The sequence below is a fragment of the Luteimonas aestuarii genome (assembly GCF_004357985.1).
GTDB classification, from domain to species: Bacteria; Pseudomonadota; Gammaproteobacteria; order Xanthomonadales; family Xanthomonadaceae; genus Luteimonas; species Luteimonas aestuarii.
In genome coordinates this window covers 279,857-334,672 of sequence record NZ_SMTF01000003.1, presented here as the reverse complement: position 1 = coordinate 334,672, position 54,816 = coordinate 279,857, and the positions used below count along the sequence as shown (strand labels likewise).

Genomic DNA, 54,816 nt, shown 5'->3' with positions numbered 1-54,816 from the left:
GCCGTGTGCGTGCGCATCGTCGTGCGCGTGGGTGGCGAGGTCGCTCATAGGACGCCCATCAGGTAGACGAAGGTGAAGACGCCGATCCAGACGACGTCGAGGAAGTGCCAGAACATCGACAGGCAGGCGACGCGGCGTGTGTTGGCGCGGGTCAGGCCGTGCTTGCGCAGCTGGATGCACAGCACCACCAGCCAGACCACGCCGAACAGCACGTGCAGCCCGTGGGTACCGACCAGGGCGAAGAACGAGGACAGGAACGCGCTGCGCTGCGGGCCTGCACCGAGCGAGATCAGGTGCCAGAACTCGTAGACCTCGATCGCGAGGAAGGCCAGGCCCAGCAGGCCAGTGCCGACCAGCCATGCAATCAGCTTGCGCTTGTCGCGCCGCTGCATGGCGATCATCGCGAAGCCGTAGGTGATCGACGACACCAGCAGGATCGCCGTGTTGACCGCGATCAGCCGCAGGTCGAACAGGTCGGCGCCCGACGGCCCGGCCGCGTATGCGCGGCCCAGCACGCCATAGGTGGCGAACAGGCAGGCGAAGATCATCAGGTCGCTGAGCAGGTAGATCCAGAAGCCCAGCAGGGTGGCGTTCTCGGGATGGTGCTTGCCGGCGGTGTCCAGGAACACCGGCGAGCCGTCCTCACGATGCAGTGCGATGGCCTCAGACATGGACGTTCACCAGTTGCCGCGTGCGCGCTTCCTCGGTGGCGGCGACCTCGTCCGCCGGGATGTAGTAGTCGCGGTCGTAGTTGAAGCTGTGCCAGATGGTGTAAGCGATGACCGCCAGCAGCGACGCACCGGCCAGCCACCAGACGTGCCAGATCAGGGCGAATCCGCAGAGCGTGCTCAGCGCGGCCAGGATCACGCCGGCGCCGGTGTTCTTCGGCATGTGGATCGCCTTGAATCCGATGGTGGGGCGCTGGAAGCCGCGCTGCTTCATGTCCGACCACGCGTCGTTGTCGTGCACCACCGGGGTGAACGCGAAGTTGTACTGCGGCGGCGGCGAAGAGGTGGACCATTCCAGCGTGCGCCCGTCCCACGGGTCGCCCGTGGTGTCGCGCAGCTGCTCGCGCCGGCGGAAGCTGATGTAGATGCAGTACAGGAACGCGCCGATGCCGATCGCCACCAGCACCGCGCCGAACAGCGCGATCTGGAACCAGATCTGCAGCGACGGGTCGTCGAAATGGCTCATGCGGCGGGTCACGCCCATCAGCCCCAGCACGTACAGCGGCGTGAACGCCAGCCAGTAGCCGGCCAGCCAGAACCAGAACGACACCTTGCCCCAGAAGTCGTCGAGCCTGAAGCCGAACGCCTTCGGGAACCAGTGCGTCATCGCCGCGAACAGGCCGAACACCACGCCGCCGATGATCACGTTGTGGAAGTGCGCCACCAGGAACAGCGAGTTGTGCAGCACGAAGTCCGCCGGCGGCACCGCCAGCAGCACGCCGGTCATGCCGCCCACCACGAAGGTGACCATGAAGCCCATGGTCCACAGCATCGGCACCTCGAAGCGGATGCGGCCGCGGTACATCGTGAACAGCCAGTTGAAGATCTTCGCGCCCGTCGGGATCGAGATGATCATCGTGGTGATGCCGAAGAACGAGTTGACGCTGGCGCCCGAGCCCATGGTGAAGAAGTGGTGCAGCCACACCAGGTACGACAGGATGGTGATGCACACCGTGGCGTACACCATCGACGAGTAGCCGAACAGGCGCTTGCCGGAGTACGTGGACACGATCTCGGAGAACACCCCGAACAGCGGCAGGATCAGGATGTAGACCTCGGGGTGGCCCCAGATCCAGATCAGGTTCACGTACATCATGGCGTTGCCGCCGAGGTCGCTGGTGAAGAAATTGGTGCCCAGGTAGCGGTCCAGCGTGAGCAGCAGCAGCACCGCGGTGAGCACCGGGAACGACACCACGATCAGCACGTTGGTGCACAGCGCCGTCCATGTGAAGATCGGCATCTTCATCAACCCCATGCCGGGTGCGCGCATCTTGATGATGGTGACCAGCAGGTTCACGCCTGACAACAACGTGCCGACGCCTGCGATCTGCAGCGCCCAGATGTAGTAGTCCACGCCGACCCATGGGCTCAGCCCGATGCCCGACAGTGGCGGATACGCCAGCCAGCCGGTGGCGGCGAATTCGCCGAAGAACAGCGAGGCCATGACCAGCACCGCGCCGGCAGTGGTCATCCAGAAGCTGAAGTTGTTGAGGAAGGGGAAAGCGACGTCGCGCGCGCCGATCTGCAGTGGCACCAGGTAGTTCATCAGCCCGGTGACCAGCGGCATGGCCACGAAGAAGATCATGATCACCCCATGCGCGGTGAAGATCTGGTCGTAGTGGTGCGGCGGCAGGTAACCGAGGTTGTCGCCGAACGCCATGGCCTGCTGCAGGCGCATCATGATCGCGTCGGCGAAGCCGCGCAGCAGCATCACCAGGCCCAGCACCATGTACATGATGCCGATCTTCTTGTGGTCGATGCTGGTGAACCACTCGCGCCACAGCCAGCCCCACAGCTTGTAGCGGGTGATCACGGCGAGCAGGGCGAGGCCACCGATCGAGGTGCCGATGAACGTCGCCATCAGGATCGGATCGTGGAACATCGGGATCGCGTCCCACGCCATCCGCCCGGTCAGCGGGGAGTGTTCGACGGTGGTCGGGTCAAAAGCCATGGCAGGTTCCGGGGAAACGGGTCGGCGGCGCGCGCCGGGGTGGCATCAGGGCGATTTCAGCCCGCCCTGCAGGACAGGCAGCTGCTGCGCGGCGACGAGGTCGTTGACCGTGCAGGCTTCGGCGGACACGAACGGCCCGGCGCGCAGGTCGCCGCGGGTCGGTCGCACCAGCGCATCCACCGTGCCCAGGCCGAGGCCGCCAACGGCGTCATAGGCCATCATCTGGTTCATGCACAGGTGTTCGGTATCCACGCAACGGTTGACGATGGCGCTGAACAGGCCGCTGTCGACGCTGGCGAACAGCCGCGCAGGTTCGCGCTGGCTGGGCACTTCCAGTGCGAGGTATTCGCTGCGACCCAAGGTGTCGCCGGAACCGCGAGCGCGTACGATCCAGGCATCGAAGCCTTCGTCGGACAGTCCGTGGAAGCGGAAGCGCATGTGCGAGAAGCCAGCGCCGCTGTAGTTGGCGGAAAAGCCCTCGTACTCGCCTTCCTCGTTCATCACCGCGTGCAGCTTGGTCTCCATGCCCGGCATGGCGTAGATCATCCCGGCCAGCGCCGGCACGTAGAACGCATTCATCGCCGAGGAAGCGGTGATGCTGAAGCGGATCGGACGGTCGATCGGCGCAGCCACTTCGTTGACCGCCGCCACGCCGTATTCGGGGTAGACGAACAGCCACTTCCAGTCCAGCGCCACCACCTGGATCTCCAGCGGTTCCACGCCTTCCGGCACGGGTCGCCCGGGGCCGATGCGGTCGAGCGGGCGATAGGGGTCCAGCAGGTGGGTGCTGATCCAGGTCACCGCGCCCAGCGCGATGATGATCAGCAGCGGCACCGCCCAGATCACCAGCTCCAGTTGGGTGGAATGGTCCCAGTCGGGCTTGTAGGTGGCCTTGGTGTTCGCGGCGCGGTAGCGCCATGCGAAGAAGAACGTGAGCGCGATCACGGGCACGATGACGATCAGCATCAGCACCGTCGCCACCACGATCAGCTGGCCCTGTTGCGCGGCCACGTCGCCCTGCGGCGACAGCACCACGAGCTCGCACCCCGTCAGCGACAGTAGCGCGACCAGGGCGGGGAGGAGACGACTGAGGAGTGTTCTGAGCAGGGGCATTGGGGGCAGCACGCCACATTGATCCGGGTCAATGTAAGGAGGTGCGGCGTCGGCGACCATTGGACGTTTTGTCCTATCGATCCATCACCGGCGCGCTGGCAAGCTGTCAACCTGCAGATTCCCCCGTCCCGCCTGAAGCGCCCGCCGATGTCCACGCCCACCAGCACCACCACCGACCACGACCACGGCATGAAGTCGCAGTCGCACATCGCGCCGGGCGAGATCGCCGTCGGCGTGGTGGTGGGCCGCACCTCGGAATACTTCGATTTCTTCGTCTACGGCATCGCCTCGGCGCTGGTGTTCCCTGCGGTGTTCTTTCCGTTCGTCGATCGGCTCGAGGGCACGCTGTATTCGTTCGCCATCTTCGCGCTGGCCTTCATCGCGCGTCCCTTCGGCACGCTGCTGTTCCTGAAGATCCAGTCGCGCTGGGGCCTGGGCACCAAGCTCACCGCGGCGCTGTTCCTGCTGGGCACGGCAACGGCGGGCATTGCGTTCGTGCCGTCCTACGGCTCGCTGGGCGTGGCGGCGATCCTGCTGCTGGCGTTCTTCCGCACCCTGCAGGGCGTGGCGCTGGGCGGCTCGTGGGACGGGCTGCCGTCGCTGCTGGCGATGAACGTGCCCAAGGAGCGCCGCGGCTGGTACGCGATGCTGGGGCAGCTGGGCGCGCCGGTGGGCTTCATCGTGGCGGCGGGCGTGTTCGCGTTCCTGTACGCGAATCTCTCCGAGGAAGACCTGCTGGCCTGGGGCTGGCGCTATCCGTTCTTCGTCGCATTCGCGATCAACGTGGTGGCCCTGTTCGCGCGGCTGCGGCTGGTGGTGGCCGACGAGTACCAGACCAAGATGGGCGAACTGGAGCTTGGACCGACTTCAGTGACGAAGATGCTGCGTGCGAAGGGCCGCCACGTGGTGATCGGCGCGTTCGCCGCCTTGGGCAGCTATGCGCTGTTCCACATCGTGACCATCTTCCCGCTGTCGTGGATCCTGCTGTTCTCGGAGCAGTCGATCCCGCAGTTCCTGATGTTGCAGATCGTCGGCGCGTTCCTGGCGGCGGGCGCCATCGTCGCGTCGGGCTTCATCGCCGACCGCATCGGCCGGGCCAGCACGCTGGGCGGGCTGGCGGTGGGCATCGCGATGTATAGCGGCTTCGCGCCGACCCTGCTGGGCGCGGGCTCCATCGGACAAGCGGTCTTCATCCTCGCCGGCTTCATCCTGCTGGGCCTGTCGTACGGGCAGGCCGCGGGTGCGGTCACGGCGAATTTCGGCCAGCGCTATCGCTACACCGGTGCAGCGCTGACTTCGGACCTGGCGTGGCTCATCGGCGCCGCGTTCGCCCCGCTGGTGGCGCTGTGGCTGACCACCGAGTTCGGCCTGCCGTGGATTGGTGCCTACCTGTTGTCGGGGGCCATCGGTACGCTGCTTGCGCTTGGCCTGAACCGCAGGCTCAACTTCAAGAGCTGACGCGGCCGGCTGTCGATACCTGCGGTGACGCCTGCGCGTGCAGGCGCCACCGTGTCCAGCATCGGTCAGGGCGCCATTCGCGCCGTCAGCTCGTACATGCCGCTGGCACTGCCACCGAAGCTCTTCGCCACGACGGTGTAGGTGCCCGGCTGCACGTCGGTGGTGATGCGCGCATTGGTGCCGCCACCGCCGTCGTCGTCCTCGGCGACCTGTTCGCCATCGCGCTGCAGTTCCAGCACGGCGTCGAAGTCGTCGCTGGTCATGTCGACGACCAACTGGCCCGCTTGGGCGATGGTGATCCGGTAGCTGTGCGACTCGCCGTTGCTCATGCCGGTGACCGCCGTACCCAGCGCCAGGTCGCCACCGGTGCGCAGCGAGGTGCCCGCCGGCAGTGCGGCATGCGTGGCCGACAGGGTAAACAGGCCGCTGCCGCTTTCGCCAAGCCCACGGGCGATCACGGTGTAGGCGCCCGGCTGCAGAACGGTCGAGATGCGCGAGTTGGTGCCGTCGCCACCGTCGTCGTTGTCCAACGACACGCCGTTGCCGCTCAGTTCGAGCACGGTGTCGAAGTCGTCGCTGCCCAGATCAATGGTGACCCGGCCAGGTTGGGTCACGCGCAGCTGGTACTCGCGAGGGCTGCCGCTAAGGGCGCCGTGCAGCACGTTGCCGTCCAGCGACAGCGCGCCGCTGTTGCGCAGGCGCACGCCGGCGGGCAGTGCGCCCGTGGTGATGGCCAGTTCGAACATGCCGCTGGCATCGCCGATCGATTTTGCGCGCAGGGTGTAGGTGCCCGGTTCCAGTGGCACGCGCAGGCGCGAGTTCAGGCCATCGCCGCCGTCATCGTCGTTGGCCGACACGCCGTTTCCTGACAACTCCAGCATCGAGTCGATGTCGGTGGAGCGCATGTCGATGACGTAGTAGCCGGCCTGGCGGATGTCGAGGCGATAGGTCTTGCCGTCGCTCCGCAGGAAATCGACGATCTCGCTGCCCGGGCGCAGCGCGCCATCGCCCCGGTGGACCTCCAGTGCCTTGGCTTCGAGCCGGAACGGGCCGAAGGCGCGCGCGCCGGCACCGCTGACCGCCACCTCGTAGCGTCCCGTGTCGCTGGCCATCAGCGCCAACCGGGTGCTGGTGCCCGACCCGGCGTCGCAATCGCCCTGCGTCGGCCCGGCGACGGTTTCGCCATCGTGGATCACGGTGAGCCGGGCGCACAGCGCACCGGTCGCTTCCAGCCTGACCGCTTGGCCGGCGTCCAGGTCGAGCGCATAGACCACGCTGCGGCTGCCGTCGCTGAAATTGACGCGATCGGCGGTGGTGATTTCGCCGCGCACCTGGCTGCCAAGGCCGAGGGGCTGGGCTGCGGTGCCGGCACCCTGTTGGGCCAGGACAAGCGATGGCGACAGCGCCAGGGCGAACAGCACGGGGAGTTTCTTCATCGGAGGGAATCCATTCTGCGTTGGAAGGCCCGGCACCGGCGACACCGCCGGGGCCGGGGATGGCATATCAGAACCGTTCCGTGTGAACAGCGCCAGTCTTTTCAACGCCCGCGGGCGACGAACGGGGTTGTCAGCCGGCCGACGTCGACCGGCGCACGACCAGCAACGTCCGCAGTCGCTCGCTGGCGGCGGCGTCGCCGTCCACAAGCGCCACCAGTTTTTCGACCAGCAATTCCCCCGCCTGGGTGGTGTCCTGGCGGATGGTGGTCAGCGCCGGGGTGGCGATGCGCGCGGCGGGAATGTCGTCGAAGCCGACCACGGCCACGTCGTCGGGGATGCGCAGGCCGTGTTCGGCGAACACGCGCATCGCACCGATCGCGATCAGGTCGCTGGCCGCGAACACCGCGTCGAACGGCAGCCCCCGCGACAGCAGGGCCTGCGCTGCGGCTTCGCCGGATTCCTCGGCGCTTTCAGCGTCCACCTGCAGGGCACGATCCATCGCCGTGCCGGCCTCGCGCAGCGCGGCATCGCAGCCCTCGTAGCGCTCCAGGAACTCGGGGTAATGGCTGGAGGCATCGCCGAGGAAGGCGACGCGACGGCGGCCCAGCGACAGCAGGTGCTCGCCAGCCAGCCGTCCACCGCCGACGTTGTCGCAGCCGATCGACAGCCCCGGCTGGTCCGGCAGCACCGCACCCCAACGCACGAACGGCGTGCCCTGTGCCAGCAGCTTGCTCAGCTTGCCCTCGTAGGCAAGGTAGTCGCCGTAGCCCAGCAGGATCAGGCCGTCGGCCTTGTGGCTGTCGGCGTAGTCGGCATGCCAGTCGTTGGACAGCTGCTGGAACGAGATCAGCAGGTCCTTGCCGTGGCGGGCGCACGCGCGGGTGATCGAGCCCAGCATCGGCAGGAAGAAGGGGTTGATGTGCGACTCGTCTGTGGTCGGGTCCTCGAACAGCAGCAGCGCCAGCGTGCCGGTCTGCTGGGCACGCAGGTTGGAGGCGTTCTTGTCGACCTTGTAGTTGAGCTGCTCGGCGATGGCGAGGATGCGCTTGCGGGTCTCCTCGTTGACCATCGGGCTGCCGCGCAGCGCCCGCGACACCGTCGGCTGCGACACCCCGGCGAGGTGTGCGATGTCGAGGGAGGTCGCCTTGCCGCGGATGGTCATGGGCAGATGATGCCACGCTCGCCCGCGGGCCCGCCGCGGGGCCGGATTTCCGCTAGAATCGCCGCATCGCAACATGGACAGGGTGGCCCGCGGCAACGCCGGCCGAGCGTGCGACATGAGGACTACCACCGCCCATCGTTGAACCGCCCGAGGCCCGTTCCACCGGAAGGCGCCTTCGTGGCGCTTTTTTTCTTGCTCCCATCCCGCCCGAATCCTCCCGCGCCGCGGCCAATGCGCCGGCGCCACTGTCCATCACCGATGCCCGCCATGATCACCATCACGCTCCCCGACGGCAGCCGCCGTGAATTCGACCATCCCGTCACGGTGATGGAAGTCGCCCAGTCCATCGGCCCCGGCCTGGCCAAGGCGACCGTCGCCGGCAAGGTCGACGGCCGCCCGGTCGACGCCAGCGACCTCATCGACCACGATGCCACCCTGCAGATCCTCACCCCGAAGGATGCCGAAGGCGTCGAGATCATCCGTCACTCCGCGGCGCACCTCGTCGGCCACGCGGTGAAACAGCTGTATCCGGAGGCCAAGATGGTCATCGGCCCGGTGATCGACGAGGGTTTCTACTACGACATCCACAGCGAGCGCCCGTTCACGCCCGATGACATGGCGGCGATCGAGCAGCGCATGCGCGAGCTGATCGCGCAGGACTACGACGTGGTCAAGAAGATGACGCCGCGCGCGGAAGTCATCGAGGTGTTCAAGGCCCGCGGCGAGGACTACAAGCTGCGCCTGATCGAGGACATGGGCCCCGAAATCACCGCGATGGGCCTGTACCACCACCAGGAATACGTGGACATGTGCCGCGGCCCGCACGTGCCGAACACGCGCTTCCTCAAGGCGTTCAAGCTCACCCGCATCTCCGGTGCGTACTGGCGCGGCGACTCGAAGAACGAGCAGTTGCAGCGCATCTACGGCACGGCCTGGGCGGACGAGAAACAGCTCAAGGCCTACATCCAGCGCATCGAGGAAGCCGAGAAGCGCGACCATCGCAAGATCGGCAAGCAGCAGGAACTGTTCCACCTGCAGGAAGAGGCGCCGGGTCTGGTGTTCTGGCACCCGAAGGGCTGGGCGGTGTGGCAGGTGGTCGAGCAGTACATGCGGCGCGTGTATCGCCAGACCGGCTATGGCGAGGTGCGCTGCCCGCAGATCCTCGACGTGGAGTTGTGGAAGCAGTCCGGCCACTGGGACAACTACAAGGACAACATGTTCTTCACCGAGTCCGAGAAGCGGACCTACGCGGTGAAGCCGATGAATTGCCCCGGCCACGTGCAGGTGTTCAACCAGGGCCTGCACAGCTACCGCGACCTGCCGATCCGCTACGGCGAGTTCGGCAGTTGCCATCGCAACGAGCCGTCGGGCGCGCTGCACGGCATCCTGCGCGTGCGCGGCTTCACCCAGGACGACGGCCACGTGTTCTGCACGCCGGACCAGGTGGAGGCCGAGGTGCGTGCATTCCACGCGCAGGCGCTGAAGGTCTACGCCGACTTCGGCTTCGAGGAGATCCAGATCAAGATCGCGCTGCGCCCCGAATCGCGCCTCGGCGATGACGCCACCTGGGACAAGGCCGAAGCGGCACTGCGCGATGCGCTGGGCGCATCCGGGGTCGAGTGGGAAGAGCTGCCGGGCGAGGGCGCGTTCTACGGCCCCAAGATCGAGTACCACCTGAGGGACGCCATCGGCCGCACCTGGCAGCTGGGCACCATGCAGGTCGACTTCATGATGCCCGGCCGCCTCGGCGCCGAGTACGTGGACGAGCACAGCCAGAAACAGGTGCCGGTGATGCTGCACCGGGCCATCGTCGGCTCGATGGAGCGCTTCATCGGCATCCTGATCGAGCATCATGCCGGCCAGTTCCCGGCCTGGCTGGCGCCGGTGCAGGCGGTGGTGATGAACATCACCGATGCCCAGGCCGATGCCGTGCTCGGGGTGGCCAAGGCCTTGAATTCGAAGGGGTTGAGGGCGATCCCGGACGTGCGCAACGAGAAGGTCGGCTACAAGATCCGCGAACACACCCTGCAGCGGGTCCCGTACCTGCTGGTGATCGGCGACCGCGAGAAGGAATCGGGCGCGGTGGCGGTGCGTACCCGCTCGGGCGAGGACCTCGGGACCATGCCGGTGGCCGATTTCGCGGACCGGCTGGCGGCCGAAACCCTCGGCTGACGGTTGTATCCGGACCCGTTTCCGTTAAAAATCCGTATCCGTATGCCCGGCGGCCAGCGAGTCGCCGGATTCTTCCCCCTTGGAGACAGCCGTATTAGCACCCCTGACAAGCAGAACCGCCGCAATGCAGAGATCCGCGTTCCCCGTGTCCGCGTGATCGGTTCCGATGGCGAAATGATCGGCGTGTTGTCGCGCGACGAAGCCTTGCAGATGGCCGAGGACGAGGGCCTGGACCTCGTGGAGATCCAGCCCAATGCCGACCCGCCGGTCTGCAAGATCATGGATTTCGGCAAGTTCAAGTTCGAAGCGCAGAAGAAGGCCAACGAGGCCAAGAAGAAGACCAAGCAGGTCGAGATCAAGGAGATCAAGTTCCGTCCGGTCACCGACGAAGGCGACTACCAGATCAAGCTGCGCAAGATGCGTGCGTTCATCGAGGAAGGCGACAAGCTGAAGGTGAACATCCGCTTCCGCGGCCGCGAGATGAGTCACCAGGAGCTGGGCCGCGAGATGGCCGCGCGGATCGAGGCCGACCTTGGCGAGGACGTGGTGATCGAATCCCGTCCGCGCCTGGAAGGCCGCCAGATGGTGATGATGATCGCCCCCAAAAAGAAATGAACTCGCGCGCCGCAGGCGCGTGAGGCCTACCGTTCCCGTCCACCCGTTCGCGGGGGAGGGTAAAGGGTGGGGGAGGGCGCCGAGCGGCGCCCTTCGCTTTCGGGCAGGCGCGGCTCCGTTCGCCCCCACCCCAGCCCTCCCCCGTGAACGGGGGAGGGGGCGGAAGCCCGGCCGGGCGCAGCGCAGGGGGTTCGAATGGCCCGCGCGGCAGTGGCACGCAGCGGGCCATCCTCACTCCCTTCAACGGGGAGGGGTCGAGCGCAGGGATGAGAGTGCAAGGCAAGCGGCGCCCGGCCCCGACTTCCACCGAACCCGCTGAATTGCAAGCAAAACCCCAGGCAGGCATAATGGCCGGCCCGGTTCGCCGGGTTGCTGTGTGCAACACCTTTGGACCTGCCCTGTTTCCCGCGTGGATCAGTGGCTTACAAACCGGCCAGGCAGGATGGAAAGAGCGATCGCAACGATGCGACGCCGCCCGGGCCAGTACTCGAAACGACCCCAAGGACCAACCCAATGTCGAAGATCAAGATCAAGACGCATCGGGGCGCGGCCAAACGCTTCCGGAAGACTGCTTCCGGCAAGTACAAGGCAGGCCACGCCAACCGCAGCCACATCCTCACCAAGAAGGCGACCAAGCGGAAGCGCAACCTCCGGCAGACGAACCATGTTCGTGCCGAGGACGCGGGCCGTCTGGACCGCATGCTGCCGTATCTCTGAGGAGGGCTGAACAATGGCACGAGTCAAACGTGGTGTGCAGGCACGCCGCCGTCACAAGAAAGTCATCGGCCGCGCGAAGGGCTATTACAACGCCCGCCGCAAGGTTTTCCGCGTCGCCAAGCAGGCGGTCATCAAGGCGGGTCAGTACGCCTACATCGGCCGCAAGCAGAAGAAGCGCAATTTCCGTTCGCTGTGGATCACGCGCATCAATGCCGCGGCCCGCATCAACGGCATGAGCTACAGCCGCTTCATGAACGGCCTGCTCAAGGCCGGCATCACCCTCGACCGCAAGGTGCTGGCGGACATCGCCGTGCATGATGCGGCCGGGTTTGCCGCGCTGGCCGAGAAGGCGAAGGGCGCGCTCACGGCGTAATGCACGTCCCTCCGCGGCATCCGCTGGTGCGGGCGCCGATCGCGGCAGGGGACAAGGCGGTACACGCATGGGGAAGGGCGCAAGTCCTTCCCCATTGCTTTTTCTGGAAGGCGGAACCGGGAATGGATCGGGCATGAGCGACATCGAATCACTGTCGACGCAGGCGTTGGCGGACATCGCAGCGGCCTCGACCACCGATGCACTGGAGGCGCTGCGCGTGTCGCTGCTCGGCAAGAGCGGCCGCATCACCGCGCAGCTGAAGTCGCTGGGCGCGCTGCCCGCCGACCAGCGCAAGGCCGCGGGCGAGGCGATCAACCGTGCCCGAGACGCGTTGGCCCAGGCCCTGTCTGCGCGCAAGATCGCGCTGGAAGACGCCGAGCTCGACGCGCGGCTGGCGTCGGAAGCCATCGACGTCACCTTGCCCGGCCGCGACGCCGACCGCGGCGGCGTGCATCCGGTCACCCGCACCATGCAGCGCATGGCCGACATTTTCGGCCGCCTCGGCTACGACCTGGCCGATGGCCCGGAGATCGAGGACGACTGGCACAACTTCGAGGCGCTGAACTTCCCGCCGCACCATCCTGCGCGCGCGATGCACGACACCTTTTATTTCGGTGATGGCCGGCTGTTGCGCACGCATACCTCCGGCGTGCAGGTACGCTACATGGGCACCCACAAGCCACCGCTGCGCATGATCGCGCTGGGCAAGGTGTACCGCAGCGACAGCGACCAGACCCATTCACCGATGTTCCACCAGTGCGAAGGCCTGCTGGTGGACGAGCACTCCACCTTCGCCGACCTCAAGGGCACGTTGGTCGAGTTCGTGCGCGCGTTCTTCGAGCGCGACTTCGAGATGCGCTTCCGTCCCAGCTATTTCCCGTTCGTCGAGCCCGGCGCCGAGGTCGACATCGCATGGCAGCGCCCCGATGGCACGACGCGCTGGCTGGAGGTGCTGGGCTGCGGCATGGTGCACCCGAACGTGCTCAAGGCCGTGGGCATCGATCCCGAGCGTTACACCGGCTTCGCCTTCGGCATGGGTGTGGAGCGACTGGCGATGCTGCGCTACGGCGTCGAAGACCTGCGCGCATTCTTCGACAACGATTTGAGGTTCCTGAAGCAGTTTGCGTAGGGCGGGCCTTGGCTCGCCGGCTTTCCGGATCGCCGGGGCATCGCCGCAACGCTAGGTGCCTGCTTTCGTCCGGGTGACACGGCAAACGAATTTTCGCAATGGCAGGCCAAGGCCCGCCCTACGGATCAACGAACGATGAAGTTCTCCGAAAACTGGCTTCGCCAACACGTGCCCACCGATGCCACGCGTGAGCGACTGGTCGAGGTGCTGACCGCGATCGGCCTTGAGGTCGAGGACGTGGCGGTGCTGGGTGAATCGCTGGACGGCGTGGTCGTGGCGCGCATCGTCTCGGCCGAAAAGCATCCCGAAGCCGACCGCCTGCAGGTCTGCCAGGTCGATGCGGGCGGCACGACGCTGCAGATCGTCTGCGGCGCGCCCAACGCACGCGCGGGCCTGGTGGCGCCGCTGGCGACCATCGGCACGCAGGTCGGTGAGCTCACCATCAAGGCCGCGAAGCTGCGTGGCGTCGAATCGAACGGCATGCTCTGCTCCGCCAGGGAGCTCGGCATCGATGCCGATGCCTCCGGCCTGCTGGAACTGCCCGACGACGCGCCGGTCGGCACGCCGCTGGCCGACTACCTCGGCCTGCCCGACGCCAGCATCGAGATCAAGCTCACGCCCAACCGCGCCGACTGCTTCAGCGTGCGTGGCGTTGCCTTCGACGTGGCGGCGGCGACCGGCTGCGACGTGGCCCCGTTCGATGCCACGCCGATGCCGGCGCTTGGCGACGCGCAGCTGCAGGTCACGCTGGATGCCGGCGCCGATGCGCCACGCTACGTCGGCCGCGTGGTCGAGGGCGTCGACGCCACGGTGCCTACGCCGGTGTGGATGGCCGAGCGCCTGCGTCGCGGCGGCATCCGCCCGGTCAGTTTCCTGGTGGACGTGACCCAGTACGTGATGCTGGACCTTGGCCAGCCCATGCACGCGTTCGACCGCGACCTGCTGACCGGCCCCATTGGCGTGCGTCGCGCGCGCAAGGGTGAGGCGCTGAAACTGCTGGATGGTCGCGACGTGGTGCTGGACGACGGCTTCCTCGCGATCACCGACGCCGACCGCGTGGTCGCGTTGGCCGGCGTGATGGGTGGTTTCGACACCCGCGTCACCGACGCGACACGCAACATCTTCCTCGAAGCCGCGCATTTTGCGCCGGCTGCCATCATTGGCCGCAGCCGCAAGCTGGGCATGCATACCGACGCCGCGCACCGGTTCGAGCGTGGCGTCGATCCGGAATTGCCGCGCACCGCCATCGACGTCGCGACCCGGTTGATCGTGGAGATCGCCGGTGGCGCGCCCGGGCCGGTGACCGAAGCGGTGCTGGCCGAGTACCTGCCGGCACCCGCGACCATCGTGCTGCGTCGCGCGCGGTTGGCGCGCGTGCTCGGGTTGCAGGTGCCCGATGCCGAGGTCGAGCGCATCCTGCGCGCGCTGGGCCTGGCGGTGGATGCGCATGCCGAGGGTTGGCAGGTGGTGCCACCGGCGCGACGCTTCGATCTTGCGATCGAGGAAGACCTGATCGAGGAAGTCGCGCGCATCCATGGGTACGACGCCATCCCGACCACGCTGCCGGGCGGCGCGTCGCGGATCGCTGCGCCCAGTGAAACCCGCGTGGGCGAGGACGCACTGGGCGCACAACTGGTGGCGCGCGGCTACCATGAGGCGGTCAACTTCGCCTTCGTCGATGCGAAGGCACTCGACCGCTGGTCGGCATCCGCAGGCAGCGTGCCGCTGGCCAATCCGCTCAGCGCGGAACTGGGCGTGATGCGCACGCAGCTGCTACCCGGTCTGGTCGATGCGCTGGGCCGCAATGCCGCGCGCCAGCAGTCGCGTGTTCGCCTGTTCGAGACCGGCAAGGTGTTCCATGCCGCCGCGGCCGGCGAAGCGCCGGTGGAGACATTGCGCATCGCTGCGGCGGCCATCGGCGACGCCCGCGCCGAACAGTGGGGCGGTGCGGCGCGCCCGGTCGATTTCCATGACCTCAAGGGCGACCTGGAAAGCCTCGCGGCCAGCGTCGGCGCAAGGCTCGAGTTCCGCCCGTCGCAGGCGCCGCACGGGCACCCCGGGCGTTCGGCCGACGTGTATCGCGTCGATGAAGCAGGCAAGGGAGCGCGCATCGGCTGGATCGGCGAACTGCACCCGCGGCTGCGTCGCGCGCTTGACCTCGATGCGACGGCGGTTGCCTTCGAGGTCGACGTGGCACCGCTGCAAGTCCGCGCGCTGCCGCGCGTGTCAGCGCTGTCGCGCTTCCCGTCCGTCCGCCGCGACCTCGCGTTCGTCGTGCCGGAAGACGCGCCTTGGGGTGCGATCGAGGCCACTATCCGCACGGCTGCGGGGCCGTTGCTGGCAGGTTTGACGCTGTTCGACCGTTATGTCGGCAAGGGGGTCGAATCCGGCTTCAAGAGTCTCGCCATGGGCTTGATTCTGCAGGAGGATTCACGCACTCTGACCGACCGCGAAGTGGATGAGGTGGTGGCGCGGGTGGTCGACGCGCTGCGTGACGGCCATGCCGCCGCGATGAGGGGTTGAAGGACGTGTCCAGGGGAGCCCGATGGCGTTGACCAAGGCGGAAATGGCCGAAAAGCTGTACGAGGAAGTCGGCCTGAACAAGCGCGAGGCGAAGGAATTCGTCGATGCCTTCTTCGATGTGCTGCGCGAAGCCCTGCACCAGGGCCGCCAGGTGAAGCTGTCGGGTTTCGGCAACTTCGACCTGCGCCGCAAGAACGAACGCCCGGGGCGCAACCCCAAGACCGGCGAGGAGATCCCGATCTCCGCGCGCACGGTGGTGACGTTCCGTCCCGGCCAGAAGCTGAAGGAGCGGGTCGAGGCCTACACCGGCGCCACGGGGGCCGCGCATGCTTGACCCCGGCAGCAACCGCGAGCTTCCGCCGATCCCGGCCAAGCGCTACTTCACCATCGGCGAAGTCAGCGAGCTGTGCGACGTGAAGCCGCACGTGCTGCGTTACTGGGAGACCGAGTTCCCCAGCCTCAGCCCGGTCAAGCGCCGCGGCAACCGCCGCTACTACCAGCGCCACGACGTGCTGATGGTGCGCCAGATCCGCGGCCTGTTGTACGAGCAGGGTTACACCATCGGCGGTGCCCGCCTGCGCCTGGAGGGCGAGGGCGCCAAGCAGGAGTCCGCGATGAGCGCCCAGATCGTGCGCCAGGTGCGGATGGAACTCGAGGAAATCCTGCACCTGCTCAAGCGCTGAACCCGTTCGGCCGCTGCGGCTCCAGCGTCCAGCGCACCGGGCGGCGACAACGGCCCGGGACGGTTATAATCCGCACCCATCCGGGGTATAGCGCAGCCTGGTAGCGCACTTGTCTGGGGGACAAGTGGTCGTCGGTTCAAATCCGGCTACCCCGACCAATTCGCGAAGGCCCGCCGCAAGGCGGGCTTTTTCGTTGGGCCGCGATTGGGCCATCCACCGCTACAGTGCGCCGATGCCGACCGCGGACGCACAGCGACTCATCGATGCCCTTGCGCTGGCACCGCATCCCGAAGGCGGGCACTTCCGGCGTTTCCATGAAGCCGCGATCCAAGTCGAGCACAACGGCATCCGACGTCCCGCGATGACTGCGATCCACTACCTGCTGGAGCCGGGCGGGCGTAGCCAGTGGCATCGCGTGGATGCCGACGAAGCCTGGCACTGGCAGCAGGGCGACGCGCTGGAACTCATGCAGTTCGACGTCGTTGCGGAAGCCGTGACCTGTACGCGCCTCGGCCCAGGCAGCGACGATGCGCGGATGTGCGTAGTGCCGGCCGGGACCTGGCAATCCGCGCATGCGCCGGGCGGCCATGCGCTGGTGGCGTGTGTCGTCGCGCCTGGATTCGCCTGGCCCGGTTTCGAGCTGCTTGATCCCGTGCAGGCGCCCGCTGCGCTGCGTGCCTGCCTTGCAACCCCTGCTTGCCCCTCCTCCGATTGAGTCCGTCCATGCCCAAGACCTGGCTGCTGTGCCTGTTGCTGTCGTCCGCGCTGTCGATCACGAACGCACGTGCGCAGGAAATCGCCACCGACGCCTGGGACGATGCGCAAGCCGCGGAGGACGCTGACGACGGCGGCGAAGTGCGCGACCTCGGCATCTATGTCGTGTCCGGCGCGCAACCCGGGCCCGGGCTGTGGAAGGTGCGACACGGTGAGCACACGCTTTACCTGCTGGGCACGGTGTCGCCACTGCCGCGCGGCATGGAGTGGCGATCGGACGAAGTGGCGGCGGTGCTCGATGAAGCCGACGTGGTGCTGGGACAGCCCGGGATCACCGTGGGCAGCAACATCGGCCGCCTGCGCGGCCTGACACTGCTGCCGTCGGCCATGCGCGCCACCAACAATCCCGGTGGTGAAACCCTGCAAGACGTGCTGCCTGCCGACGTGTACGCGCGCTGGACCTCGCTGAAAGCGGTCCATATCGGGCGCGATGCCGGCATCGAACGCAAGCGGCCGATGTTCGCGGCGATGCGCCTCTACCAGCGCGCGGTGCGTGGTGCCGGCCTGCGCGATGGCGGCGTGGTGTCGCCCGTGGTGGAAGCCGCGCTCAAGCGCCGCAGGATGCGCATCACCCCGACGATGCTGCAGGTCAGCATCGACGACCCCCGCGGCGCGCTGGCCGACTTCCGCGAGGAGGCGCTGAAGCCGGAAGACATCGAGTGCTTCAGCCGCACCATGGACATCGTCGAGCGCGAACTGCCGGAAATGGCGGCGCGTGCCAATGCCTGGGCGGTGGGCGACATCGCGGCGTTGCAATCCATGCCGCTGGAAAGCCAGTACCGCGCCTGCCTGTCGGCCTGGAGCGGCAGCGAGGTGGCGCGCAAGCGCGGTTTCACCGACATCGACCGCCGTGTGCGCGAGCGCTGGCTGGCGGTGGCCGAACCCGCCCTGCGCGAGCATCGCGTGGTCTTCGGCACGGTTTCGGTGGCGGAACTGCTGCGTCCGGGCGGGTACCTGGAACAGCTTGCCGCCAAGGGCTACGAGGTAGAGGCGCCCTGAGCCTGGTCCTGGTCGCGTCCGTCCGCGATCGCCTCGATGCGGTCGCGCCCGGCGCGCTTGGCGCGATACAGCGCGGCATCCGCGGTTTCGATCCACTGTTCCAGGGTGGCGTGCCGGCGGTCGGCTTCCGCGATGCCGATGCTGATCGTCACCTGCGACTGTGGCGCACCCGACAGCACGATGGCGCGGACCTCGCGCAGGATGTCGTCGGCCAGCGCCTTGGCCGCTCCCGCGCGGGTCGCGGGCAGCACGACGCCGAACTCGTCACCGCCATAGCGACCGGCATTGTCGTCGTCGCGCACGTGCGTGCGGATGGCGCCCGCCACCGCGCGCAGGACTTCGTCGCCGACGGCGTGGCCGTGGCGGTCGTTGGCGATCTTGAAATGGTCGACATCCAGCATCATCAGCGTGGCTGGCTCGCCGTCGGCGTGGTGGCGCTGCAGGGTCTGCGCCGCCAGGCGCTGCCAGTGCCGGCGCACGTGCATCCCGGTCAACAGGTCGATGCGGCTGATCCGGTCGAGCAGCTGGTTCTTTTCCTGCACCTTGCTCACCAGGCGGTTGCTGCCGATGCTCACCGCGATGGTGTGGATCAGCAGCATCGGCAGCGAGGCCAGCAGCACCACGGTGCTGGTATGCGGCTGGAAGGCGAAGCCGGTCGAAACCGCGCCGATGGCGACACCGATCGCGAACGTGGGCAGCGACCATAGCCAGAGGCGCGGGATCGCCGTGCTGATCTTGTCCACCGTGACGAGGGTGAACAGCAGCACGCTGGGCAACAGGTTGAACTGCATCAGCCCGACCCACAGCCCGGCGATGGCGGAGTCGAGCAGCAGGTTGTGCACTTCGGCCCGATAGGGCGATGCGCTCTGCCGCGCGCGGAGCAGCGCGAGGTGGGGCCACGCCAGGCAGGTGAGCGCCCACATCAGCCAGGTGGCAGTCGAGGCGCCGTTCTCCAGCAGCACGCCGCCAATGCAGATGGCCGCCAAGCCCATGCCGAGCAGGCGGAAACGGAAGATGCGTCCGGGAAGTCGGTCGAGTCCGGCCGTGGCGTCCTGCGTGCGGCCGCTTGTCGCTGCGGTCGTGGATTGCACGCGGGTCCCCCCTGTGTGCGGCAGTGGTGTCGGCCCTCCGCCGACGGTCGCTGGCGATGATATGCGAAGCCGTGGCCCAAGGCAGGCGACGCCCATTCAGTCCGATTCAGCTCGCTCCAGGGTGGCCGCGCGTGCCAGTCCGGCGTACGGCTTTGCTGCAGTCAGCCAGCGATGGAACGAATGCCCGTTGCCACCTCGCTACCCAACGCAGGCCAGCGCCGCAACAGCGATGCGCGGATGCCGGCGTTGTCCAGACCGGCCTCGGACAGCAGGTCCTCGCGACTGGCGTGGCGCTGGAAGGCGTCGGGTAGACCGAGGTGCAGCAGGGGTACGGTGACGCCCTCGGCGTTGAGCAGTTCGGCCACGGCCGAACCCGCGCCGCCGGCGACCACATTGTCCTCCAGCGTGGCGAAGCCGTCGTGGGAGGCGGCCAATTCCAGCAGCAGGGTGCGGTCGAGCGGCTTGATGAAGCGCATGTTGACCACGGTCAGGCCCAATTCCGCGCCCACCTGTTCGGCCACGGTCACCAATGCGCCGAAAGCGAGCAAGGCGATACGTGCACCGCGCCTGCGCATCTCCGCCTTGCCGAGGGGCAGCATGTCGAGCGCGCTGCCGACTGCGGCGCCGGGGCCGCTGCCGCGCGGGTAGCGCACGGCGGCGGGGCCTTCGTGGCGGAAGCCGGTGGTCAGCATCTGCCTGCACTCGCGTTCGTCGGCGGGCGCCATCACCACCATGTTCGGCACGCAGCGCAGGAAGCTCAGGTCGAGATTGCCGGCATGGGTGGCGCCGTCCGGTCCGACCACGCCGCCGCGATCGATCGCGAACAGCACGTCCAGCTTCTGCGTGGCCACGTCGTGCACCAGTTGGTCGTAGCCGCGCTGCAGGAAGGTGGAGTAGATCGCGACGACGGGTTTCGCGCCTTCGCAGGCCATGCCCGCGGCCAGCGTGACCGCGTGCTGCTCGGCGATGGCCACGTCGAAGTAGCGTTCGGGGTATTCCTTGCTGAAGCGCACCAGGCCCGAGCCTTCGCGCATCGCCGGGGTGATGCCGAGCAGGCGGTCGTCGGCTGCTGCCATGTCGCACAGCCAGTCGCCGAACACGTCGGTGTAGGTCGGCTTCTTCGCGCCCGGCTTCGACACCAGGCCCTTGTCGGGATCGAACGGCGACACCGCGTGGTAGCCGATCTGGTCGCCCTCGGCCAGTTCGTAGCCCTTGCCCTTGGTGGTGATGACGTGCAGCAGCTGTGGGCCCTTGAGGGTCTTGAGCGTCTTCAACGCGCCAACCAGCGCCTTGACGTCGTGGCCGTCGATCGGGCCGGTGTAGTGGAAGCCCATTTCCTCGAACAGCGTGGATGGCACGAACATGCCTTTCCAGTGCTCTTCCCAGCGGCGCACGAAACGCGCGGGACCACTGCTGCGCTTGTCGCCGAGCAGTTTCTTGCCGCCCTCGCGCAATGCGTTGAGGGTCTGGCTGCTGGTCATGCGGCCGAGCATGCGGGTCACGCCGCCGACCGCCTCGCTGATCGACATGCGGTTGTCGTTGAGGATGACCAGCAGGTTCGGCTCGTCGTCCATGCCGCCGGCATGGTTGAGCGCTTCGTAGGCCATGCCGGCGGTCATCGCGCCGTCGCCGATCACCGCCACCACCTTGCGGTCGTTGCCCACGCGCGCATTGGCGATCGCCATGCCCAGTGCCGCCGAGATCGACGTCGAGGAATGACCGACGCCGAAGGTGTCGAACTCGCTTTCCTCGCGCTTCGGGAACGGCGCCACGCCGCCCGCCTGCTTGACCGTATGGATGCTGTCGCGGCGGCCGGTCAGGATCTTGTGCGGGTAGCTCTGGTGGCCCACGTCCCAGACGATGCGGTCTTCGGGCGTGTCGTAGATCCAGTGCAGCACGGTGGTCAGTTCCACCACGCCCAGGCCGGCACCGAAATGACCGCCGGACTTGCCCACCGATTCGATCAGGTAGGCGCGCAGCTCGTCGGCGATGGCGGGCAGCTCGGACTCGTCGAAACCGCGCAGGTCGGCGGGAGAGTCGACCCGCGACAGGCGCGGATAGCGGGTGGCATCGATCATGCCCGCCATTGTAATCCCGGCAGCCGTGACGGCCGCGGAATCCGGTCACCCGGTACTACTTTCCGCGCAGTCGGCCGAATAGCCCGCCGGGCTTCGGGGGCTCGGTGGGCTCGGGGGGCGCTTCCGGCACGAACTCGGCGAAGCCGGTGGACAGGTTGGCGTTCACGAAGTCGGCCACGTCCTCGACCGGCACGCCGCTGGCCGCGGCAATCTCGGCCAGCGTGGCAGGCCCCCGCATCATCGCGGTGGAGATGCGGAAATGGCGCGGATACTCGCGCTCGGTCTGCGGGAACCGGCTCAGGCGGTAACGGCCCTCCGGGTCAAGCCCGGGCAGCAGTTTGCCCTTGCCTGCCATCAGTCCGCCCAGCCACAGCAGGCGCGACAGTGACTGCACGGCGCCGGCGGTCGCGGATTCGCGATCCCAGTCGTCATTGCCAACCTGCTCGAAATCGTGCAGCGATACCGGGCCATCGAAGTACCCGGCCAGCGGCTTCAGCGTGGCCGGACCGTGATATTGCCCGGCAGCGGTGTCGATCAGCAGGATGGGGCCGGACGGACGGCGGTAGCGCACGCGGCCGGGCAACAGGCCGGGGGCCAGCCAGTCGGCCAGCGTGCGGTCGCGCGGTGGCTCGGGCGGCGGCGGTTCAGGCGCGGGTGCAGGCGGCTCGGGTTCCGGCGCAGGTGAGGGGGGCGGTGGCGGGGCTTCCACTGCGACAGGCCTCGCCGGTGTTTCGATCAACGCGGGCGCAGCCTCCACCGCAGGCGGCATGTCGGTTTCGGCCGCGACCATCGGGGCCGGGGACTCGGCCGCAGGCGCCGCGCTGGCAGCAGGCGATGCTGCCGGCTGCGTGAGGTCGACCCCGGCCTTCGCCGATATCTCGGTCAGCAGCGCCGCGGCCGAAGCTTCGTCGAACGGACGACCCAGGCGAAAGTCGGTCTGGGCGCGTGGCGCCGACGTCAGGCCGACGATCTTCTTGCCCGCCGCGTGCAGGCGCAGCCAGCTCATCGGGCCGTACATGCTGTCCATGTCGACGACGATGTGCTCGGCTTCGCTCTCCGGCACCAGGCGCCAGTGGCTGTTGAGGCTTTCGTTGGCGGCCATCAGGGCCGACTTCAGTGCCGCTTCCGTGGCGGGATCCATCCCGGTCAATCCGATCGTCAGGGACATCGCAGGCTCGGGTGTCGTCGAATCGCCGGAGTGTAACCCCGCTCGCACCTTGTCGACAGGCCGCATGGACATGGCTGCGTGCCGGCAACTGCGATGGCGCCATCCCGGCGCATTGGCGCATTGTGGTCGCCCGGCATGGCGACTGCAGGACATGCCGGGCGCATCGCGGCATGTGCGCATGCCGCGACATGCGATGCCGGCTACGAAGGCCGTCGCGTCGCGGAGGTCAGTGCCTGCCGCGGGGATTGCGCTTGGGCAGGTGCGACTTCAGGAACGCCATCTGGTCGGCGAGGATGTTGCGGTTGCTCAGGATCAGGTGCTCGATCCAGCTGGGGCGATACGGTACGGCCAGCAGCGGCATCGATGCCTGTTGCGGCGTGCGCCCTCCCTTGCGGGAATTGCACTGGAAGCACGCGGCCACCACGTTTTCCCAGTGGTCGCGTCCGCCCTGCGAGAGCGGCTTGACGTGGTCGCGGGTGAGCATCTGCCGGCTGTAGCCGCGCCCGCAGTACAGGCACAGGTGCTGGTCGCGCGCGAACAGTGCGGCGTTGGTCAGCGCCGGCGTGGGGTCGAGCGCGCCGGGGCGCACATGGCCGCGCGCGGCGATGATCGGATGCAGCTCAAGCGTGCTCTGCAGGCCGGTGATGCGGTTGGTGCCGCCATGCACGTTGAGGCAAGGGTCGCCCAAGGTCCATGCCACAGCGCCGCGCGCGTACAGGCAGGCGGCATCCTGCCAGCTGATCCAGTTCAGGGCGCGGCCATGCGCATCCAGCGACAGCAGGCGCACGGCATCGAGTCGGGCGGGCAGCGCCTGCGGGATCTTTTCTGGCGGGGAGACGACGTCGGCCGGAATCCCGTGGGCTCCGGATCGGACCAGGCGAAGCTTCGCTCTGTCGGTCTCCATCGGGGTCCGAGCATACCCCGATTCGATGACGGTTGTGCAACCGCTCAGGCGTCGAAGGCATCCTCATCCAACGCCAGCAGCGAACCGGGGCCGGCGTCCACCGCCGCCTTGTGGGCCAGCGTGCGCGGCAGGATGCGCGCGAAGTAGAAGCGTGCGGTCTCGCGCTTGGCGTCCTTGAACGCCTGCGACTGCGACGATGCCTCGGCCGCGGCCACGCTGCGCGCCCACCAGTAGGCCAGCGCCACGTAGCCGGAATAGAACAGGTAGTCGTGCGCGGCCGCGCCGACCTCCTCGGGGTTGGCCATGGCGCGCTTGCCGACGGCCAGTGTCAGCGCCTGCCATTCGCCGGCCTTCTCCCGCAGCGGTGCGATGAACTCCTCCAGCGCGGCATCGCCGGCATGCTCGGCGCAGAACGCCTGCACCATGCCCAGGAACACCTTCAGCCCGGCTCCCTGCAGTTGCATGATCTTGCGGCCCATCAGGTCCAGCGCCTGGATGCCGGTGGTACCTTCGTACAGCGTGGTGATACGTGCATCGCGCGCCAGCTGCTCCATGCCGTGTTCGCGGATGTAGCCATGCCCGCCGAAGCACTGCAGTGCGTGGTAGGTGCACTCCACGCCCCATTCGGTCAGGCAGGCCTTGACGATGGGCGTGAGGAAGCCGACCAGGTCGTCGGCGGCCTTGCGCTCGTCTTCGGTCGCGCCGTGGTCGGCGATGTCGATCTGCAGGCCGGCGTGGTAGGCCAGTACGCGCCCGCCTTCGGTCAGCGCCTTGCAGGTCAGCAGCATGCGGCGCACGTCGGGCTGCACGATGATCGGGTCGGCCGGCTTGTCCGGGAACCTGGCACCCGACAGCGCACGCGACTGCAGCCGCTCGCGCGCATAGCGCAGCGCGTTCTGGTAGGCGCGGTCGGCCAGGCCCAGGCCCTGCAGGCCCACGCCGAGGCGCGCGGTGTTCATCATCGTAAACATCGCCATCAGGCCCTTGTGCGGCTGGCCGATCAGGTAGCCCTGCGCGCCGTCGAAGTTCATCACGCAGGTGGCCGAGGCGTGGATGCCCATCTTGTGCTCCACCGCGCCGCAGCGCAGCGTGTTGCGCTCGCCCATGCTGCCGTCGCGCGCCACCTTGAACTTCGGCACCAGGAACAGCGAGATGCCCTTGCTGCCTGCGGGGGCATCGGGCAGGCGCGCAAGCACCAGGTGCACGATGTTGTCGGTGAGGTCGTGCTCGCCGGCAGTGATGAAGATCTTGGTGCCACTGATGGCATGGGTGCCGTCGTCGCGCGGCTCGGCCCTGGTGCGCAGCAGGCCGAGATCGGTGCCGCAGTGCGGTTCGGTCAGGCACATGGTGCCGGTCCATTCGCCCGACACCAGCTTCGTCAGGAACACCTCGCGCTGCCACGCTTCGCCATGCAGGCGCAGCGCGTTGGCGGCACCGTGCGAGAGCAGCGGGAAGTTGCCCCATGCCAGGTTGGCCGCGTCGATCATTTCCTCCAGCGGCATGCCCAGCACGTGCGGCAGGCCAAGGCCACCGTACTCCACCGGTGCGCCCAGCGCGCCCCAGCCGCCTTCGGCGAACTGCGCGTAGGCCTGCCTGAAGCCGGGCGGGGTGGTGACGTCGCCGCTCGCCTTGTCGTGGGTCACGCCATGCTCGTCGCCGATCGCGTTCAGGGGCGCCAGCACGGTTTCGCAAAAGCGCGCGGACTCGTCCAGCACCGCATCGACGGTCTCGCGGCCAGCCTCTTCGAAGCCCAGTTGCCGGAAGCGGGTTTCGGCATCCAGCACGTCGTAGAGGGCGAAGCGGATGTCGCGCAGCGGGGCCTTGTACTGGCTCATGGAAGCGTCCGTGGAAAGTCGAAAGGGAAAATGGAATGCATCAACGCAGCACGCCCGGCAAGCCGGGTACGGGACTGAGCGGACTTTCGCGCTTGAAGGTGTAGTCGCGGCCGCGGCCGCGGTCTTCCGGCATGGCGGTGATGGTGCCTTCGATGGCGTAGCGGATGCCGCGGCCGGAGGCCAGCGCGTCGGCCATGACGATGCGTGCGTTCGACGACGGCGAGAACGCCACTGTCACCACGTCGGCCGATTCGCCGCCGATGCCGATGCCGGGCGCCACGTCCAGCGTGCCTGCGGACTCGTCGCCCACCTTCATTTCGAAGCGTGCGCGATCGAAACGCATCGGGATGCTGCTGTAGTTCTGCAGGCGCAGCTCCACCGACCAGGTGCCGTCGGCCTGCACGGTGAGCTGCTGGATGCTGGCCGCCGGCTCCGACACCCGGCGCGGCACGCCGCCGCTGGAACACGCGGCGAGCAGGGCGACCAGCACACACGACACGATCCAGTAGGACGACTTCACGACAGGCGCTCCAGTGCTCCGCGGCGGGCCTTGGAGTGTAGCCGGTGCCCATGCCGGTGCGTATGGCGCGGACCCGGAGCGGTGCATTGGTGTTCAAGCGGCGACAGGGTGCGGGCATCGCGGCGCCATGGCGACCCGTCAAGCCGTGCGGCCGCGTGGCAGCCGTGCAATCTGCAGGCACCGTCACCCTGCAATACGCCCGCGCTGCCGCCGGGTCCCGACCACCGGGTGAGCCAATGGCAGCGTCATCCCCGCCAAGGCGGGAACCCGAGGACGTTGCGTCACACGCATCGAAACCACCATGCCCTGCACGTTCGCATCCAACGCTAGTGCCATTGCTCGACCCGAACGGCGCAGGCTGCGCAGGCCGAAATCCGCCCATGCGGCGGATGTCTCTTGGAGTCGTGCCATGGCTGCATCGCAATCGTCCCGCGCCGCCGATCCGTTCGCGCTGCGCAACCTCTGGCTGGCGGGCCTTGGCCTGGCCGGCATTGCCCGCCGCGCATCCGGCCGCGTGGCCCGCGGTGCCATCGACGGCGCTTGCCGCCTTCGTAGCGATACCGTCGGCCTGGCCACCGACACCCGCGACGTCGCGCGCGGCATCGCCCTCACCATTGCCGAGCGCGCCCAGCCGCTGGCTGCCGCTCGCATCGCGCGGGCCAAGGGTGCCCTCAACGCCGTGCTGGCGCAGGCCGCGTGCCTCACCCCTCGCCGCGTGCCGACGGAAGGCCGGCGCCGCCGCCAACCCGTCCGCAAGCGCAAGGCGTCGGCCCGCTGACCACGCAGCGGCTTGCCCACGGCCGCGCTGGTACGTATCATGCCGGGCTCGCACGGCCCAGCGCCGCAGCGCATGGCCGGGTAGCTCAGTTGGTAGAGCAGGGGATTGAAAATCCCCGTGTCGGGGGTTCGATTCCCTCCCCGGCCACCATCGAAAGATGGATTTTATGGCTGAATTTAAGGGGTTTCGCGAAAGCGAAGCCCCTTTTCATTTCGGGCCACGAGCCGCTGAACTGAGTGCATGGCTCCGGGAAGGCTCCGGCGACAAGCCAGGGGCCTCGTTTGGCTTAGCCCGACTTCTTCCTGCCGCGGATCGACCTTCACCGCTGACTGGGTTGCAGCCCGGACCGGGTTACACGCGACGCCGCCCGTCTCTCAATTCAATGCCAAGTCCATGGCACTGTCCCACTGCTTCTTGATCTCGAAGTCGGCGCAGCCGGCGAACCTGGATGAGATCAGGGCGCTGGTGGGGACGGCCGAGCCCTTGGCATCGGAGGTGGAGCTTCAGGCGCTCATTCGGAGCCTTAAGGACACATAGCGCAGCTGGCGGCGTCGGCACCGTTCCGTCAAGGGCAGGGCCGGGCGTGAACGCCTAGGCCAGCGAAAATTTTGAGAAACGTCGAGGAAAGTGAGACCGACGTGCACTTTTCCAACTTGCGTTCAACGCAAATACTGGTTGGATGCCCGCTCCCCCAACGCGTGAGGAGCGCAGCATGTCGCAAGAGAGTCTGCAGTTGAGAATAGCCACCCGCCTACTGGCGGCGATCATCAGTCAAGACAGAAACCGGGAGCTTTCGGACCGTGTAAAGGACATCAGGCATTCGATTGAAGTTGCGAATGAGCTGATCAGGCAGTCAGACACCGTCCCTCCAGTTGGTGAACTGACGCACGATCCCAAGCCGAAAACTCGTGAGGCTGTGATCCGTCGCGAGACGGCACCGTTGAGCGAACTGCTTTCGGACAGGCGCGGCCCGGCGCCATCGAGAAAGGGCCCAGGCCCAACCTTCCACTGAGGCGTCATCGTCTCGCCTTGCGCAGGTGCTACAGGGGGACCCGCGCACGAATGCCTCGGCTTGCCGAGGCATTTTTTCATTGGACCTTAGCCCGCGCAGGGGCGAGGTCTGCTCTTGGACGTCTGAAGCGATGCGGCGCCTTGGGAGGCGGGGGCGGTCATAGGGGCGTCCGGATGGCGTTTCTCTTCGCGATCGGCGTCGACCGGGTAGCGTTCCAGCATCCGCGAGCTCCAACTCTCCAGCGCCTCACCGCTAGCAAGCGCCTTGCGGTCATAAGACTCCTGGGCAGCGGGGCCAGTAGCCTCGCGGGCTCGCCTGAAGGTGTCTTGGCACACTTGGACGGCGCGAAGCCGACGGGCACGGCGACGCGACCACTCCTGTCGGCTCAGCTGCCCGGGCTGCGGATATTCGCTATCGAAGCGCTCCAACGAGAGCTCAGCCTGGGCGAGGGCGTGACTGGCGCGCTCCTCGGCCCTGAGGCGACGCTGGAAGCGAAGGGCATCGCGCTTCACCTGGCGGATCAGGTCCAGGAAGTTGCGCGCGTCTGCGCGGAACAGGGCGCTGTGAAGATAGTTTGCCAGCCGATCCGCCTGGTGCCGGAGGAGCGTGCTGGTGGCCTTGAACGATAGCGAAATGGTCTTGAAGAAGCCTTCGCCCCACAGCGAGGTTGCGTCGCTGAGGACTTGTCTGGTCGCATCGGCGGGCATGTGGTCGGAGCGACCAGCCGCGGTCCCCAGGGCGGGGGTGTGTGTTGGGTAGAACCGGATATGGGAGTTCGGGTCGCCGGCGGTCAGCGCCTCCGGAAGCCGGAAGCCGGTCCGGGGTTCGTCGTTCTCGTCCTCTGACCACTGTGCGCCGCTGAACGCGTCCTCTTGGGTGGCGAGGGTCGCTGGAACCCCAAGCTCCCGCAGGGCTGCCTCGAACCCCTGTTCGTTCTCACTGCGGATCCGCAGGTTGGCCTGAGTGCGCTCACACTCTGCGCCCCTGCGGTGAAGTGCGGTGGCGTTCTTGCCCATGTGCTGTGTGGGCTGGCGCGAAAGTGCAATGGCTCCAGCGAGGTCGCCGTTATCCAACGCGGCCTGGCCTTGCTCCTTGAGGCTGCGATGGTCAACGCGACAGTCGATACCGGCGGCGGCGAGCTTCTCGTTGATGACGGTCGCCACCATGGAACGTATCCACTCCACCTCGCCACGCCCAGATGGCCCGCCATCGAGCTCCCGGGTCTTGGCGGCCAGGCCATCGGGCCCAATGCGCCGGGTCGTGGCCAGTAGGTGCGCGTGATAGTTCAAGCCGTCAGCCGTTTGTGGCTCGTGGATGCTCGCCATCACTGCGAACCCATAGCGTTCGACCAGTGAGCGAGCGATCTGCGCTGTCAGCTCGGAGCGCTGCGCATCGTCAAGCTCGTGGGGCAGGGCGATCTCGAATTCCCGAGCCACGGTCGCATCCTTCCTTCTCTCCGCATTCTCAGCAGCCGGCCAGAGGAGCGTGGGATCGAGTGACCAGTCGGGCGCATGGTCGGGGACGACGCATCGCGTCTCGACGACGCCGCCTCGTCGCCGGTAGTCGTGCTTGGCACCCGTGCGGGTATCGACGATCAGCAGGCCTGCGCGATAGGCAGCCGCGGCCGTGGATGCGTGCCCCTGGGCGCGACCAAAGGTTTTCACTCGTGTGTGGTAGATGGCCATCGACAGTGCTCCAAAAGTAGCCCCTGACTGTCTGTTATGCCTTGGCTTTTGCGTTTGGCAAGCGGCTCGGAATGGGGTCCAGGGGCGAAGCCCTTGGCGCACGCGTTGGCCTACGGTCAATGCCTAAGTGCGCTCTTGCACTTGCTCCATGCATTGGCTCTTTGCGCTTGATTTTGCCCTTGACGCGGCGCAGGCCGATGCTTCGATGTGAGGGTCATCAAACGGAGGAAGCACCATGGGAAATAGCACGCGGCTCTACGATCAGATCAACCAGGCCACGACGCGGCTCGCACAGCTGAAAGCACGCGAGCTCATGGCGGCGCAGCGCGAAGCTGCGCGGCACCGCGAAACCGCCAGGCGCAACGAGGCGCTGCGACGCAGCCAACTCGGAGCGCTCGTGTTTGCGGCAGGGTGCGAGGAACTGCCGGATGGAGAGATCGTCGCAGCGCTACTGAACTACGTCGCGGGTCATCCGGATGCGGAAGGCCGTGCGCGAGCTCGTGTGAGGGGCGATGCGCATCTAGCCGCGCTTGCGGCTGGTTGCGTGCTCCGGAAGCACTAAGGGACACGACATGGGTGAGGTCTGGGCCTTCTGGCATAATGGTCGGATCGGCATCGGATGTCCCTGAACGGCCGTGGCTCCGCCCCGTGATATGACTTTGCGAGGTTGCGTCCCGCTCCAGTTGTGTTTTGATGAAGCGTCTTGGCTGCGCACCCCAATCCTGACATTCGCTCCCAGGCATGACTTCCGTCCCTGAACGTCTTCAATCTGCGATCTTGGCCGTCTTGGCCGAGGCGAAAGCGTTGAACATTCGCCTCAACCGGACGGCGCTGTTCAAGTTCGTATACCTATTGGACTGCCTGCACGCCGAAAGCCACAACGGAAGCACGGCCAGCGAGGCCAAGTGGTATTTCCATCATTTCGGACCTTTTGCGGTCGATCTGGCCGAGGGGCTAGATGCATTGACTGCCCTAGGGATCATTCAGTCGCATGATGGGAGCTTCAAGGGGAAGGACTTCACGCAGTATTGGCTCGGTGAGCATCCGATTGGTCCAACGTTGACCGATGCTGGGCTCCGCGGCAGCCAAGCTCTGCGCTTCTCGCAGTGGCTTCGGGCTTTCGCTGGGGACATGAGCAAGCTGTTAGACCACGTTTACTTCGATACATTGCCAATGTCGAACGCCGTTCCGGGCCAGAGTCTAGATTTTAAAGAACTCGCTCAGGAAGCGCCTGTAGGACGGCGCCCACACACCCACATTAAGGATCAGGGAAAGATACTTCGAGTTGCGCAGTTGCAGGAGAAATTGAAGCAACGCTTCCTTGCTCGGCCTACGGAGAATCTCGTCGAGACGATCCATCGGCCCATCTACGATGATGTGTATCGAGACGCGATGGCGATGGTGGATGACGGCGAGACCATCGACGACCCCATCGCCTTCAATGCCTCGATCTGACAAGGAGATGTCGTCATGGGCTGGGGCAACGGAACTGACATTCACCAAGTGCTCCCCCCATACGATCTGACGCATCGTCCATCGACTGACGGTCCCGCAGAAGTCGGGCAAATCGTGTGCACTGTGGTTCCGGAGTTTGGGCATCCCCTCATGGTGTTTGATGCTCAACGGTCCGATCAGATTGCTCACGGTTCCGTTTCAGGAGCCATCCGCACCTTGGATCACCGGTGTGACTACCGTCCCAAGCCAGAAAGGCTTCCGGTATTCAAGATCGGCCTTGGTGAATGTGAGGAGCTCTTGGCGATCCGCTCGAAAATGCGACCCTGCGTCGTGCTGGCCATAGCCGAGGGCATCCCCGACAAGCATTTGCCTGGCACGGAAGTGAACATCGCACGTCCCGCGTTCCAGCGGAGTTCCTTTCTGGTAGCCCCAGCGTATTCGGTTTCCACCCACCGCGATCGCAGGGCCATTGTGCCGACAATCGCGGCCCGTGCCGAATGCCTGATGTATCCCAATCTGATGCTGTTGCCCACCAGCGGCGGGTATTTGCCGCACGAGAGCGTTGTCAGGCTGGATCGCGCGTTCTGGACGACACTTCCACCTCCTACCGAGCTCTACCAGCTATCGTTAAGCGTTGAACGACGAGCCATTATGGCCAATCAGTGGCGGGTGATGCGGGGCGAAACTCCTGACGCCGACTACGTTGAAATGGTCGAATTGCTTCGCGAGGAGCTTGCCGAAGCACATCGCATCCCGCAATGAAGTCTCCGAAGCCTGACGCGACCGTGCGCCCGTTCGTTCCGTCTACCGAATTGTCTTGAGCCCGCTCCAAGCTTTCAGTCGGGCGAACCACTCGTCTCGTTCGGCGGCATTTTGCTCGCTGCCTCGGCGCCTGCTGTCTGAGTGGCGCGCGAAGACCACATGCATCATGGGCACTTTGAGATCGCGCAGCTGGAATTCGATCCTCTGGCTCGTCACATAGTTCCGGAAATCGGAAGCGGTGCGCATGCCCAGCACGTGGTCCCTGTCCAAGTAGCGCTCGCCGCGCACCGGATCACGGATCCATACTTTGTCGCGCTTAAAGTCCATCGCAATGTGCTCATGGGCAACATCCACACTGAACTGCGCAGGGTCATGCTTCTTCTGCTTCGGCGGTCGGCGTCGGAAGATCAGCGGCAGGATCCACAGCAGCAGGATCGGCCAGAACACGAACTGACCGACGGCCACGAAGATGATCAGCGAGTCCTCCAAGGTGTTGAACTCGGTGAGAGCGAAATAGCCGATCCCACCGACGGCCACCAGCGTGATCGCCCAGCGGAACAGCTTGAACAGCATCCACATAGTTGTCCTTCGGGCCCTTGGCCCGGTTGGTTACTGCGCGCCCACGACGGTCCAGCGGCCGCCCACCTGGTCGAAGACGAAGGTGCCGGTGAGCGTCTCGCGCTGCGTGCGGCCGCCCATGTTGAAAGCCGCGCGCCCGGACACTGAGCATGCGTGGCCGGGTCCGCCCTGAACCTTGGCGCAGGCGCCGACCTCAAGCCCTTCGAATGTCGGGCGAATTCCGGCGCCTTGCTCGAAGTGGTTGGCCAGCGCCTGCTCCACATCGGACTTGCCGGGGCCGCCGCCGGAACACCCGGCAATCGTTGCGGTCAGGGCGATGGATACGATCATCTTCTTCATGCTGAGCTCCTATTGGATGAGAACGCAGTGGCCACCACTGGCTGGGGCGTCTCCCGCCAGCACCTCGCTTTCGATCACGTTGCCGGCGGCATCGAGCACGACGACGGCCTGGCTGGGCGTGGCGCTTGCGTCGCCCTCCCGCTCCAGCAGGTAGGCCAGCGCCACCCGGCCACCTGCGTCATAGGCGGTGCCGAAGCGGATCAGGCCCGTCAGCTGGGCAGGGATGGCCAATGTCCTGCCGTTGAGGGTCATCGCCGTGGTGTAGCGCGGCCCTTCGGCCTGATCGATGAGGCCGATCGAGGTGTGGATCGGACCGGTAGGCTCGGTCGATTGGTGGGTGGTGCTCCAGGTAAAGTCCAAACGCACGACCTCGGCGGACGCTCCAGACAGCTCTCCCCGCTCGATCCGGCACGACAGGGGCTCGTCAGCGTTGGCGGCGCCAATCATTGCTGCCAAGCCGATCGCGCCGGCAATCCTCATCCCGTTCATTCGTCCTCCTTGGTCGTCTCGGTCAGCCTATTTGCGTTTAACGCAAATGACTGGGTAGACTCTGCCGGTCAGAATTCGTGGAGTCAACGTCTTTGTTGCTCCCCGATGCCCGCTGCCCTACCTACCGCCACCGCCCTCGGACGACGCCTGCGCGCGGCCCGATTGGCCAAGGGATGGACACAAGCCCAGTTGGGGGAGCTGCTGCTGGAGTCGGACGACCCCAACACGGCTGCTCCGAGGATCAGCCGCTACGAGCGCGGGATGCACACGCCTGACCTCGACACCATCGAACGCCTAGCGAAGCTGCTGGATCTGCCAGCGGCCTACTTCGTGGCGAATTCGGAAGTCGTGGCTGAGGCGATCCTGGTGATCTCGCAGATGAGCCCGCGGAAGCAGAAAGAGGCGTTGAGTCTTATCAAGCAGCTGGCTGCCGAACGCAGAACGGAATAGCACTCCGTCTGTATTCACTTCAAGGGAACTGACATGACAACAAACTGCTTGGCACAGGTTAGATCCTGCTGGCCGTGGCCAATTCCTGCCAACATCGAAGCTTGGATATCAGTTCGATGTAATGCGGGCGTGCCGCCGTGGGTAATCTGGTTCGTGGTGGTCGGAATGCTTCGCCGGCCGTCCGCGCCCACGCCGGCTCATGAGCTGAGGGAGATGGCTAGGTTGTTGAGGTTTATCGAGGATAATCCAGAAGCCGCAGAAGCGATGGTGGAAACGCGGAACAAACCGATTGATCTTGATCAGTGGAAAATATTGCTCGATGAGGCAGTCAAACTATGGCCCGAGGGGGATGAGGAATTCGTGCTCGCTCTCCACGAAGGATTTCTCGCAGGCCTGACGGTGAAAGGCTTGAAAGAATGGATCGAGGCCTATCGAAGAGGGCCAGCAAGCTCATTACCAATTCCCGATTGACGAGTCTTCACTGGAAGCCATGTTCTTCAGCTTCCAGAGGTAGGGCGGTCCGATCCGAGCGTCCGGATGTGTTGTTTTGTAGTCCAACAGGGCCTGCAGCAGTGCCCTATTTTCTTCGGGCAGTAAGCGAAGCTCATGGATGTCGACCGGATATTCTTTTGCATATCCGAGGCAATTCAAAGAAATTCGAGCGAACAAGCGACGACCGCGCTTGACTTCCAAAGCGTGCTCACAGAAGCGGTGCGGATGCATCTCTAACCTTCCTCTGGAACAGTTGCCGGCTCTGGCAGCGGTCGGTCTGGAACAAGAGCGATTAGACCCCCGCAGAGCCGCTCGGGCCAGGATGACCATGTCTCCGGATGGATTGCGCACCACGAAAGCAATCCACGAGCCATAACCTTGCTTTCCTGACGCAGTAGGGACAGTTCCGAAAGATCGACTGGAAACCGTTCGTGATCGTGCATCACATTCAGCCCAATTCGGGCCAGAAGAGCCCGGTCCATCGGATGGCACCGATGGCTGACATATCCGGCGAAATCGAACGGGTGAATCATGAGGACTCAGGACGGTAAAGGTGCCTGACCCTAACTCCACCTGATTTGTTGTCAACCAAGGTGATACTGACCGCGGCAGAGCTGGGTCGTCAGACCCAGCCCCGTGCCGCTAGGCTCGTGAAGCCTTCGGCGCTGACGACCAAGTGGTCCAGAAGTCGAATGTCGACGAGCGCCAACGCTTGCTTGATCTGGGCGGTCACCGCCCGGTCCGCGGCCGACGGCTCCAGGTTGCCCGACGGGTGGTTGTGGAAGGCCACTACCGCAGCCGCGTTGAGGAGCAGGCCACGTCGGACGACTTCACGGGGATGGACCTCGGCGCCATCGATGGTGCCGAAGAAGAGATCTTCGCAGGAGAGGATCCGATGCCGGGTATCCAAGTAGAGGCATCCGAAGACCTCGCGCTCCAAGTGGCCACAGTGGGCTCGCAGGTAGCTGCCAGCGACCGAGGGTTCAGAGATGGCGCCCAGGCGCTTCAGGCGACGCTCGTGGATGGCTTCGGCGGCGGCCAGGATTTCTTCGTCGGTCGGGGTGGCCTTGATTTTGGTGCTCATCGTCTGTCTCCCAGAGGCGACATGCCTCGTGGGGATCCGCTGCGCGAGCCATCGGCCTGACTGACACCCGCAAGCGAGCACGCGCCAGCGCGCACAGCGTGGGCCGGAACGTATGTGGAGGAGGGCCTGCCCCTTGTCCGGCAGGCAGGTGAGCCAAGGTCCCACTGAGAGGCAAAGCCATCTGGGAAACCCGGTAGGACACTCAGGACACTGCCCCCAACAGCCCATGGCCGCCGCGCCCCCGGAAGGTCGTGGAGAGAGAAAGGGGCTCCGCTATTGTCAGCTCTGCGGGGGCCTGGGCTCGTCGCTGGCTACGGCGAGGCGGCGGACAGCGCTACCGAGCCACCAAAGGAGGCGAACCACCATGGGTTGGTATCGGTTGGCTGTGCCGGGGCTGTGTGTGCTGCTTGCCGCGTGCTCCCATGTGAACCAGCGCGAACTCCCTCCGGGACCACAACGAGACGAGCTCGCCACGATGTCCGCTGGGGCGGCGGACATGGAGGCGCCTGTCCGGCCGCGTGGATGGACAAAGGACTACTTGAAGAACGCTGACCGCTTCCTGGCGGATGTCTACGAGGCGCACCCCTTCGAGGTCTTCTGCGGCTGCGAGGTCGATGTCAGGACGAAGGTGATCGACCTGGATCGCTGCGGCTTCGAGCCGCAGAACCCTAGCTCCGCGACCAATACCAGGATGCAGTGGGAGCACGTATTTCCGAAGAGCTGGGTGGCAGCGGCCATGGGCTGCGGGACCCGCACCGAGTGCCTACGGGATCAGCAATATGTCGACGCGGAGACGGACCTCTACAACCTGGTGCCAGGCATCGGGTCGCTCAACGCAACGCGCGGCGATCGCTGGCTTTGGGAAATCCCGGGCGAGGAACGGCGCTACGGGCGCTGCGACTTCGAGCGCGCGACGGTCGCTGGCGAGACCGTGATTGAGCCACCTGACGCACACAAGGGCAATGTGGCGCGGATCATCCTCTACTACATCGAGCAGTATGGGCTCGACATCGACGACCAGGCGATCGCCCTCTATCTCGAATGGCACGCAGCAGATCCGGTCGATGCGGACGAGTTCCAGCGCGCCGAGATGATCCGGTCAATCGTGGGGCACGCGAACCCGTGGGTGACGGGGGATAGGTAGGAACAGGTGACTGGTGCCCCGGTTAGGGCTGGCTGGTCGCAAACGCCGCGACCGGCTAATGTTCACATGTTGAACCACTTTCCCAGAGTAGCCCCTCTTGAATCTTGACCGTGCGACCCCCGCAAGCTCTTCAATGGACGGGAGCGACCCCGGCCGACAGCTCTCTACTGCCAGCGCCGACGAGCGCGGGGCGGTCTTCACTCGTCGGGAAGTCGTCGACTTCATCCTGGACCTAGTCGGCTATACGGAGGAACGGGACCTGGCACAGGTCGCGCTACTGGAACCCTCTGCCGGGCACGCGGACTTCCTGCTCCCCATCATTGGGCGACTGGTGCGCTCCTACGTGAGCCACGGGGGTGATCTCACCGACGCCGCCCTTGAACTGGGTCGGACCATTCGCGCCTACGAGGTGCATAGTCCAAGCTTGGACACCGCGCGGGCTGCGGTCGTCTCAGAGCTGGTGCGCCTTGGCGTGCGTCAGGACGCAGCGGAGGCCTTGGGGCGGGAGTGGCTTGTGTGTGCCGACTTTCTGCTGGCCCCGCTGCCCCATGCGTTCGATGTGGTAGTCGGCAACCCGCCCTACGTCCGACAGGAACTGATCCCCGATGGGTTGCTTCGGCTCTATCGCGGTCGGTTCAAGACGCTTTTTGACCGCGCCGACCTCTACATCCCTTTCTACGAGCGCTGCCTGGACGCACTCTCACCAAGCGGCGTCCTGGGGTTCATTTGCACCGATCGATGGACCAAGAACAAGTATGGCGGTCCTCTTCGGGCCATGGTATCCGAGCAATTTTCGTTGACCCACTTCGTTGACCTCGTGGATACCCCCGCTTTTTTGTCGGATGTCATGACCTACCCGGCGATCACCGTGATCGCGCGGACGAAGGCGAAGTCGAAGCCGCGGCCCACGCGGATTGCATACCGCCCCGATATCAGCGCTGAGGTGCTTGGTTCCCTGGCGAGGGCGATGACGGCGGCAAAACTCGGCACCGCTGCCGGCGTGGTCGAGATGGCAGGGGTGGTCAGTGGACCAGAGCCTTGGATCCTGCATCAACCTGACCGGTTGGCGCTGGTGCGTCGCCTTGAGGAGACACTGCCAACATTGGAAGAATGTGGCTGCAAAGTCGGCATTGGGGTCGCCACAGGAAATGATGGGGTTTACATCGGTCCGATGGATGACCTCGACGTCGAGCCCTCGCGAAAATTGCCCTTGGTGCGCACCCAGGACCTTCTGGGCGGAGCCGTCCAATGGCGCGGGAAGGGCGTTCTCAATCCTTTCGAAGATGACGGCCGCGTGGTCGATCTAGCCCATTACCCGCGTTTGGCGGCCTACCTGGACACGCATGCTGGCGCCATCAAGGCGCGCCATGTGGCCAAGAAGAATCCGGACCGGTGGTTTCGCACAATCGACCGGATCTATCCGGCGCTCGCCGAGACGCCCAAGCTTCTGGTTCCGGACATCAAAGGCGATGCCCACATCGTCTACGAGGAAGGCAAGCTCTATCCCCACCACAACCTCTACTTCATTACCTCCGAGCAATGGGATCTGCGCGCCTTGCAAGCCGTTCTGATGTCCGGCGTGGCGCGGCTGTTCGTGGGGACTTATTCGACGACCATGCGCGGCGGCTTCTTGCGCTTCCAGGCGCAGTATTTGCGTCGTATCCGCGTGCCGCAGTGGGAGGATGTGTCCCCGCCGCTGCGGCAAGCGCTCCGCGAGGCGGCCATCGGCGGCGACCGTGAGGCGGCCAATCGCGCTACATTTGCGCTTTACGGCCTGAACGAGGCTGAGCGCGCAATCGTTGCCGCAGCCTGAGGGGATGTAAGTATGGGGCTGGATCTCGCCGACTATGACCGCTTGGCGCGCCTTGGCGTTGCACAGTTCTGGGACGGTCGTAGCAGCGCGCTCGAAAACGACGAGGAGCGCAGCCAGGGCGGTGAACGAGCGGCAGTGCTGGGTGGCCGCAACATGGATGGCTTCCTGGCCATGGTCGAGGCTCTCGTCCGTAAGAACGGATTGCAAGAAGCCACGATCTGCATTAGTGGGCGACCTAACCTGACACTTCCGGGCTACTACCGGCCGACCAAGCTATGGGACGTGCTGGTCTTCGATCGCAAAAAGCTGGTTGCCGCGATTGAGCTAAAGAGCCACGTCGGTCCATCGTTCGGCAACAATTTCAACAACCGCGCCGAGGAAGCCATCGGCACAGCCCATGATCTTTCCACAGCTGTCCGCGAGGGCGCGCTCGGCAATCAACTGCCTCCTTTCACTGGCTGGCTAATCCTTGTGGAAGATTGCGAGAAATCGAGGCGGCCGGTGCGGGACAGCTCGCCGCACTTCCCGGTATTCCCAGAGTTCGAGCGCGCCTCCTATTTGATCCGCTATGAGGTGCTGTGCCGCCGCTTGATCCAGGAGAATCTCTACTCACAGGCCACAGTGATCGCATCGCCCAGGACTGCCCGCGTCGGCGGCGATTACGTAGAGCTTTCGCAGACAACGGGGCTGCGTGCGTTCGCTGCGCGCCTTGCGGGGCACGTTGCCGGGTGGGCTGCTGCTCACCCGCGGTAGGGCATTGGCGCACGAAGTTGCCTGCCTGGACTAAGAAGCGCTAACGCCATCAGTCCAGTGCGGGGCGCCGGATGTTCTGTCATTTGACATAATCAATGCGGTCTTGGGCTGTGAGATAGCTTGCGGTGATCTGATTTGTAGTTGGGGGTTGCATGAGAAGTCACGAGTATGTGCTCCTAGATGGGGTCAGCCGCGCCATGATCGGGCGCTACCTCGGCACGGTCGCAGCAATGATCTCAGCGGGCTTGGTATATTTGATCTTGCGCGCGATCGATCTGGCTGAGCAGTATGGTTTGCCTGCGCATCTCACGCCTTCGGTCATGTCTCTCGTTGGTGCTGGGACCGTCTACTTTGTCCTCTATTGGTTGTTCAACCGAAGCCTTTGGCGACTTCCGCTGATTGGGCGTGCCTTGAAGATTCCAGACCTCCAGGGGCAGTGGATATGCGATGGCACATCATTCCATGCGCCCGGCGCAGACGCGCAGCGGTGGACGGGTGAGATCTCGATTGCCCAGAGTTGGGATCGACTACGTATTCGCCTGAAGACCGATCAGTCGGGGTCTGACAGTGTAGTGGCGGCACTCATGCATGACGAAGCTGGTGGCTTTCGTCTCTTTTACACCTATCGCAACGATCCGAGGATTGACCAGCACGAACTGCGTCATCACATGGGGTTCTGCGACATGCTGATCAGCGAGGATCAGAAGTCTGCTGCGGGAGAGTATTTCAATGGACGTGGTCGATCTACATTCGGCCAGATGGAATGGAGGCGACGCGAATGACGATTGACCAAAGGCTAGCTAGGCTTCGGTCCCGGCGCAAAGGCTCAGATCGATATCGCCGCGTGTCATTCGATCAACAGATGGCGATCCTCAGCAAGCAGCTAACTGCGGAGTCTTACGAGGGCCGGCAACGAGGTAAGCCCCATACGCAATACGCGTTAGGTGCGATGGCGGAGGTCGATGCCGATTACACCAGGATCAGCGTCGAAACGGCGGAGCGAGTTGGCAACCAGCTGGCGCGGAGGTTGCCAGATAGCGGAATTCCGGTGGAGTTTCGTCTGCAGGGCTCTGTGCCCCTGAATGTTCATATTCGGGGCATAAGCGATGTTGACCTCTTGGTGATTGCAACGCGCTCGTTGTTCTACGCGGCTGCTGGCGTTCGCGCACAACGCGGTGAATATACTGCAGCCGCAGTCTCTCCTCTCGCGCTTCTTTCCAGCCTTCGGCGCGAGTCTGAGCAGGCCCTTCAAGCCGCTTATGCCGCTGTCGACGTCGACGTTGATGCCCCCAAAGCAATCAAGCTTGCAGGCGGATCGCTTGCTCGTCCTGTCGACGTCGTCCCGTCGGTGTGGTGGGATACGCTCGAATACCAGCGCACCGGCTCGGAGGTTGAGCGAGGTGTATCAATTTACGATAAGGCTGAACATAGATCGATTGAGAACCTACCGTTTTTGCACATTGCGAAGGTGGCTGAACTCGATGCGCAGGTGTCGGGCGGTCTCCGAAAGGCGATCCGTCTGTGTAAGAATTTGAAGGCGGATCTGGAGGAAGAAGGCAGCTCCGTCGCGCTATCGAGCTATGACATAGCGGGCTTGCTTTGTCACTCAGACCTCGCAACGCTTCGTTCTGGGTGTATATGGGAGCTTGCGGTTCTAGCCGAAGCACAGCGACACTTTGATTGGTGCTACGCCCATCCACATGAGGCGCAGAGGCTCGTTACGCCGGACGGCTCCCGACGCATTCTCGATACTCCAGAAAGGGTCGCAGGCGTCCTTACTCTTTCTGTGGAACTCGATAGGCTGACCAAGCACGTCGCTCGTGAACAGAGCTCGCTGTTGGCTCTCCAGGACTCTCCAGCGCTCACCACCGCCCGCGAGGTTCTAACTCGTTCTGTGGTGCTCTGACCAACTCGCGCCTCGCGGAGTTGAGCTGGAGTAGCGGAGATGACATGGCCCATGGGCACAGCTGCTCTGTAAAATTGCCCCGGCACAGCTTCGGTCCTTGCTCAGGGGACCGGCCTTTCCTGCTGAGCGGCGTCCATTCCTGGCGCAAGGCCATGCTGCCGGGGCATGGCCAGTGTGCGCCGGTCACCCGGGCACGGCAGTCGGGCAACGCCGACCGGTGCTGTAAGGAAACTCCGACATCCCCGGGCCAGTCCGCGGCGCTTTCAGGAGTAGCATTGCCGTATGGGCAAGATACTCGTTGGCACTGCCAGCTGGACCGATCCCAGCCTGATCAAATCCAAGCTCTTCTATCCGAAGGACGCGAAGACGCCTGAGGATCGGCTGCGCTACTACGCCTCGCGCTTCCCGCTGGTCGAGGTCGACAGCAGCTATTACGCGATGCCAAGTGCGAGCAACTCGGAGAAGTGGGTCGAACGCACGCCCGCTGAGTTCGTGTTCAACCTCAAGGCGTTCCGCCTGTTCACCGGCCACCAGACGCCACAGAAGATGCTGCCCAAGGATATCGCCGATGCGCTGCAGCTTCACTTCGTCACCAAGAAGAACCTCTACTACAAGGACACGCCAGCAGAGATCCGCGACGAGCTTTGGCGTCGCTTCGAGATCGCGATCCGGCCGTTGAAGGAGGCGGGCAAGCTCCAGGCTGTGCACTTCCAGTTTCCGCACTGGGTCAAGCCCGCGAAGGGCACCATCGCCCACATCGAGGAGTGTGTGGACCGGCTGTCTGGCTACACACTCGCCGTGGAGTTTCGGTCCATCGGTTGGTTCGATGGGGTCCGTGATGCGGAGACGCTGGATTGGGAGCAGCAGTTGGGCGTTGTCCACGTCGTGGTCGACGAACCCCAGAACATCCCCGACAAGTCGATCCCCCAAGTCTGGGCAACGACCAATCCGCGCTTGGCGATCGTGCGACTGCACGGGCGCAATGAGGAAACCTGGGACATCAAGGGTGCCACTGCGGCATCCGACCGCTTCGACTACGACTATTCGACGGACGAACTCGACGATCTGGCGATACAGATCCGCGAGCTGTCCGATGTCGTGGATGTGCTCCACGTGATCTTCAACAACAACTACGAAGATCAGGGCGTGCGCAACGGCACGACCATGATGGAGCGACTGGGACTGCCCCAGCCCAGGGAGTGGACCGGGCCCGCGGGCAGCTGAGGGCCGGGGGCAGTCGAGCCGCGCAACCTGAACGACCTCGCTGGTTCCACGCCGTCAGCCGGCGGGTGAGCCGTGGGGCCAAAGCGCCTGTTTTTTCTTGGATCTCCATCCCTGAGACCGCGGATGGTTCCACTGCGCTTGGACACGCTCGCCCCCAGTGGTGTAAATATTTCCACTATGGATACGCTCACCGACCGCCAGCAGGCCGTTCTGGACTACCTCCGCCAGCACTTCGCGGAGCACGGTGGTGCGCCGACGATCACGGAGATCGCGCACGCGTTCGGCCTGGCCAGCCCCAACGGGGTGGCCAAGCATCTGGCGGCGCTCGCCGAGAAGGGCTGGATCGAGCTCGCCCCACACAAGGCGCGCGGGATCCGGTTGCTGGGGGTGGGGCGCAAGGCCGCAACGCTTGATCTTCCGCTGGTGGGGCGTGTCGCCGCCGGCATGCCCATCTTCGTGGGCGAGCACATCGAGCGTTCGATTGCCGTGGATCGCACGCTCTTCCGCCCGCGACCGCGCTACCTGCTGCGTGTGCAGGGACAGTCGATGATCGACGCCGGCATCCTCGATGGCGACCTGATTGGTGTTCATCCCACGCCGGACGCAGAACATGGGCAGATCGTCGTTGCGCGATTGGGCGGCGAGGGGCTGACTGTGAAGCGGCTTCACCGCAAGGGCCGCTCGGTGCGTCTGCTTTCATGCAACCCCGGGTTCGCCCCGATTGATCCCGATCCCGTGGAGGACTTCGCCATTGAAGGCCTCTACTGCGGGCTCATCCGAACGGTCTAGCGCATGGGCCAGGTCGTTGCCCTTCGCGAGATGCTCGATGCACGGACGGTGTGGCGCGGCCCGGCCACGCCCGCGTCGGTCAGTCGCCAGCCAACCGGGCACGTAGCGCTGGATGACGCGCTTCCGTTGGGGGGTTGGCCGGAGCACGCGCTGACCGAGATCCTTGTTCCCGCTGACGGTGTAGGGGAGGTGGATCTGCTGCTGCCCACGCTGCGACGCCTGACGCAGGTCGGCAAGCTCGTTGTGCTGGTCGCGCCGCCCTACATTCCCTATGCGCCGGCCTTGGAAGAGCGCGGCCTGGCGCTGGATCATGTCCACGTGATCGAGGCCGATGCGGCCAAGGCGCTGTGGGCGTTTGAGCAGGTGCTGCGCTCGGGCGCGTGCGCAGCAGTGATCGGCTGGCCGAGAAAGATCGACCACCACGGTCTGCGCCGCCTCCAGGTCGCCGCCGACACCGGCCAGGCGCTAGGGTTTGCGGTGCGCGACCGCAGGCATGCTGATCAGGCCTCGCCGGCCGCACTCCGGTTGGAGATTGGCGGCCGGCGCACGGTTACGGTGCGCAAGTGTCGCGGCGGAGTGGCGCCGTCGCAGTCGTTCGCACTTCCGGTTTTCCATTGAGCTGCCGCCGTGCTGTGGGCTTGCATCCTCCTGCCCCATCTGGGGATCGACAGCGTCCTCCGGCGACACCCGACGCCTGACGAGCCGCTGGTCCTGGTCGGGGGCCCGACCCAGCGCCGGGAGCTTGTGGCAGTCAATCGCGCCGCAGGCGAAGCTGGACTGCGACCCGGACAGCGCCTTGTCGCCGCACAGGCCATCTGCCCACGGTTCACGGCCATGGATCACGACCCGGCGCTCGACGCGCACTGGCAGCGCTTCCTGGCCGCATGGGCTTATCGCTACAGCTCCCAAGTCTGGGCAGGGTGGCCCGGTGCCGTGCTGCTGGAGGTCAAGGGCAGCTTCTCGATCATGGGGCCATGGCCCCAGCTCCAGGCGCAGCTGCGCGAGGACCTGACGGCCTTGGGGTTCCGGCACAGGATCGCCATGGCGCCGACCGCACTCGGCGCGCGCGTGCTCGCTGGCGCCCAGGACGGGCTGGCGGTGACTACCGCCGAGCAACTACGGCACACGCTCGCACGCGTGCCTGTCCGCAAGGCCTGTCTGCCAGGGGATGCGGGCCAGCGGCTGGCAGGCATGGGCGTGCGACACCTGCGGCAGGTGTTTGCGCTGCCGCGCGACGCGCTGCGCCGACGTTTCGGCATTGAGGTGCTGGAGACGGTCGACCGCATGCTGGGCGACGCGCCGGAGCTGCTGGAGTGCTACCAGCCGCCGGACGTGTTCGATGTGCGCGTGGAGCTGTCCTACGAGGTCGAGAACCACATGGCGCTGCTGTTCCCCGTGCGCCGGCTCACCGGTGACCTGGCCGCGTATCTGGCAGGCAGGGATGGCGGGGTGCTCCATTTCAAGCTCCTGCTGGAGCACGATGATCATCCGGCAACTGAGGTGGAAGTGGGGCTGCTGGCGGCCGAGCGCGATCCGGCCATGCTGTTCGAGCTCACACGCGGCCGGCTTGAGCGCACGTCGATCCCCAAGGCCATCATCGCGCTGCGCCTCGTGGCGCGTGACCTACCGGCCTTCGTGCCCGGGGGCAGGGACCTGTTCGACGAGCGGCCGGCGGCGGCCGTGCCATGGGAGCAGTTGCGTGAACGCTTGCGTGCGCGCCTAGGTCCCGATGCCGTCTACCAGATCGCGTCCGACAGTGACCCGCGCCCGGAACGGGCGTGGCAGCGCGCTTCTGTATTGCGCAATAAAGAGCCAGTCGACCGACCGCCGCGCCCCACTTGGCTGCTCCCAAGGCCCGTGCCGCTGCGCGACCATCGTGTGCGCATCCTGGCGGGCCCTGAGCGCTTGGAGACGGGCTGGTGGGACGGCGAGGACGCCAAGCGCGACTACTACGTCCTGGAGACCTCGCAGGGCCAGCATGCGTGGGCGTTTTGCGGCGTAGGCGAGCAGGGGCCGTGGATGCTCCATGGTTGGTTCGCATGACCGCCTACGCCGAGCTTCATTGCCTGAGCGATTTCAGTTTCCAGCGCGGCGCATCCAGCGCACTGGAGTTGTTCGAGCGCGCCAAGGCCTGCGGCTACGCTGCGCTTGCGATCACGGACGAATGCTCGCTGGCCGGGATCGTGCGCGCGTGGGAGGCCGCCAAGCGCACGGGCCTGCGCCTGATCGTGGGCACCGAGATCACGTTGGCCGACGGCCTGAAGCTGGTGCTGCTGGCGCAGGATCGCGACGGTTACGAAACGATCTGCCGGCTGATCACCACCGGACGCCGTGCCGCGGCCAAGGGCGACTACCACCTCTGCCGTGCCGATCTTTCCGATGGGCTGCGTGGAACGCTGGCGCTGTGGATCCCGGGTTCGCAGATAGACCCAGGGCAGGGCGCGTGGCTGAAGTCCGTCATGGGCGATCGTGTGTGGCTGGCCGTCGAACTCCACCGCGACCGCAACGATGCGCGGCGGCTGAGTGCGCTGGAGGCGACAGCGGCGGAGGTAGGCTTGCGCATGGTCGCCGCGGGCGACGTGCACATGGCTACACGCGGCCGTCGTGCGCTCCAGGATGTCCTGACCGCTACGCGGCACAATGTCCCCGTCGCCCGTGCTGGCGCATTCCTGTTTCGCAACGGCGAGCGGCACCTGCGCACGATGGCGGCGCTGTCCGCGACCTACGGAGCGGCGCTCATGGAGGAGACCATCGCCATCGCCGAGCGATGCACGTTCACCCTTGACCAGCTGCAATACCGCTACCCGGCAGAGATTGTGCCCGAGGGCCACACGCCTGCCAGCTGGCTGCGTCAGCTGACGGAGGAGGGCATTCGTTGGCGCTGGCCTGGGGGCACCACGGCGAAAGTGCGGGCGCAGATCGAGCACGAGCTGGCGCTTATCCGTGAGCTCGATTACGAAGCCTACTTCCTGACCGTGCACGACATCGTGCGCTTCGCGCGCAGCCGGAACATCCTGTGCCAGGGACGCGGCTCGGCCGCCAACAGTGCGGTGTGCTTCGCGCTGGGCGTGACCGAAGTCGATCCGACCCGCATGGAGATGCTCATGGAGCGCTTCATTTCCAAGGAGCGCAACGAGCCGCCGGACATCGACATCGATTTCGAGCACGAGCGCCGGGAGGAGGTGATCCAGTATGTGTATCGGCGCTACGGCCGGGAGCGCGCGGCACTGGCTGCAACGGTCATCTGCTACCGCGCCAAGAGCGCCATGCGCGATGTGGCACGTGCCATGGGTCTGCCCGGGGACCAGGTCGATGCCCTGTCTGCCTGCGTGGGCTGGTGGAGCGGCAACTCGCCGCTGGATGAGAAGCTGAGCGAGGCCGGGTTCGATCCGTCCTCCCCGGTGATGCGCCGCGTCGTCGCACTGACGGGGCAACTGCTCGACCACCCCCGCCACCTGTCGCAGCACGTGGGCGGGTTTGTGATCTCCGATGCGCCACTGTGGTCGCTGGTGCCGGTGGAAAACGCGGCGATGCCCGACCGCACCATCATCCAGTGGGACAAGGATGACCTGGATAGCCTGGGGCTGCTGAAGGTCGATTGTCTCGCGCTGGGCATGCTCACCTGCATCCGCAAGGCGCTGGACCTGCTTCGCCGCCATCGCGGTCGGGATCTGACACCTGCGTCCATCCCCGCGGAGGACCGCGCCACCTACGAGATGATCGGTAAGGCCGACACCATCGGCGTGTTCCAGATCGAAAGCCGGGCGCAGATGTCGTTCCTGCCGCGCATGAAGCCCAAGTGCTTCTACGACCTGGTGATCGAAGTGGCGATCATCCGACCCGGGCCCATCCAGGGAAACATGGTCCACCCGTTCCTCATGCGCCGGCAAGGCAAGGAGGAGGTGACATATCCGAACGACGCGATCCGCGAGATCTACGAGCGAACGCTGGGCGTGCCGCTGTTCCAGGAGCAGGTGATGCGCATGGCGATGGTTGCGGCCGGCTACAACGCGGGTGAGGCGGACCAGCTGCGCCGCTCGATGGCCGCATGGAAGCGGCATGGAAACATGGACCATCACCGGGAGAAGATCATCTCTGGCATGCTGGCCAACGGGCATCCACTGAGCTACGCCGAAGAGGTTTTCCAGCAGATCGTCGGCTTCTCCGGTTATGGCTTCCCCGAAAGCCATGCGGCGAGCTTCGCGCTGCTGACCTATGCCAGCTGTTGGCTTAAGTGTCACGAGCATGCGGCGTTCACCTGCGCGCTTCTCAACTCCCAACCCATGGGCTTCTACTCAACGAGCCAGCTCACCCAGGACGCACGCCGAAAAGGCATCGAGATCCGCCCGGTGGATGTCACCGTGAGCCACTGGGACAACACCTTGGAGGACCGCGAGGATCCGCGCGAGCAGCCAGCCATCCGCCTGGGCCTGCGCGAGATCCGCGGATTCAGTGAGGCTGCGGCGTTGCGGCTGGTGGCCGCGCGCGAACGCCAACCGTTCCGGCACGTCCAGGACATGTGCCACCGCGGGCAGCTCGATCGCAGGGACCAGACGCTCTTGGCCGAGGCCGGCGCCTTGGCCCGCCTGTCGGGTCACCGTAATGGCGCGCGGTGGGAGATCGCCGGGGTAGAGCAGCAGCGGCCGTTGTTCTCTGACAGCCCCGATGAGGACGCGGTGGATCTGCCGAGCCCGCAGGAGGGCGAGGATCTGACCGCAGACTACGCCACGCTGGGCCTGACACTGGGGCGGCACCCGCTCGCCCTGCTGCGGGACCAGCTCAAGCGCAAGCGCTGCGTCGACAGCCGCGAGGTGATGGCCCGCCGCAGCGGCTCGCGCGTGCGTGTGGCGGGATTGGTCACGCTTCGGCAACGCCCGGCCACCGCCAGCGGCACGACCTTTCTGACACTGGAAGACGAACATGGAAACGTCCAGGTGATCGTCTGGCCAGACTTGGGTGAGCGACAGCGCAAGGAGCTGATTGGATCGCGGCTCATGGTCGTGGATGGCAAGTGGGAGTGGAGCGACGGGGTCGGTAACCTCGTGGCCAACCGGCTCCATGATTTCAGCGAGATCCTGGGTGGGCTGGACACGCGTTCCCGGGACTTCCACTGAGCGGGTGTGGCTTCACGCAGTCGGTGCCAAAATTTACACAACGGGCCATGGTGCGCCTTCAGGAGTTGAGCATGACCAAGAAGATCATGTGCTGGCATGTCGACGTCGACGAGCTCGTGCCCGAAGCGGGATCTGCCCGGTTCGTTTTTAAGAGCCGGGTCCAAGACAAAGATGGGACGGTGCGCGAAGAGGACGTCCCGATCTATCTGCCGTTCCATGTGCTTGAGTCGATCCAGGGGGTGTTGCCGAAGGTCATCCAGGATCTTCGCGCCGCCGGGGGCGACCACGTGTTCAAGGGCGCGCTTGAAGAGGCCAGAGCCCGCACTGAGCGGGTGGAGATCATCACCAAGCTCGATCCGTCCAGCGAGGATCCGCGGACGCTCGCAAGCGGCGGGGCATGGCCGCAGGCCTACGCCGGGATGGACGAGATCCTGGGCGTCTCCTTTGGGGAAGTCGTGCCCGACACCGGCTGCGTGCTTGTCGACTTTCGCATCCGGGCTGTGGAAGGCTCCGGCGAGATCGCAGAGGGCAGTCGCAAAGGCATCCTGATGGCCTACTCAGTGCTGGAGGATATGGTGCGTGGTCTGCCGGAGCTTCGGGACATGATGATCGCGCAAGGGCTGGATAAACGTCTGCTCGTCGGTGCCAAAGGACCGGTGCCCGCCTGGAACGAGGGGTCGCATTTGAGAGGACTGCCGCATCAGCCGTTTCTTGGCTCTGCGTTTGGCGTGCGGGAGATCGCGAGTGAGTTAGCCGCAGCGGTCATCCTGTTGGAGATTTCCAGCATCGATCCGCGACAATCCGGATCGTCCTCAGCTGATTACCTGATGCCCTACCACGTCCTGGACGAGCTGATAGAGGCGTTGCCCAAAGTCATGCGAAAGATGGAGCAGAAAGGGGCGAACAGGCCACAGTTGCGACCGCATTAAGGTGACACAACCGACGCAAGAGTTGACGTCGCGACCGAAGGGAATGCCTGCGAGCGGAGCGGCGCGCCGGCGACCAAGACAAAAAGCGCCCCTGCGGAAGGGGCGCTCAGTGGCAGGATCCAGGGACGCATCGGCTTTAGTTTTGAGCGTAGGTCGGCGGCCCAGGTCTTGCGGGAACCCACGCCCACTGCGCGGTGTAGCCAATGAGAATCTGCTGAGATGAGCAGGAACCGTTAGCACAGACCGTTCCCGTAATGTATATGGGGGTGTAGCCGACGACTTGGTATTGGCCTGAACCGTTGCCGCCGCCCCCATTGCCGCCGCCAGGGCCGCCGCCGGTGTCTGCGTTTCCTACAGAGTTACTGTATATCTCGATAGCGCGCTGTTTGAATGTTTGACCGCATGACTTTGTGAAGGGGATGGACATCAAGCCGCCGATGATGTTCAGGAACGGCAGTCGCGCCTGATACCTCACGACCCCTTCGACAGACGTGTCCACCCCAAACTGCGAGCCCAGCGCAGCTTCCAGACGATCACCCAGTTCAATTCCGGAGCTGACAGCGCCGACATGGACATCGAACGACACGCCCTCGTAGATCGTGCAAGCAAGGGCAATTGCTGGTGCCAACAAGAGAGATAGAACTGCAGCCTTTCGATCTCCAACGATCCGTCTGATACTCATTCCATACGCTCCTTTGTAATGTTGCTTTGCTCCATCAACGAAATGAATCCAGGCCGCATCGAAAGATCAAACGGCCTTTGCCGCCTCTGCATCACGTTGCGCCACAAAATTTCTTCAAGCATGCGCGATCTGGCGCGTTCTTCCGCCGTAAGTGTGTCTCCGAACACCGAATTCGCAATAAGCCCGCCTTGGTCTCCCCGGCGCGTGAGAAGACCGTAATAAGCGTGTGCCATCTCAGGATTCTTCATGGTAGGCACGGTCTGGAAGATATCTCCGGCCATTTTTAAGGCATACACAGATCCGTCGGCAGCACTGCGTTCAAGTAATGCCGTAACTTCATCAGGCGGAGAGCCTGATTGAGCCAATCTATATGCCAGGATCGCCTGAGCTGGCTGATTTCCGCCCGCGGCCAATCTCCGTAACGCGTCAACCGACAGCGACATTAAATAATGCTCTACGTCGGGCCCGGGATATCCGTGCGCCGCCAGCCAAGCCGCATCTTCGGCGTTCTGGGCAATTCCTGGTTGAACAGGATTCCAGCGATATCCCGATTCAAGGAACTGCGATCCGCCCGCAGCATTTGCGGCATGACGGCCAGGCTCCGAACTCGCGGCTACCGGGTCCACGCTCGGCTGACTGACGGGGGAAGGGGATTCTGATTCGACGACCAGAGTGCTCACCGGCCCGTCGACTGGCCCGGTGGTTGAATCGGACCGATAATAGAAAACGGCTGCCACGAGCAAGGCGGCAACGCCAATCCCTAGCGCTATCTTACTGCTTCCTTTCATAACACTCCCCTTTTCACCTTGTATACAGCAGGTTCTGCGCCCAAGTCAAGTGCGGATGTTTTTGGCATCGACCCGCAACAATACCGACCGTCCGCGGCCAGACTTTCTTGGCTTGAGCTGCGGGCCAAGGGCTTCTGCCCGAACGATATTCGACAACCGGAAATGAGAAGAGCCGAACAAAGCGCCGACCCAGTCGCGCGAACGTCCAAGGCGTCGAGCTATCGGTTTACTCGTTCCCCGCCAGCGCATCAATGTAGCGCTGGAGCTCCGTCGTTCCCCGCCGTGGCTCCTCTGGCATGTCATACGCGCCGTCAACCGTGATCCCGGTCATTCGCGCGTATGAGCGTGCCGCCTCGGTGGAAAAGCCGAGCTTGCGAAAGGCGTCCTCCCACTGTGCGCGTGGAGTGACAACGAGTTCGACAGAGCGCTTCAACGCCCTGGAAAATGCGTCTGCCACGTCGCGCGCCGAGTAGCGGGACGGCCCTTCGACATGCACAACCCCCGTTTCGTCGATGGGGGCAGTCAATAGGCCTGCCGCGACCTCTCCGAGATCGGCCGGGGCGACCATTGGTAGCGTCAATTCGGCCGGGAACATCGTCGGCAGGGTGCCGCCACGGGCTGCGTCAAGCATTCCATCCCAGTTGCTGAAATAGTAAGCCGCCCGGAGGATGGTGGCGGGTATCGCTTGGCCGCGCAGGCCGTCTTCCATCGCGTAGAGCGTATTGAGATCGCCGAGCTCATCGCCCGGCTGGGCGCCATAGGTCGACTGGGCGACAATCATCTGCAGTCCAGAGCCCTCTATCGCGCCCAGAAGCAGGCGGACGGTTTCCTTCTCGACCTGATCCGTATCCGTGTCCGGCGCGGCCGGCGGATTGAGGAGGAACAGGCGCTTGCCCTTGCGGAACACCTCGCGCATCGCCTCCATGTCATAGAGGTCAGCAACCGCGACGGTCGCTCCTTTGGCTCTCAGAAGCTGCGCGTTGTTCTCATGCCGCGTAACAGCTGTGACCTCGTGCCCGTTCTTGAGCAGAGTTTCGGCCACCGCTGAACCAACGTGCCCTGTGGCTCCCAGTATGATGAACATCGCTTACTCCCGTGCTGTTCGTATGTCAGGTGTAAACGATGCGACTGTCAGTTCATGTCAGCAGTCGCTACAGCTGCATACCAGGTTCGAGTTTGTGATACTCAGCAAGCAGCCACTGATGGGGTTTGTCGAAGCCCGCATCGAGCTCGCTAGCGGCTCGCATGCGATCAAGGCGAAAGTGTCTAAAGGCCTGGCGGTCGTTGCACCAGGCGGCGAGCATTGCCCCGTTGTCAAAAAACCCGACAGCCACCGGCAGAACATTTCGATGAGACGAGCTGCCGCGCTCATCAACATAGTCGAAGACAACTCTACGCTGCCTACGGATGGCGCCGCGGATCAAGCCAATCGCTTGCTTGATGTCGCCGAGCTCAGGTTGCACGACCAGCCCCGACTGGCGAGACAACCTCGCAACATCGTCAGGCAATATGCCGGTAATCTTCGCTATCGCATTATCCGCGGCAGCAGACAGACCTTTGTCGCCACGGCGACTTGCATAGCGCAGGCCAAGGATGATCGCGTCAGCCTCGTCAGCGGTGAACATCAACGGCGGCAGGAAGTGGTGCTGATCAAGCAAATAGCCAACACCGGCCTCGCCGCGGATCACCGCGCCCCGATCGATCAGCACGACGATGTCGCGATAGACGGTTCGTTCGGAGATGCCAAACTCTGCGGCAATCGACGCTGCAGTGATTGGCGTCCGCCGGGCACGAAGCAACTGCATGATCGCAAGAAGTCGTTCAGAGCGGGTCATTGGCCGATGGTCGCTGTCGATCCCTAATCATCTGATGCCGACTGTAGATGCGCGTGAAGCCGAACCCGCCTCAAAAAGTGCGGACGAGCTTGTCCTCGGACGGGCCGCATAAACAGCGTCGGCGAGGGCGATGACGCGACATCCGAACCTGCGTATCCTGTAGCAATGGACTCAGCCTCGCGTGATCGCCAGCAACTGGAAATTGAGCGCCTCACTGCGCGGAAGGACGGCGCTTACGATGAACGCATGCACTTAGTCGCTGCGCTGTCCAGACTTTTCCCGTCCGGTATACGCGACACCACTACTCCCGGATGGACGCCAGCGTGGAAGGGGTGCGTGTATATCGACCTGCCGACCGGTCAGATCTCCTATCACTACCACACACGACACCAATCGTTGTTCGAAGGTCTCCCAACCTACGAGAAGGAGTGGGATGGCCACGACAAGGAAGCTGTCCACGCGCGGCTGGCCGCGATGTGGAAGGGGTCCGGCGCTGAGTAAGCGAACGAACGATCTTGCTTGGACAGTGCGGGTGTCCGCCTCGTCGGCCATCCCGCATCGTCTTCTACAAGTGGCACAGCGACACAAGAAGATGGCACGTGCCTATGGTCAGAATCGAAAGACTGCGTCAGGAGGACCTATTGACGCGCGCTCAAATGGGACTAGGAGTCGGGCAGGAGGAAACGACATGCCACGACTACCTGAGCTGACCCCCGAAGACGCGGAACTGGAACGTGATCCCACCTTTCGCCGAGAGGTGGTCGAGAACATCCTTGAAGGCGCCGAGGAACGCGGCCTCCTCATCGATCGACGATGCCGCCGGCTACTAGAGCAATACGAGCGCGGCACCATCGACTGCCATGCGCTCTATTACGAGATCGGGCGTCCCGTTCTTCACTGAAGAAAATGGGCAATGCCTACCGGCGAACAGAAGGATTTGTTGCCGTTTGGGTTTATTTTCTGTTCACCTAAGAGGCATCGCGAATTCTGCGTTACATCCAAAAGGTATTACTACATGAAGTTAATTTCGTTGCACCACTACCGAATGCCGGGGCGCCATTGAAATCAGATCGTTACGACGCGACGCTGACTTATTTCTCTGGCCATTTCCACCGCTAATGTCCCCGATGCCTAGGACTGGCGGTTGTCATCAGGAGTTTGCACCGTATCGTTGACAGGATCGGCGTTCGCCTTATGACGCTTGCATCCCCCATCAGGAAGCGAGCATGTCCACCAACTCCGGAGACTATGTCCACACCATCGCCGACGACCTCGCGGCTGCACAAGAGTATTACGATCTAGGAAACAGGACTGGTCTAAAGATCGGCTCCATCAAGGTCAACAACGTCATCCTCCAAAGCGTAGAAGTCAACAGTGCAGAGGACATGGCACACCTCCAGGAGTTCGTTGGAAATACGCTGAAGCTGACGCGCAGGCGTCGCTACAGCAAGGGCGGCACGCGCTACCCAGAGCCCCTGCAGATCGGTTCTCCTGCACGCAAACTTTCGGTGGAGATCGACGACTATCTCAGCTATCGGGAAGTCCGTGGACTTGCAGAGAACTCACAGTCGGCCGCCAAGCGCGCCCTGGATATGCTGTTTGCCGTGTGTGGCGACATCTACGTGTCGGCGATCACCCACGCTCACATTCACAAGCTGTGGCAGCTGATCCGGTGGACGCCTGATCGCCGCGCCAGCGCCAAGATCCTGAGGGTGCGGTCAGCGGATGACCTGATTGCTGAAGGGAAGGCGCAGAACGTCCGCCTGCCTGCGCCCGATACGTTCCGACTTTACCGCCGGCAGCTGAAGACATTCTTCGGCGTCTTGGAGAAGGCAGGCGCGATCGGACATTCGCCCATGTCGGCTTTCGACGACTTCAAGGATGGCTTGATCGAGGATCCGGACAAGGCGGAGCGTCTCTTCGATGGCGAGGAGCTCCAGCGCATCTTCGACCCGGTCGGGTTTCCGCAGTGGGCGGCGGCGTGGCCGCATCGCTGGTGGTGCCCGATCATTGGGCTGCACATGGGCATGCGCATTGGTGAGGTGTCGCAGCTAAAGGTGGCAAACATCATTCAGGACGAAGGGCTATGGTGTATTGATATCCGGGCAACGGCGGACGAGGAGCTCTCGAACTCCTCGGGCCGTAAGAGCCGCCAGAGGCTCAAGGGCAGGTCAGCGATCCGCCGGATCCCCCTCCCGCAAGTAGTGTTGGATGCGGGCTTTCTGGAGTTTGTGGATGACGTTCGAGATGCGGGGCAGCTCCGCCTGTTTCCCAACTTGACGGCGGGGACGAAGAAGAACGGGGAGACGAAGGCTGCGTATGGTGCCTGCTTGAGCCGCCAGTTCTCTTCCTACATGAAAGACCTCGGGTTTCCGAAAGGAGTGCGCTTCCACGCCTTCCGCCACACCCTAGTCACGGACCTGAAGCAGCAAGGATTTCAGGATCGTGATATCGCACTTGTCACCGGCCATGCGACGGCCGAGGAGCGGGTTGAGACCATCAGGCGGCACTACGACCATCCAAACAGCCCGAAGCGGCGGCGGACCAAGCCAGTGATCCGAGATTGGCAAAAGGAAGTTCTTGACGCGTATCAGCCGCCCGTTGCGTTGCCACGTTACGAGCGGGGTCAGTTCAAGCGACAGCTCAACTGGGATGGGGTGGTGCATCCTTGAGGTGCCCCATTTGCGGCAATGGCTAAAACATCGACGGTTGTATCACCGCCGCGTCGTTTCCACCTAGCGAAGCCTTCTTCAGAACGATGTCGTAGTCTTCACGACTTCTCACGATAAGCAATTTGGTCAGCATCGATGGCGTCTTGATGCGCAGCAGATCCATTTTGTCGCGATCGTTGCCTTCTGCAAGGAGCAGGTTTGCTTGCACCTTGGGCTCCTCGGCAATTCGATCCCGATCCGTTGGATTGGGCACAATCAACCAGCGCCCGTAAGCCAGGATGGCCCGAGACGCATGGAGACTGCCCCCCTGTAGGTCGGATTGGACCATCACAACGCCCTGCGCAAGGCCGGCCTGTGTCTTGTCTCGCTGGACGAACTGCGGGCCGATTGCAGGGGCACCAAAGGGATACTGCGATACAAGCGCACCTCCGCTCTCGACGATCTCTTCCGCCAAAGCTCGATGCCGTGCCGGGGCTGTGGTATGGAGCCCGTGCGCCAGCACCGCGACCGTATGACCACCGCTCTTGATCGCTTGCCGATGAGCGATTGCGTCGCAGCCGAGGGCGAGTCCACTCACGACACTCCAGCCAGCGCCAACGAAAAAGTCTGTCAT

General features: G+C 64.8%; 55 protein-coding genes and 2 tRNA genes (2 of these 57 only partly in view). 34 read left to right on the top strand and 23 right to left on the bottom strand.

Going from position 1 to position 54,816, the window contains the following annotated elements:
• The 4 genes in view from cyoD to cyoA are tightly spaced (at most 45 nt apart) and all read right to left on the bottom strand, a layout consistent with a single transcriptional unit that may run on beyond the window.
• On the bottom strand, window positions 1-48 hold the beginning of the coding sequence (gene cyoD, locus E2F46_RS06505; protein ID WP_133321275.1) for a cytochrome o ubiquinol oxidase subunit IV. The gene continues 369 nt to the left of window position 1, outside the view; the window shows 48 of its 417 coding nt (coding positions 1-48); it begins with the start codon at window positions 46-48; its stop codon lies beyond the left edge, outside the window.
• Window positions 45-671 carry a cytochrome o ubiquinol oxidase subunit III gene (cyoC, locus tag E2F46_RS06500; protein ID WP_133321274.1) on the bottom strand — a complete coding sequence of 209 codons (627 nt, stop codon included), beginning with the start codon at window positions 669-671 and terminating at the stop codon, window positions 45-47. The genes cyoD and cyoC overlap by 4 nt, the downstream gene beginning before the upstream one ends.
• Window positions 664-2,679 carry a cytochrome o ubiquinol oxidase subunit I gene (gene cyoB / locus E2F46_RS06495; protein WP_133321273.1) on the bottom strand — a complete coding sequence of 672 codons (2,016 nt, stop codon included), beginning with the start codon at window positions 2,677-2,679 and terminating at the stop codon, window positions 664-666. The genes cyoC and cyoB overlap by 8 nt, the downstream gene beginning before the upstream one ends.
• Before the next feature lie 45 nt (window positions 2,680-2,724).
• Window positions 2,725-3,792, bottom strand: a complete 1,068-nt coding sequence (gene cyoA, locus E2F46_RS06490) for a ubiquinol oxidase subunit II (RefSeq protein WP_133321272.1) — start codon at window positions 3,790-3,792, stop codon at window positions 2,725-2,727.
• A 147-nt stretch (window positions 3,793-3,939) separates the two neighbouring features.
• Between cyoA and E2F46_RS06485 the strand changes: the two genes are divergently transcribed.
• Window positions 3,940-5,250: an MFS transporter gene (locus E2F46_RS06485; protein ID WP_133321271.1), complete on the top strand. Its 1,311-nt coding sequence runs from the start codon at window positions 3,940-3,942 to the stop codon at window positions 5,248-5,250.
• A gap of 65 nt (window positions 5,251-5,315) precedes the next feature.
• Here the strand turns inward: E2F46_RS06485 and E2F46_RS06480 are convergent, their stop codons facing one another.
• A complete protein-coding gene (locus E2F46_RS06480) occupies window positions 5,316-6,686 on the bottom strand; it encodes a hypothetical protein (protein ID WP_133321270.1) in 1,371 nt (456 codons plus the stop codon).
• Window positions 6,687-6,816: 130 nt separating this feature from the next.
• Window positions 6,817-7,848, bottom strand: coding sequence for a LacI family DNA-binding transcriptional regulator (locus tag E2F46_RS06475; RefSeq protein WP_207949533.1), 1,032 nt, complete (start codon window positions 7,846-7,848; stop codon window positions 6,817-6,819).
• Between the two features lie 267 nt (window positions 7,849-8,115).
• Here E2F46_RS06475 and thrS point away from each other — a divergent pair, with 267 nt between their 5' ends.
• The 11 genes from thrS (at window position 8,116) to E2F46_RS06420 (ending at window position 17,833) form a co-directional block, all read left to right on the top strand.
• The gene (thrS, locus tag E2F46_RS06470; protein WP_165967369.1) at window positions 8,116-10,020 is read left to right on the top strand and encodes a threonine--tRNA ligase; all 1,905 of its coding nucleotides are present in this window, start codon (window positions 8,116-8,118) and stop codon (window positions 10,018-10,020) included.
• Window positions 10,021-10,062: 42 nt separating this feature from the next.
• The gene (infC, locus tag E2F46_RS06465; RefSeq protein WP_133321268.1) at window positions 10,063-10,635 is read left to right on the top strand and encodes a translation initiation factor IF-3; all 573 of its coding nucleotides are present in this window, start codon (window positions 10,063-10,065) and stop codon (window positions 10,633-10,635) included.
• Between the two features lie 513 nt (window positions 10,636-11,148).
• Entirely contained in the window at window positions 11,149-11,352 is a 204-nt protein-coding gene (rpmI, locus tag E2F46_RS06460; protein ID WP_100322122.1) for a 50S ribosomal protein L35, read from the top strand.
• A 13-nt stretch (window positions 11,353-11,365) separates the two neighbouring features.
• The gene (gene rplT, locus E2F46_RS06455; protein WP_133321267.1) at window positions 11,366-11,725 is read left to right on the top strand and encodes a 50S ribosomal protein L20; all 360 of its coding nucleotides are present in this window, start codon (window positions 11,366-11,368) and stop codon (window positions 11,723-11,725) included.
• Between the two features lie 133 nt (window positions 11,726-11,858).
• On the top strand, window positions 11,859-12,854 hold the full coding sequence (gene pheS, locus E2F46_RS06450) for a phenylalanine--tRNA ligase subunit alpha (RefSeq protein ID WP_133321266.1): 996 nt from the start codon (window positions 11,859-11,861) through the stop codon (window positions 12,852-12,854).
• Window positions 12,855-12,989: 135 nt separating this feature from the next.
• Window positions 12,990-15,377, top strand: coding sequence for a phenylalanine--tRNA ligase subunit beta (gene pheT / locus E2F46_RS06445; RefSeq protein WP_133321265.1), 2,388 nt, complete (start codon window positions 12,990-12,992; stop codon window positions 15,375-15,377).
• Window positions 15,378-15,399: 22 nt separating this feature from the next.
• Entirely contained in the window at window positions 15,400-15,711 is a 312-nt protein-coding gene (locus tag E2F46_RS06440; protein WP_133321264.1) for an integration host factor subunit alpha, read from the top strand.
• Complete coding sequence (locus tag E2F46_RS06435) at window positions 15,704-16,060, top strand: MerR family transcriptional regulator (protein ID WP_133321263.1); 357 nt, start codon at window positions 15,704-15,706, stop codon at window positions 16,058-16,060. Before E2F46_RS06440 ends, E2F46_RS06435 begins: the two co-directional genes overlap by 8 nt.
• Before the next feature lie 81 nt (window positions 16,061-16,141).
• Window positions 16,142-16,218, top strand: a tRNA-Pro gene (locus E2F46_RS06430).
• A 74-nt stretch (window positions 16,219-16,292) separates the two neighbouring features.
• Window positions 16,293-16,775: a cupin domain-containing protein gene (locus E2F46_RS06425; RefSeq protein ID WP_133321262.1), complete on the top strand. Its 483-nt coding sequence runs from the start codon at window positions 16,293-16,295 to the stop codon at window positions 16,773-16,775.
• Between the two features lie 8 nt (window positions 16,776-16,783).
• Complete coding sequence (locus tag E2F46_RS06420) at window positions 16,784-17,833, top strand: TraB/GumN family protein (RefSeq protein ID WP_133321261.1); 1,050 nt, start codon at window positions 16,784-16,786, stop codon at window positions 17,831-17,833.
• On the opposite strand, the gene E2F46_RS06415 is transcribed toward E2F46_RS06420, so the two are convergent.
• The 6 genes from E2F46_RS06415 to E2F46_RS06390 all read right to left on the bottom strand — a co-directional run bounded on the left by E2F46_RS06415 (window position 17,812) and on the right by E2F46_RS06390 (window position 25,429).
• Window positions 17,812-18,924, bottom strand: coding sequence for a diguanylate cyclase (locus tag E2F46_RS06415; RefSeq protein WP_207949532.1), 1,113 nt, complete (start codon window positions 18,922-18,924; stop codon window positions 17,812-17,814). The genes E2F46_RS06420 and E2F46_RS06415 overlap by 22 nt on opposite strands.
• A gap of 161 nt (window positions 18,925-19,085) precedes the next feature.
• The gene (dxs, locus tag E2F46_RS06410) at window positions 19,086-21,002 is read right to left on the bottom strand and encodes a 1-deoxy-D-xylulose-5-phosphate synthase (protein ID WP_133321259.1); all 1,917 of its coding nucleotides are present in this window, start codon (window positions 21,000-21,002) and stop codon (window positions 19,086-19,088) included.
• Window positions 21,003-21,057: 55 nt separating this feature from the next.
• The gene (locus E2F46_RS06405) at window positions 21,058-22,170 is read right to left on the bottom strand and encodes a hypothetical protein (protein ID WP_133321258.1); all 1,113 of its coding nucleotides are present in this window, start codon (window positions 22,168-22,170) and stop codon (window positions 21,058-21,060) included.
• Between the two features lie 226 nt (window positions 22,171-22,396).
• Entirely contained in the window at window positions 22,397-23,074 is a 678-nt protein-coding gene (locus tag E2F46_RS06400) for an HNH endonuclease (RefSeq protein ID WP_133321257.1), read from the bottom strand.
• Window positions 23,075-23,118: 44 nt separating this feature from the next.
• On the bottom strand, window positions 23,119-24,909 hold the full coding sequence (locus E2F46_RS06395) for an acyl-CoA dehydrogenase C-terminal domain-containing protein (protein ID WP_133321256.1): 1,791 nt from the start codon (window positions 24,907-24,909) through the stop codon (window positions 23,119-23,121).
• Between the two features lie 40 nt (window positions 24,910-24,949).
• On the bottom strand, window positions 24,950-25,429 hold the full coding sequence (locus tag E2F46_RS06390; RefSeq protein WP_165967368.1) for an LEA/WHy family protein: 480 nt from the start codon (window positions 25,427-25,429) through the stop codon (window positions 24,950-24,952).
• A 409-nt stretch (window positions 25,430-25,838) separates the two neighbouring features.
• Here E2F46_RS06390 and E2F46_RS06385 point away from each other — a divergent pair, with 409 nt between their 5' ends.
• The 3 genes from E2F46_RS06385 to E2F46_RS06375 all read left to right on the top strand — a co-directional run bounded on the left by E2F46_RS06385 (window position 25,839) and on the right by E2F46_RS06375 (window position 27,219).
• Window positions 25,839-26,207 (top strand): hypothetical protein, encoded by a 369-nt coding sequence (locus E2F46_RS06385; RefSeq protein ID WP_133321254.1) that lies wholly within the window; start codon window positions 25,839-25,841, stop codon window positions 26,205-26,207.
• Between the two features lie 74 nt (window positions 26,208-26,281).
• Window positions 26,282-26,357: transfer RNA gene (locus tag E2F46_RS06380), tRNA-Phe, on the top strand.
• Between the two features lie 562 nt (window positions 26,358-26,919).
• Window positions 26,920-27,219, top strand: coding sequence for a hypothetical protein (locus E2F46_RS06375; RefSeq protein WP_133321253.1), 300 nt, complete (start codon window positions 26,920-26,922; stop codon window positions 27,217-27,219).
• An 86-nt stretch (window positions 27,220-27,305) separates the two neighbouring features.
• On the opposite strand, the gene E2F46_RS06370 is transcribed toward E2F46_RS06375, so the two are convergent.
• On the bottom strand, window positions 27,306-28,904 hold the full coding sequence (locus tag E2F46_RS06370) for a MobA/MobL family protein (RefSeq protein ID WP_133321252.1): 1,599 nt from the start codon (window positions 28,902-28,904) through the stop codon (window positions 27,306-27,308).
• 235 nt (window positions 28,905-29,139) lie between these two features.
• Between E2F46_RS06370 and traD the strand changes: the two genes are divergently transcribed.
• The 3 genes from traD to E2F46_RS06355 all read left to right on the top strand — a co-directional run bounded on the left by traD (window position 29,140) and on the right by E2F46_RS06355 (window position 31,121).
• Window positions 29,140-29,466 carry a conjugal transfer protein TraD gene (gene traD / locus E2F46_RS06365; protein ID WP_133321251.1) on the top strand — a complete coding sequence of 109 codons (327 nt, stop codon included), beginning with the start codon at window positions 29,140-29,142 and terminating at the stop codon, window positions 29,464-29,466.
• Between the two features lie 179 nt (window positions 29,467-29,645).
• Window positions 29,646-30,359, top strand: a complete 714-nt coding sequence (locus E2F46_RS06360; RefSeq protein WP_133321250.1) for a hypothetical protein — start codon at window positions 29,646-29,648, stop codon at window positions 30,357-30,359.
• Window positions 30,360-30,374: 15 nt separating this feature from the next.
• Complete coding sequence (locus tag E2F46_RS06355; protein WP_133321249.1) at window positions 30,375-31,121, top strand: hypothetical protein; 747 nt, start codon at window positions 30,375-30,377, stop codon at window positions 31,119-31,121.
• Between the two features lie 42 nt (window positions 31,122-31,163).
• Here the strand turns inward: E2F46_RS06355 and E2F46_RS06350 are convergent, their stop codons facing one another.
• Genes E2F46_RS06350 through E2F46_RS06340 form a run of 3 tightly spaced genes read right to left on the bottom strand, consistent with a single transcriptional unit; the run spans window position 31,164 to window position 32,528 of the window.
• Window positions 31,164-31,694 carry a hypothetical protein gene (locus tag E2F46_RS06350; RefSeq protein ID WP_133321248.1) on the bottom strand — a complete coding sequence of 177 codons (531 nt, stop codon included), beginning with the start codon at window positions 31,692-31,694 and terminating at the stop codon, window positions 31,164-31,166.
• A 36-nt stretch (window positions 31,695-31,730) separates the two neighbouring features.
• Window positions 31,731-32,039, bottom strand: coding sequence for a hypothetical protein (locus tag E2F46_RS06345; protein ID WP_133321247.1), 309 nt, complete (start codon window positions 32,037-32,039; stop codon window positions 31,731-31,733).
• A gap of 9 nt (window positions 32,040-32,048) precedes the next feature.
• Window positions 32,049-32,528 carry a hypothetical protein gene (locus tag E2F46_RS06340; RefSeq protein WP_133321246.1) on the bottom strand — a complete coding sequence of 160 codons (480 nt, stop codon included), beginning with the start codon at window positions 32,526-32,528 and terminating at the stop codon, window positions 32,049-32,051.
• 105 nt (window positions 32,529-32,633) lie between these two features.
• Here E2F46_RS06340 and E2F46_RS06335 point away from each other — a divergent pair, with 105 nt between their 5' ends.
• The gene (locus E2F46_RS06335; protein ID WP_133321245.1) at window positions 32,634-32,978 is read left to right on the top strand and encodes a helix-turn-helix domain-containing protein; all 345 of its coding nucleotides are present in this window, start codon (window positions 32,634-32,636) and stop codon (window positions 32,976-32,978) included.
• A gap of 213 nt (window positions 32,979-33,191) precedes the next feature.
• Complete coding sequence (locus tag E2F46_RS06330; RefSeq protein ID WP_133321244.1) at window positions 33,192-33,449, top strand: hypothetical protein; 258 nt, start codon at window positions 33,192-33,194, stop codon at window positions 33,447-33,449.
• Here the strand turns inward: E2F46_RS06330 and E2F46_RS06325 are convergent.
• Both E2F46_RS06325 and E2F46_RS06320 read right to left on the bottom strand, forming a co-directional pair.
• The gene (locus tag E2F46_RS06325; protein ID WP_133321243.1) at window positions 33,432-33,701 is read right to left on the bottom strand and encodes a hypothetical protein; all 270 of its coding nucleotides are present in this window, start codon (window positions 33,699-33,701) and stop codon (window positions 33,432-33,434) included. The two genes, E2F46_RS06330 and E2F46_RS06325, sit on opposite strands and share 18 nt — an antisense overlap.
• Before the next feature lie 391 nt (window positions 33,702-34,092).
• On the bottom strand, window positions 34,093-34,554 hold the full coding sequence (locus tag E2F46_RS06320; protein WP_133321242.1) for a JAB domain-containing protein: 462 nt from the start codon (window positions 34,552-34,554) through the stop codon (window positions 34,093-34,095).
• A 538-nt stretch (window positions 34,555-35,092) separates the two neighbouring features.
• Between E2F46_RS06320 and E2F46_RS17435 the strand changes: the two genes are divergently transcribed.
• The 11 genes from E2F46_RS17435 to E2F46_RS06265 all read left to right on the top strand — a co-directional run bounded on the left by E2F46_RS17435 (window position 35,093) and on the right by E2F46_RS06265 (window position 48,226).
• A complete protein-coding gene (locus E2F46_RS17435) occupies window positions 35,093-35,698 on the top strand; it encodes an endonuclease (RefSeq protein ID WP_165967367.1) in 606 nt (201 codons plus the stop codon).
• 133 nt (window positions 35,699-35,831) lie between these two features.
• Window positions 35,832-37,511 (top strand): Eco57I restriction-modification methylase domain-containing protein, encoded by a 1,680-nt coding sequence (locus tag E2F46_RS06310; RefSeq protein ID WP_133321240.1) that lies wholly within the window; start codon window positions 35,832-35,834, stop codon window positions 37,509-37,511.
• Between the two features lie 12 nt (window positions 37,512-37,523).
• Window positions 37,524-38,264 (top strand): PaeR7I family type II restriction endonuclease, encoded by a 741-nt coding sequence (locus E2F46_RS06305; protein ID WP_133321239.1) that lies wholly within the window; start codon window positions 37,524-37,526, stop codon window positions 38,262-38,264.
• A gap of 197 nt (window positions 38,265-38,461) precedes the next feature.
• On the top strand, window positions 38,462-39,046 hold the full coding sequence (locus E2F46_RS06300) for a Cap15 family cyclic dinucleotide receptor domain-containing protein (protein WP_243720328.1): 585 nt from the start codon (window positions 38,462-38,464) through the stop codon (window positions 39,044-39,046).
• A gap of 80 nt (window positions 39,047-39,126) precedes the next feature.
• Complete coding sequence (locus tag E2F46_RS06295; protein WP_207949531.1) at window positions 39,127-40,170, top strand: nucleotidyltransferase family protein; 1,044 nt, start codon at window positions 39,127-39,129, stop codon at window positions 40,168-40,170.
• Window positions 40,171-40,452: 282 nt separating this feature from the next.
• A complete protein-coding gene (locus tag E2F46_RS06290; protein WP_133321236.1) occupies window positions 40,453-41,394 on the top strand; it encodes a DUF72 domain-containing protein in 942 nt (313 codons plus the stop codon).
• A gap of 177 nt (window positions 41,395-41,571) precedes the next feature.
• Complete coding sequence (lexA, locus tag E2F46_RS06285) at window positions 41,572-42,183, top strand: transcriptional repressor LexA (protein WP_133321235.1); 612 nt, start codon at window positions 41,572-41,574, stop codon at window positions 42,181-42,183.
• A 3-nt stretch (window positions 42,184-42,186) separates the two neighbouring features.
• On the top strand, window positions 42,187-42,801 hold the full coding sequence (gene imuA, locus E2F46_RS06280) for a translesion DNA synthesis-associated protein ImuA (protein ID WP_133321234.1): 615 nt from the start codon (window positions 42,187-42,189) through the stop codon (window positions 42,799-42,801).
• Window positions 42,802-42,810: 9 nt separating this feature from the next.
• Window positions 42,811-44,226, top strand: a complete 1,416-nt coding sequence (locus tag E2F46_RS06275; RefSeq protein ID WP_133321233.1) for a Y-family DNA polymerase — start codon at window positions 42,811-42,813, stop codon at window positions 44,224-44,226.
• Entirely contained in the window at window positions 44,223-47,297 is a 3,075-nt protein-coding gene (locus E2F46_RS06270; RefSeq protein ID WP_133321232.1) for an error-prone DNA polymerase, read from the top strand. The genes E2F46_RS06275 and E2F46_RS06270 overlap by 4 nt, the downstream gene beginning before the upstream one ends.
• 71 nt (window positions 47,298-47,368) lie before the next feature.
• The gene (locus tag E2F46_RS06265; RefSeq protein WP_133321231.1) at window positions 47,369-48,226 is read left to right on the top strand and encodes a hypothetical protein; all 858 of its coding nucleotides are present in this window, start codon (window positions 47,369-47,371) and stop codon (window positions 48,224-48,226) included.
• 136 nt (window positions 48,227-48,362) lie between these two features.
• Here E2F46_RS06265 and E2F46_RS06260 read toward each other — a convergent pair whose 3' ends face one another.
• The 4 genes from E2F46_RS06260 to E2F46_RS06245 all read right to left on the bottom strand — a co-directional run bounded on the left by E2F46_RS06260 (window position 48,363) and on the right by E2F46_RS06245 (window position 51,531).
• Entirely contained in the window at window positions 48,363-48,908 is a 546-nt protein-coding gene (locus E2F46_RS06260; protein ID WP_133321230.1) for a hypothetical protein, read from the bottom strand.
• Entirely contained in the window at window positions 48,905-49,696 is a 792-nt protein-coding gene (locus E2F46_RS06255; protein ID WP_133321229.1) for a hypothetical protein, read from the bottom strand. Before E2F46_RS06255 ends, E2F46_RS06260 begins: the two co-directional genes overlap by 4 nt.
• 226 nt (window positions 49,697-49,922) lie before the next feature.
• Window positions 49,923-50,780, bottom strand: coding sequence for an NmrA family NAD(P)-binding protein (locus E2F46_RS06250; protein WP_133321228.1), 858 nt, complete (start codon window positions 50,778-50,780; stop codon window positions 49,923-49,925).
• A 67-nt stretch (window positions 50,781-50,847) separates the two neighbouring features.
• Entirely contained in the window at window positions 50,848-51,531 is a 684-nt protein-coding gene (locus E2F46_RS06245) for a helix-turn-helix transcriptional regulator (protein WP_133321227.1), read from the bottom strand.
• A gap of 165 nt (window positions 51,532-51,696) precedes the next feature.
• Here E2F46_RS06245 and E2F46_RS17895 point away from each other — a divergent pair, with 165 nt between their 5' ends.
• From E2F46_RS17895 to E2F46_RS06235, 3 genes are all read left to right on the top strand, one after another.
• Entirely contained in the window at window positions 51,697-52,032 is a 336-nt protein-coding gene (locus E2F46_RS17895; RefSeq protein WP_486624438.1) for a WDGH domain-containing protein, read from the top strand.
• A gap of 187 nt (window positions 52,033-52,219) precedes the next feature.
• Entirely contained in the window at window positions 52,220-52,432 is a 213-nt protein-coding gene (locus tag E2F46_RS06240) for a hypothetical protein (RefSeq protein WP_133321226.1), read from the top strand.
• A gap of 325 nt (window positions 52,433-52,757) precedes the next feature.
• Entirely contained in the window at window positions 52,758-54,203 is a 1,446-nt protein-coding gene (locus tag E2F46_RS06235) for a site-specific integrase (protein ID WP_133321225.1), read from the top strand.
• A 22-nt stretch (window positions 54,204-54,225) separates the two neighbouring features.
• Here the strand turns inward: E2F46_RS06235 and E2F46_RS06230 are convergent, their stop codons facing one another.
• A protein-coding gene (locus E2F46_RS06230) for a DNA-processing protein DprA (protein ID WP_133321224.1) crosses the window boundary here: on the bottom strand, window positions 54,226-54,816 show its 3' portion. It continues 402 nt past the right edge of the window; 591 of the gene's 993 nt are visible here — the last part of the coding sequence; the start codon falls outside the window, past its right edge — the gene reads right to left on this strand; it ends in the stop codon at window positions 54,226-54,228.

What these genes read in the sequence shown, in the direction of transcription:
- E2F46_RS06355 (WP_133321249.1), top strand. Translation starts at nt 30,375, where the DNA reads ATGGGCTGGGGCAACGGAACTGACATTCACCAAGTGCTCCCCCCATAC.
- E2F46_RS06325 (WP_133321243.1), bottom strand. Translation starts at nt 33,701, where the DNA reads ATGCATCCGCACCGCTTCTGTGAGCACGCTTTGGAAGTCAAGCGCGGT.
- E2F46_RS06340 (WP_133321246.1), bottom strand. Translation starts at nt 32,528, where the DNA reads ATGAACGGGATGAGGATTGCCGGCGCGATCGGCTTGGCAGCAATGATT.
- thrS (WP_165967369.1), top strand. Translation starts at nt 8,116, where the DNA reads ATGATCACCATCACGCTCCCCGACGGCAGCCGCCGTGAATTCGACCAT.
- E2F46_RS06310 (WP_133321240.1), top strand. Translation starts at nt 35,832, where the DNA reads ATGGACGGGAGCGACCCCGGCCGACAGCTCTCTACTGCCAGCGCCGAC.
- E2F46_RS06385 (WP_133321254.1), top strand. Translation starts at nt 25,839, where the DNA reads ATGGCTGCATCGCAATCGTCCCGCGCCGCCGATCCGTTCGCGCTGCGC.
- cyoC (WP_133321274.1), bottom strand. Translation starts at nt 671, where the DNA reads ATGTCTGAGGCCATCGCACTGCATCGTGAGGACGGCTCGCCGGTGTTC.
- E2F46_RS06295 (WP_207949531.1), top strand. Translation starts at nt 39,127, where the DNA reads ATGGCGATCCTCAGCAAGCAGCTAACTGCGGAGTCTTACGAGGGCCGG.
- infC (WP_133321268.1), top strand. Translation starts at nt 10,063, where the DNA reads ATGCCCGGCGGCCAGCGAGTCGCCGGATTCTTCCCCCTTGGAGACAGC.
- E2F46_RS06270 (WP_133321232.1), top strand. Translation starts at nt 44,223, where the DNA reads ATGACCGCCTACGCCGAGCTTCATTGCCTGAGCGATTTCAGTTTCCAG.
- E2F46_RS06245 (WP_133321227.1), bottom strand. Translation starts at nt 51,531, where the DNA reads ATGACCCGCTCTGAACGACTTCTTGCGATCATGCAGTTGCTTCGTGCC.
- E2F46_RS06260 (WP_133321230.1), bottom strand. Translation starts at nt 48,908, where the DNA reads ATGAGTATCAGACGGATCGTTGGAGATCGAAAGGCTGCAGTTCTATCT.
- E2F46_RS06345 (WP_133321247.1), bottom strand. Translation starts at nt 32,039, where the DNA reads ATGAAGAAGATGATCGTATCCATCGCCCTGACCGCAACGATTGCCGGG.
- E2F46_RS06330 (WP_133321244.1), top strand. Translation starts at nt 33,192, where the DNA reads ATGGCTAGGTTGTTGAGGTTTATCGAGGATAATCCAGAAGCCGCAGAA.
- E2F46_RS06265 (WP_133321231.1), top strand. Translation starts at nt 47,369, where the DNA reads ATGACCAAGAAGATCATGTGCTGGCATGTCGACGTCGACGAGCTCGTG.
- E2F46_RS06475 (WP_207949533.1), bottom strand. Translation starts at nt 7,848, where the DNA reads ATGACCATCCGCGGCAAGGCGACCTCCCTCGACATCGCACACCTCGCC.
- cyoA (WP_133321272.1), bottom strand. Translation starts at nt 3,792, where the DNA reads ATGCCCCTGCTCAGAACACTCCTCAGTCGTCTCCTCCCCGCCCTGGTC.
- E2F46_RS17895 (WP_486624438.1), top strand. Translation starts at nt 51,697, where the DNA reads ATGGACTCAGCCTCGCGTGATCGCCAGCAACTGGAAATTGAGCGCCTC.
- E2F46_RS06250 (WP_133321228.1), bottom strand. Translation starts at nt 50,780, where the DNA reads ATGTTCATCATACTGGGAGCCACAGGGCACGTTGGTTCAGCGGTGGCC.
- E2F46_RS06305 (WP_133321239.1), top strand. Translation starts at nt 37,524, where the DNA reads ATGGGGCTGGATCTCGCCGACTATGACCGCTTGGCGCGCCTTGGCGTT.
- E2F46_RS06400 (WP_133321257.1), bottom strand. Translation starts at nt 23,074, where the DNA reads ATGGAGACCGACAGAGCGAAGCTTCGCCTGGTCCGATCCGGAGCCCAC.
- imuA (WP_133321234.1), top strand. Translation starts at nt 42,187, where the DNA reads ATGGGCCAGGTCGTTGCCCTTCGCGAGATGCTCGATGCACGGACGGTG.
- pheT (WP_133321265.1), top strand. Translation starts at nt 12,990, where the DNA reads ATGAAGTTCTCCGAAAACTGGCTTCGCCAACACGTGCCCACCGATGCC.
- E2F46_RS06420 (WP_133321261.1), top strand. Translation starts at nt 16,784, where the DNA reads ATGCCCAAGACCTGGCTGCTGTGCCTGTTGCTGTCGTCCGCGCTGTCG.
- traD (WP_133321251.1), top strand. Translation starts at nt 29,140, where the DNA reads ATGGGAAATAGCACGCGGCTCTACGATCAGATCAACCAGGCCACGACG.
- E2F46_RS06255 (WP_133321229.1), bottom strand. Translation starts at nt 49,696, where the DNA reads ATGAAAGGAAGCAGTAAGATAGCGCTAGGGATTGGCGTTGCCGCCTTG.
- E2F46_RS06425 (WP_133321262.1), top strand. Translation starts at nt 16,293, where the DNA reads ATGCCGACCGCGGACGCACAGCGACTCATCGATGCCCTTGCGCTGGCA.
- E2F46_RS06350 (WP_133321248.1), bottom strand. Translation starts at nt 31,694, where the DNA reads ATGCTGTTCAAGCTGTTCCGCTGGGCGATCACGCTGGTGGCCGTCGGT.
- E2F46_RS06370 (WP_133321252.1), bottom strand. Translation starts at nt 28,904, where the DNA reads ATGGCCATCTACCACACACGAGTGAAAACCTTTGGTCGCGCCCAGGGG.
- rplT (WP_133321267.1), top strand. Translation starts at nt 11,366, where the DNA reads ATGGCACGAGTCAAACGTGGTGTGCAGGCACGCCGCCGTCACAAGAAA.
- E2F46_RS06485 (WP_133321271.1), top strand. Translation starts at nt 3,940, where the DNA reads ATGTCCACGCCCACCAGCACCACCACCGACCACGACCACGGCATGAAG.
- E2F46_RS06405 (WP_133321258.1), bottom strand. Translation starts at nt 22,170, where the DNA reads ATGTCCCTGACGATCGGATTGACCGGGATGGATCCCGCCACGGAAGCG.
- E2F46_RS06360 (WP_133321250.1), top strand. Translation starts at nt 29,646, where the DNA reads ATGACTTCCGTCCCTGAACGTCTTCAATCTGCGATCTTGGCCGTCTTG.
- cyoB (WP_133321273.1), bottom strand. Translation starts at nt 2,679, where the DNA reads ATGGCTTTTGACCCGACCACCGTCGAACACTCCCCGCTGACCGGGCGG.
- E2F46_RS06300 (WP_243720328.1), top strand. Translation starts at nt 38,462, where the DNA reads ATGATCGGGCGCTACCTCGGCACGGTCGCAGCAATGATCTCAGCGGGC.
- E2F46_RS06240 (WP_133321226.1), top strand. Translation starts at nt 52,220, where the DNA reads ATGCCACGACTACCTGAGCTGACCCCCGAAGACGCGGAACTGGAACGT.
- E2F46_RS06435 (WP_133321263.1), top strand. Translation starts at nt 15,704, where the DNA reads ATGCTTGACCCCGGCAGCAACCGCGAGCTTCCGCCGATCCCGGCCAAG.
- E2F46_RS06395 (WP_133321256.1), bottom strand. Translation starts at nt 24,909, where the DNA reads ATGAGCCAGTACAAGGCCCCGCTGCGCGACATCCGCTTCGCCCTCTAC.
- E2F46_RS06480 (WP_133321270.1), bottom strand. Translation starts at nt 6,686, where the DNA reads ATGAAGAAACTCCCCGTGCTGTTCGCCCTGGCGCTGTCGCCATCGCTT.
- lexA (WP_133321235.1), top strand. Translation starts at nt 41,572, where the DNA reads ATGGATACGCTCACCGACCGCCAGCAGGCCGTTCTGGACTACCTCCGC.
- dxs (WP_133321259.1), bottom strand. Translation starts at nt 21,002, where the DNA reads ATGATCGATGCCACCCGCTATCCGCGCCTGTCGCGGGTCGACTCTCCC.
- rpmI (WP_100322122.1), top strand. Translation starts at nt 11,149, where the DNA reads ATGTCGAAGATCAAGATCAAGACGCATCGGGGCGCGGCCAAACGCTTC.
- E2F46_RS06335 (WP_133321245.1), top strand. Translation starts at nt 32,634, where the DNA reads ATGCCCGCTGCCCTACCTACCGCCACCGCCCTCGGACGACGCCTGCGC.
- E2F46_RS06290 (WP_133321236.1), top strand. Translation starts at nt 40,453, where the DNA reads ATGGGCAAGATACTCGTTGGCACTGCCAGCTGGACCGATCCCAGCCTG.
- pheS (WP_133321266.1), top strand. Translation starts at nt 11,859, where the DNA reads ATGAGCGACATCGAATCACTGTCGACGCAGGCGTTGGCGGACATCGCA.
- E2F46_RS06375 (WP_133321253.1), top strand. Translation starts at nt 26,920, where the DNA reads ATGTCGCAAGAGAGTCTGCAGTTGAGAATAGCCACCCGCCTACTGGCG.
- E2F46_RS06235 (WP_133321225.1), top strand. Translation starts at nt 52,758, where the DNA reads ATGTCCACCAACTCCGGAGACTATGTCCACACCATCGCCGACGACCTC.
- E2F46_RS06440 (WP_133321264.1), top strand. Translation starts at nt 15,400, where the DNA reads ATGGCGTTGACCAAGGCGGAAATGGCCGAAAAGCTGTACGAGGAAGTC.
- E2F46_RS06320 (WP_133321242.1), bottom strand. Translation starts at nt 34,554, where the DNA reads ATGAGCACCAAAATCAAGGCCACCCCGACCGACGAAGAAATCCTGGCC.